Below are 57671 nucleotides of genomic sequence, written 5' to 3'. Positions count from 1 at the left end.
ATCGGCGTGGGTGCCGACGAGGGCGGTGTGGCAACCGTCGCAGAATCCGCAGCCGGGGGCGCCGCCCAGGGCGCGGTCCGGGCTGACGCACTGCAGCGCGGCGGCGAACGCCCGGGCGGCGGTCGCCCCGCCGGAGCCGGGCGGTCCGGTGAACAGCCAGGCGTGTGTCATCTTCGACGACCCGCGGGCCTCGTCCGGATCGTCCGGGGGCGCGGGCGTGAGGTCGAGCGCCCTCGCGCTCCGCGCCTCGGTCTCCGCGGTCACGATGGCGTCGGCATCGCGGGCTGCGGCGGCGAGTTGCTCGGTCAGCCGCTCCTGCCCGACGACGTCGTCCCATACCGCCATGGCTGCCCCTTGCCCCTGCCTGCCGATGCTTCCCGTGCCCCGCGCCCGCGCCGCGTACGTGCCGTTCCGTGCCTTCCGTGCCGGGCGACCCGATGCCGTTGTCTCTCGCGGCACCCATTGTGGTCCACCGGACCGACAACGGGCGACGCCCGCCCCCGCCCGCGGTCTTGGAGACGCGCCACGCTCAGAAGACGGAGAGGCCTGTCAGCGTCGTGAACCGGTCGAGCGCCGCGACCCCCGCCACCGAGTTCCCGCGCGAGTCCAGCCCGGGGCTCCAGACCGCGAGCGTGCACAGCCCCGGGATGACGGCGATGATGCCGCCCCCGACCCCGCTCTTGCCGGGCAGCCCCACCCGGTACGCGAAGTCGCCCGCCGCGTCGTACGTCCCGCACGTCAGCATCACGGCGTTGACGCGTTTGGCCTCGCTGAGGGACAGCAGCCGCGAGTCGTCGGTCCGTACCCCGTGGCGGGCCAGGAAGAGGCCGGCGGTCGCGAGGTCGGCGCAGCTCATCGTGATCGAGCACTGCCAGAAGTAGTGGTGCAGGACGGTCGGTACGTCATTGCGCATGTTGCCGTAACTGGCCATGAAGTACGCGAGCGCGGCGTTGCGGTCCCCGTGCGCGGACTCGGACTCCGCCACCTCCCGGTCGAAGCCGAGTTCCGGATTGCCGCTCTCCTCGCGCAGGAACTCGAGCAGTTCGCTGCTGGCGTCGCCGGTCAGGCTGTGCAGATGGTCGGTGACGACGAGGGCTCCGGCATTGATGAACGGGTTGCGCGGTATGCCCTGCTCCCGTTCGAGCTGGACCAGGGAGTTGAACGGATTGCCGGAGGGCTCGCGTCCGACGTGTGCCCAGAGTTCCTCGCCGCCGCGGGCCAGGGTGAGCGCCAGGGTGAAGACCTTGGTGATGGACTGGGCGGAGAACGGCTCGCGCCAGTCCCCCACGCCGTGGACCTGACCGTTGACGTCGGCCACGGCCATGCCGAAGCGCCGGGGGTCCACCGATGCCAGCGCCGGTATGTACTCGGCAGGGCGGCCGCCACCGATCTGAGGTGCGACGTCCGCCGCCACTTGCTCCAGGATGTCCTGGTAGTCCAACGCGGCTCGGGTCACCGCCTCATTTTCCATCGCGCACGGGCGGGACGGCACGCGGGGGGCAGGACGCACCGGGCACGACGAGCCTGTGCGCAGTACAGGCGCGGGGGCCCGCCGCGTACGACCGGCCCACGGCGCAAAGGCGCGGGGTCCGCTACGCACGATCCAGGGGATTCCTGCGGGCCGGGCCGGCGCCAGCTGCGACCGGCATCTTGGGAGCTGCCCGGCCAGCTGCGACCGGCATCTTGGGAGCTGCCCGGCCAGCTGCGACCGGCACCTCGGGTCCGGCCCGGAGAACGCGGAACGCCCGGGGCCCGGCATCAGGTCCCCGGGGCCCCGGGCGTTCCGTCGTACGTCAGCGGCCCCTGCCGCGGCCGTTGGTGTCGTCCTCATCGCGGGGGCCGAGCAGTTCGTCGGCCAGGCTCGGGAGGTCATCGAGCGGCGTCTCCTCGGCCCAGTCCGGGCGCCGCCGGCGCGGGCGCTCCGGGGACGCCGGATCGACCTGCGGCATCTCGCGCGTGCGCTCGGGCTCGCGCGGGGCCGCCGGCTCCGAACCGCCGTCGTCGGCGCGGAAGAGCCACGGCGGTACGCGGTCGGCCGGATCCCCCGGCCGCTCCTGCCCGCCCGCGGCGTCCTCGGGACGTACGGGCGGGAGGACCGCCGTCTCGTCCGCGCTGCCCGGCACCGGGGGCTTCGGCAGGACGGCCGTGTCCTCGGCCTCCGAGCCCTTCGCCGGGCGCGCCTCCGAGCCCTTCGCCGGGCGCGCGCCGCCCTCCGGCTCGTCCGAGCGGATGGGCCGCAGCACCGCCGTCTCGTCGTCGCTCCGGGAACGCCGCTCCTCGGAGACGCCGGTGTCCTTCCGGTCCACCCGCGGGGTCGGGACGGTCTGCGCCGGATCCGCTGCTCCCGTCCGCCCCTCGCCGGTACCCGGAACCGGCGTCTCCACCGTCGGGTCCTCGTCGCCCGCCTTGGACTTGGAGGCCGCCCGGGCAGCGGCCGCCTCGGCCTCCAGACGCGCCTCCTCCGCCCGCAGCAGTGCTTCCTCCGCCTTGCGCTGCTTCTCCAGGCGGCGGGCCTCGGCCTCGGCCCGCAGCCGGGCCTCCTCCTCCGCCCGGCGGCGCAGCTGCTCCTGCTCGGCCCGGCGTGCGGCCTCCTCGGCCTCGCGCCGCTTGCGCTCCTCCTCGGCGGCCTTGCGAGCCTCCTCGGCACGCAGGCGCGCCTCCTCCGCCTGGCGCTCCTCCTCGCGGCGGCGCGCTTCCTCGGCGTCGCGGCGCTTGCGCTCCTCCTCCTCGGCACGCAGCCGGGCGAGCTGCTCCTGGCGCTCGCGCTCCAGTCGCTCCTCCTCGGCCTTGCGTGCGGCCTCCTCGGCCTCGCGGCGCTTGCGCTCCTCCTCGGCGGCCTTGCGGGCGTCCTCGCGGGCCTGGATCTCCGCTTCGGACAGCGGCAGCATCTGGTCGAGCCGGTGGCGTACGACGGTGGTGACCGCCTCCGGTTCCTGTCCCGCGTCGACGACGAGATAGCGCGCGGGGTCCGCCGCGGCCAGCGTCAGGAAGCCGGCGCGCACGCGCGCGTGGAACTCGGGCGGCTCGGACTCCAGCCGGTCGGGCGCCTCCGTGAACCGCTCGCGTGCGGTCTCCGGCGCGACGTCCAGCAGAACCGTCAGATGCGGTACGAGGCCGTCCGTCGCCCAGCGCGAGATGCGGGCGATCTCGGTCGGCGAGAGATCGCGGCCCGCGCCCTGGTAGGCGACGGAGGAGTCGATGTACCGGTCGGAGAGGACGACGGCGCCCCGGTCGAGGGCGGGCCGTACGACCGTGTCGACGTGCTCGGCGCGGTCCGCCGCGTAGAGCAGCGCCTCCGCGCGGTGGGAGAGGCCGGCGCTGGAGACGTCCAGAAGGATCGAGCGCAGGCGCTTGCCGATGGCCGTCGCGCCGGGCTCGCGGGTGACGACCACCTCGTGGCCCTTGGCGCGGATCCACTCGGCGAGAGCCTCGACCTGGGTGGACTTCCCGGCCCCGTCGCCGCCCTCGACGGCGATGAAGAACCCGGTGGCGGCCGGTGCCTGCGCGGGCTCCCCACCGCGCAGCGCCTCCCGCAGATCGCGGCGGAGCGGCACACCGGACCGGTCGTCCGTCTTACCGAGCACCAGGACCGCCAGCGGCAGTAGCAGCGCGCCGACGAGCATGAGCGTGAAGGCGGCACCGCCGTGCGCGAAGACGAAGTCCTCGCCGGCGAGGCGGTGCGGGCCGATGGCCGCGGCGAGCAACGGGGCCGCGATCGCCCCGATGCCGACGAAGACGCGTACGACAGCGTGCAGATGCTCGGTCGTACGGCTCTGGCGGCCCTCCTCGGTCTCCAGGTCGAGCAGGGTGTGACCGGTGTGCGCGGCGACGCCCGCCGACGCGCCCGCGATCAGCGTGATCAGCAGCACGGTCGTGGCATCGGGGACCAGCCCGGCGACGAGCAGCGCGAGCCCGGTGACGGCGGTCGCGATCGCCAGCAGCCTGCGCCGGGACAGTGCGGGCAGGACGCGCGGTGCCAGACGGATGCCCGCGACCGTGCCGGCGGTCAGCCCGAAGACCAGCAGGGCGAACAGGACCGGACCGCCGCCCAGGTCGTCCGCGTGCAGCGCGGAGACGGCGACAGCGGCGGCGATGGCGGCGGCCACTGCGGCGCAGGTGAGGACGAGCAGCGGAATCGCACCCGTACGTCCCTTGTCGGCGGAGGTGCCGGTACGGGGCCGGCGCAGGCCCTCGAGGGGAGACCGCGGCCGGGGCGTCGCCCCGCCGGGCAGCTCGATGAACCAGAGCACCGACACGGACGCGGCGAAGAGGCCCGAGGCGACATACGAACCCAGGGCCGCCTGGTGCATGTCGAACCACTCGATGCCGGCGGCCAGGAGCTTCCCGAGAAGCGTGACGACGACCAGCCCGGCGGCGGCGATCGGCAGCGTGACGAACGACGTGCGCAGCCAGAGGCGGCGCAGGGCGTCGTTGTGGTCGGGCAGCGGGCGAACGGCGGCGCCCTCGGCGGGAGGTGCGGGCAGCAGAGCCGGGGCGGCGCCGTCCTTGGCGACCGTCCAGAACCGCTCGGCGACTCCTGCGACGAAGACGGTGACGAGAAGGATGGAAAGGGCGTTGGCGGGGGTCCAGTCGATCCACAGGGGTGCGACGACGAGGAGCGCCAGCCGCACCACGTCCGCGCCGATCATGGTCCAGCGCCGGTCGAGGGGCCCGCCCTCACGGCGCCCGGAACGCCGCTCTCCGGACGACCCGGAGGACGATGTCGCGCGTCCCTTCTCCGGCCCCGGCGCCGTCAGCGACGACAGAGGCCCGAGGAGAACGGCTCCGAAAAGGACAGTGGCGACGAGTCGTGCCCCGAAGACGGCGGCGACGGCGAACGCGGCACCGCGATAACCGCCCCCGAAGGAGCCCTCCGCGACCGCCGCCTGAAGCGACAGCAGGAGGAGCACCAGCAGACCGAGTGCGTCTCCGATGCCTCCGACGAACTGGGCACTCCAGAGTCGTCGCAGCGGGGGGAAACGCAGCAGGGCGCGTACGGCGCGCTCGCGTGAATCTGCGGCAAGGGCGTCGGATGTGGGGGTCACGACCGTTGGCTGCTCGGCTCGCGTCATCCCGTCAGCCTATCGGGCGTGGCCGAATCCCTGTCGCCCCGCCCCGAACATGTGCCCGTACGCCGGGCCCGCCCCGCGACAACAGCGCGGCGGGCCCGCCTCTCAGCCTTCGTCGTCGACGGGCGCCTTGGCCGTGGCGGTCTTCTTCGCCGTACTGCCGGCAGCCGCCGTGGCCTTCGTCGTCTTCTTGGCGGTCGTCTTCTTCGCCGCCGTCTTCTTGGCCGCGGCCTTCTTCGCCACGGTCTTCTTGGCCGTCTTCTTCGCGGTCTTCTTGGCCGGGCCCTTGGCGCGCTTCTCCGCCAGCAGCTCGAAACCGCGCTCCGGAGTGATCGTCTCGACCTCGTCGTCCCGGCGCAACGTCGCGTTGGTCTCGCCGTCCGTGACGTACGGGCCGAAGCGGCCGTCCTTCACCACGACCGGGCGCTCGCTCACCGGGTCGGTGCCCAGCTCCTTCAGCGGCGGCTTCGCCGCGGCACGCCCGCGCTGCTTGGGCTGGGCGTAGATCGCCTGCGCCTGCTCCAGCGTGATCGTGAAGAGCTGGTCCTCGCTCTCCAGCGACCGCGAGTCCGTCCCCTTCTTCAGGTACGGGCCGTAGCGGCCGTTCTGAGCGGTGATGTCGTTGCCCGACTCGGGGTCGGTGCCGACGACGCGCGGCAGCGACATCAGCTTGAGCGCGTCCTGAAGCGTCACCGTATCGAGCGACATCGACTTGAACAGGGATGCCGTCCGCGGCTTGACCGCGTTCTTGCCGGTCTTCGGCGTGCCCTCGGGCAGGATCTCGGTGACGTACGGACCGTAGCGGCCGTCCTTGGCGACGATCGCGCGTCCGGTCTCCGGGTCGGCGCCGAGCTCACGCTCCCCGCTGGGCTTGGCGAGCAGTTCCTTGGCCAGTTCGACGGTCAGCTCGTCCGGCGGCAGGTCCTCGGGGACGTCGGCGCGCTGCCCCGGCTCGCCCTCGGTCTCCGAGGCCTTCTCGACGTACGGACCGTAGCGGCCGACGCGCAGCACGATGCCCTCGCCCACCGGGAACGAGGACACCTCGCGGGCGTCGATCGCACCGAGGTCGGTGACCAGTTCCTTGAGGCCGCCGAGGTGGTCGCCGTCGCCGTTCCCGGCCTCGGCCGCCGCGCCCGCGGCGCTCTCGTCCGAGCCGAAGTAGAAGCGCCGCAGCCACGGCACGGCCTGGGCCTCGCCCCGCGCGATGCGGTCGAGGTCGTCCTCCATCCTCGCCGTGAAGTCGTAGTCGACGAGCCGGCCGAAGTGCTTCTCCAGCAGGCCGACGACGGCGAAGGAGAGGAAGGAGGGGACGAGCGCGGTGCCCTTCTTGAAGACATAGCCGCGGTCGAGGATGGTGCCGATGATCGACGCGTAGGTGGACGGGCGGCCGATCTCCCGCTCCTCCAGCTCCTTGACCAGGCTGGCCTCGGTGTAGCGGGCCGGGGGCTTGGTGGCGTGGCCGTCGGCGGTGATCTCCTGGGCCGACAGCGGGTCGCCCTCGGTCACCTGCGGGAGCCGGCGCTCACGGTCGTCCAGCTCGGCGTTCGGGTCGTCGGCGCCCTCCACGTAGGCCTTCATGAAGCCGTGGAAGGTGATGATCTTGCCGGAGGCGGAGAACTCGGCGTCCCGGCCGTCGCCGGCGCGGCCACCGACCTTGACGGTCACGGACTGACCGACGGCGTCCTTCATCTGGGAGGCGACGGTCCGCTTCCAGATCAGCTCGTAGAGCCGGAACTGGTCACCGGTCAGGCCCGTCTCGGCCGGAGTGCGGAAACGATCACCCGAAGGCCGGATCGCCTCGTGCGCCTCCTGCGCATTCTTGACCTTGCCCGCGTAGATCCGCGGCTTGTCCGGCAGGTAGTCGGAGCCGTAGAGCTGCGTGACCTGCGCACGGGCCGCCGCGACCGCCGTGTCCGACAGCGTCGTGGAGTCCGTACGCATATAGGTGATGAAGCCGTTCTCATACAGCTTCTGGGCGACCTGCATCGTCGACTTCGCGCCGAAGCCGAGCTTGCGCGACGCCTCCTGCTGGAGCGTGGTCGTACGGAACGGGGCGTACGGCGAGCGGCGGTACGGCTTGGACTCGACCGAGCGCACCGAGAACGCGGTGTCCTGCAGGGCGTCGGCAAGCGTCCGCGCGGCGGCCTCGTCCAGGTGCAGCACCTGGGAGCCGTCCTTGAGCTGCCCGGTCGACCCGAAGTCGCGGCCCTGCGCGACCCGTCGGCCGTCGACCGTGGACAACCGGGCGGCGAAGGTGCCGGGGTCGCTCGCGTCACCGGCGCGGCCGGTGGCGAAGGTGCCGGTCAGATCCCAGTACTCGGCGGAGCGGAAGGCGATGCGCTCGCGCTCCCGCTCGACGACGAGCCGGGTCGCCACGGACTGCACACGGCCTGCCGACAGCCGCGGCATGACCTTCTTCCACAGCACGGGCGAGACCTCGTAGCCGTAGAGACGGTCGAGGATGCGGCGGGTCTCCTGGGCGTCGACCAGCAGCTGGTTGAGCTCGCGCGGGTTGGCGACGGCCTCGCGGATGGCGTCCTTGGTGATCTCGTGGAAGACCATCCGGCGGACCGGGACCTTGGGCTTGAGGACCTGCTGGAGATGCCAGGCGATGGCCTCGCCCTCGCGGTCCTCATCGGTGGCGAGGAAGAGTTCATCGGACTCCGCCAGCAGCTCCTTGAGCTTGCTGACCTGGCTCTTCTTGTCGGCGTTGACGACGTAGATCGGCTCGAAGTCCTGATCCACATTGACGCCGAGCCGCGCCCAGGGCTCGCCCTTGTACTTGGCCGGAACCTCGGCGGCGCCGTTGGGCAGGTCGCGGATGTGCCCGACGCTGGCCTCGACGACATATCCCGGGCCGAGATAGCCCTTGATCGTCTTGGCCTTGGCGGGCGACTCGACGATGACGAGTCGACGGCCGCCGTTCGCGGTCTCGCTGGTCGGGGACACCTTCGCTCTTCTCTCCGGTCGACGCCTGGATGGTCTGGGGGCACTGCGCTGACGCTGCGGAGTGTGACGGTACCTCCCGGCCCCGTGTCAAACGGGAAAAGCCCGCAACGCCACTCGAACGGTAACCCGATGTACGTTCTAGCCATTACAGTACACAGACACACCGCACGGGGGTGTACCAGTGAAGGCTACGTCCACGTGGCGAATCGTGCCGGAGCTTGAGAAGGCTCTAGCCGAAGGAATCACCGCCGCAGAGTGGATCGGCGACAGGCCCCCCATCTGCTCCTACGCCCGCATCAGCGAGGACAAGCAGGAGGAGAAGGCGGTCAGCGTCGGCCGACAGCACGCCAACAATGACAGGGCCGCCGAGGGTCTGGGCTGGGTAGTCGTGGCGCGATACACGGACACCCACCTCACGGCCGTAGACCCGGACATCCAGCGGCCGGCCTTCCTCCAGATGATTCGCGATCTCCGCGCAAGGCGGACCGCTGAAGGGGTGCCGGTCCAAGGGATCATCTCCGCGGCCGAGGACCGGGTACGTCGCCTGCCGGAGGACTTCCTGCGGGTCCATCGGGCCCTGACCGTGGACAGCAAAGGCTGTTTCTACGCCGTCGACGAGCAGCGACACATCGATGTGCACTCGGACGGCGCTCAGGTCGTGGGTCTTGGCACCTCCTCCGGAGACGAGAGGGAGGTCAAGAAGATCAGGCAACGCACGGCTCGATCGGTCCGGGACCGCGCGAAGGAAGGCAAGCAGTCCGGCGGGCACCGCCGCTTCGGCTGGATGGCGGCGGACAAGAAAAGCGGTCGCCCTCACAACCACGTTCTCGATCCAGGAGAGTCCCAATACCTCCGCCAGGCCATTGAAATGATCATGGCAGGCAAGTCGGAGCGGACCGTCACTCAGTGGCTGATCAAGGAGGGGGTCCTCACCGTAAAGGGAGGGAAGTGGACCAGCACCACGGTCCGCAACATGGTCAGCAACCCAGCCATTTGCGGATACCGGATGCTCGACGGTGAGCTGGTACGCGACCAGGAGACCGGTCAGCCACTGGTCGGCACGTGGGAGACGATCGCCACCCCTGATGAGTGGCGGAGCGTCCTCGGCCGCTACACCAGCTACTACAAGGTGGATCCCAGGACGCTCAAGGGCGATCCCAGCCGCGGGACGCGCGGAACGCGCCGCAAGGAGGTCACCCGGACTCGTAAGTACCTGCTTTCCGGCTGCCTTCGCTGCGGCCGAGTGGACATGTCCCGGAAGACATGCGGCTCGGCGATGGTGGGAAACCCCAAGTCCGCCCGCACTCCCCACGGTTCGTACGCATGCAACTCGTCCAACTGCCAGGGGGTTGCACGGCGGATGGATCTGGTCGACGAGGCCATCGAGAAGCTCGTCCTCAACGTGCTCGCACAGCGATTCTCTGCCACTGAGCCGCAGAGCGAGGAGTGGCACGGGCAAAGCACTCTGGACTCCTTGCGGGAACGGAAGCGTCTTCTCAAGGACGGCTACAAGAGCGGCCAGGTGCAGGCCACCGACTTCTTCGAATTGATCGCAGCGCTGGACGACCGGATTCGAGAGTCGGAGAAGGACAGAGACGACTTTCTGACGGAGCAGGAGGCGCGCAACTTCCTGGCGGGCTTCACCGAGGAGCGTTGGAAGAAGTTCGACCTTCGGCAAAAGCAGCTCGCAATCGGAGCCGTCATTCAGGAAGTAATCGTCAAACCCCTTCCCGAAGGTCGCGCCACAAGGGCGCCTTTCGACCCCTCGCTGCTCGAGGTGGTCTACCGCCCTGCGACATGAGGTAGTCACCGCAGACTCTCGATCTGCCCCTCACCAGTACGAGGGATTACGAGGGGCAGATTGTGGTTGCTCCTGACCCCGCTCAGCTCCGTCGCGTAAAGCGCAAAGACCAGAACATGCCGGCTTCGCCTCAGCTCCCGCAACCGGCCCGGAGAGGCCATCAGCCTGCGGGCAATACCGTCTCAGACCGAGAGCTCCCAAGGCGCGGCGCTACAGGCAGCAGAAGGACACTGCAAAGACTGTCGATGGAGCTTGCCGCGCCTCTTCCACTCACCCGAAGACGTCGCCGACAGTCCTGCCCCGGTGCTCCGGTGACTCTCCGAGGCGCTCGTCAAGGCTCTGACCCTCAGGGCGTTCCTCGTACTGCATTCGTTCGTCCGCAGCCCTTGAACCCCCCTCTGTGAGTGGATCTCCGAGCTCGGTTACGTCACCAGCGCCGGCTGCCCCCATTCCCAGACCTCTGGCGTACTTCTTGGACTTCTTGTGGCCGATGTACTTTGCGTATTCCTCCGGGGTGCCGAAATCCCTACCGCGCACCCTGTCGATTGCCGCCCTGGGCAGGCCGCTCATCTTGCCGTTCCACTTGACCTTGTCCTCCGCACCGTCCCACCCCTTGAGGGCGTTCTTGTAGGCGTCTCGGTCATTCTTCCCTCTCGCGCCCAGCCTCTTCAGTTCCCTCTGTAGCTTCCGAGCCTTCTTGATCGCCTTGATCCGCTTGGCCAAGTCGGAGAGTTTGTCCGCCAACTTCGCCGTGATCCTCGCGGCCTTCGCTACTCGCATCGCCACGCTGGCGCCGGAAATTGCGGCACTGATGGCCGCACTCGCACCCGCCGTGAGGACCGAAAGCAGCGCCCCAGCGGTTAGATATACGAGGACGGCCTCCACAAGCTCGACGAGTAGCATCATCATCAGTTCTTCGGCAAGCGCACACTCCGCGGCGGCCGCTTCCAGCAATTCCGCGATGGTGTCCATATCGTCGGCTTCGCCGAGTAGAGCAGCTTCGATACCGCTCATTCGCTTCGCAAGAGCGTCGGCTGCTTCACCGGTCCAAGAATCTCCGAGAATGCGCCGCTCGGCCACCATGTCATCAACGGTCGAACGCAGATCACGTGCAGCGGACCGCCAGTCAGCAGCCCTCTCCAGCAACAGCTCGTTGTCGCCGCTCACCATCTCCAGCAGTTCGTCGGCCTGGACGAATTCGAGAACCCCCTTTATGGCATCGTCAAGTACTCCGGCAAGTGGATTGCTCCAGTCGAGAACGTAGTTGATACGGCTCAGAGCATAGCCCGCCGTGGCCCCCACACCCATCAGAGGCCACCCCCGAAGCCGGACACCGCGTCGCGGTCAGTTGCATCGTAATCATCTGCCGATTCGTTCAAGTTCGCAGCGAAACTGCGCAGCATCTCGGCACCGTTCCCCAGATCATCACCCGACTCCGTCAGCTGCGCGTTGTAGTCCTCCCGCAGCACCTCAGCGTCTGGGAGTTTGCCGAAAACGCTGCCTTCCAACCCAAGCCCCTGGGTGCGCCGTTCAAGTGATTCCAGCCTGCCTGCAGCATGGCCCAGCGCCTTGGCATAGCGTCGCAATGCGTCACTCTCGACATCAAATTCCTGGCTTCCCATACACATTTCCGTTTCGTCGACCCCGAGACCGCCTCCATACGGCTTGGCGGCTATGCGCCCCCCTTGCGGGCGCCAACCTTCGGGAACAGAAAATCCACCGACCATCGTCAACTACCCAACGATGATGCACCTCTTCCGAATCTCAACCACCGGTTACTCACCGGGCCATCGTCGCCCACCGCATGACGGAAAAGCACCGCAAAGCGCTTCTTCCTGACCCGAACAATCCCACACGCGAAGCCATGAATCGTCCGCGAACCAGAGATCCACCGACGTGGCCCCCTTCGCCCGACGTGCCTTCAACACATCAGTACGCCGAACACCCCAACCCAGCTCTGCAGGTCCCAAATCGCGCGCGTTACGAGCCCTCATGACGCGGACGATGAGGACGCGATCATCTGTGATGACCAAGAGCCTGTCGTAATCGGCGTCACACTGTGCATGCAATGCGATCACCAATTGGCCGCCTTGACTCTCCCAGGATCCATAGAACGTCCGCTTGGCAGTGCCCGGAAAATCCACGTCTGGTGGCGCGATCCACTCCATTGCACCTGAGAGGACGTACGCACTGGCAGCCACACCCAGCAGATTCTTGCTGTCCGCCTGCTGACCGTTCTTCCATTGATCGAACGCCCGAGGATAGAGCTCCTTCGGAGGCGCCGGCTTCGGCTGTCCGCTGGAGATCCGGTGGATCGAGCGCAGTTGCTCGCCCTCGGCGAGCAGGCCGAGGACAAAGGGGCGGTAGTCCTCCAGGCCGACGTGCCCTGACCATTGACGCTTGACCCCAGCCCAGACCTCGGGTGCCCTGTCCGCCGCGCTGCGGGCCAGCCCGCCCGCGACACCCATGACGCGACCGAGACGTCCGCGATTCGCTCCCGATTCCCCACTCATCGCCGCTCCGATTCCTAGTGACCACGCTTCGTTCGGGCCAGCCTCGAAAGGCCGTGGCCAGGCAAGCGCGGCAACCAATATCAGGGCAGTCACCTCGCCCACAGACCCACACGTGTGTCTCGCAGGCAGCGGTTCCACGACTGAGCCGTCATCGATCTCCTCGACCGACAACCGCCGCCCGCGACATGCGATCCGCAAAAGGGCGCAGGCCCCAGTGAACTCGCCTACTTCTTCGATTCCGTTCCACCGAACTCCACCCCTGGCCACCCTGGGGACGATCGCCGAGCCAAGCGGCTGCTCGGGCCACGACCTTCCACTCGGGCACAGCTGGCTGATGAGGCTCGGATCGTCGGCGGGCAGCAGCACCTCCCGGTGAGCCGCCGAGCCGGTTGCATCGTGCCCCGAGCACACAACTCAGCTGTCGCAGCCCGACGCTGGCTCCGTCCAGGACCAGGTCCCTCAGTTCCTCCTGACCAACGCGGGCCGCCCTACTGGGCCGTCGCGCGAGCAGGAGTTCAGTGCGTGGCGACGTTCTGGACAACCCGGGTGTTCAAGCACTTCGCTGACCCCGAAGCCTGGCCACGTAGCCAATTGAGCGTCCTGTCTGCCGCCCGGACCGAAACCTGGCGGGCGTCTGCTGGCAGGATGGCCCGGGGCCGTGCCTACCGGCCGCACCCGAAACCAGTTCCGCTCTCCATCATCGGGGGTTCTTGTGTCCGATCAGTATCCCTACGGTCCACCGCCGAACCCGCAGAACGGCGGATACGGCTACCCGCCGGGTGGCCAGCCCGGCCCGGGGCAGCCGCCGTACGGCGGCGCCACGCCCGGGTACGGCTACCCGCAGGGAGCCGCCGGCGGTGGCTACTCCGACCCCAACGCGCCCTTCGGATACGACCCTTACGGCCGTCCGTACTCCGACAAGTCGAAGATCGTCGCGGGCGTGCTGCAGCTCTTCCTCGGCACCTTCGGCATAGGCCGGTTCTACCTCGGCCACGTCGGTCTCGCCCTCGGCCAGCTCTTCACCTGCGGCGGCCTCGGCATCTGGGCGCTGATCGACGGGATCGTACTGCTGACCAGCAACAACACCACGGACCAGCAGGGCCGCATCCTGCGTGGCTGAGTACCCGCGCACCGGCGGTGAGGCCGAGGTCACGGCCGCGACCCGGACGGGATCCGTCCGGGCAGCGGCCGTGCGCGCCTTCCGTCATCCGGCCGCGCCGCCACTCGCCTTCCTCCTGGCGGGCGTGGCGACCGCGGCCTACCTGTGGGACCGGAACCCGCACGAGTCCGGCCACTTCCTCCCGCGCTGCCCGTTCAACTGGGCGACGGGCCTGCTCTGCCCGGCGTGCGGCGGCACGCGCATGGCGTACGACCTGATGCACGGACGGATCGACGCCGCGTTCCAGGACAACGCGCTGCTGCTGCTGCTCGGGCTGCCGGCCGCGGTGTATCTGTGCGGGCGCTGGCTGCGCGAGGGTCTGCGGGGGCGGCGCTACCGGGTGTCCCTGGGGTCACGCGGTACCGCCGCAGTCATCGGCACGGCCGTGGCCTGGGCCGTCGCCCGCAATGTGATCGGCTGACGGAACCACGGCGCCACGCGCCGCCGGCCGACCGGTGGCGCGGCGAAAACGCGGCGAACAACGCCGCGAAAAAACAGGGATCCGTCGGGCCGAACGGCTGACGAGCGATCCACCGAAGCCTCCCCGCCCCCGCGAGATCACCGCTCGATCACGATCACTGTGGCGAGCAACCGCGTGCCCGCGTACGGAGTCTTGGTCTGCACTGCCTCCCAACGGCCCGCCGCCGCGGGCCCCTCGGGCGGCAGATGTCCCAGCAGATGAAGATCCACGAGGAGCAATCTCCGTGTCGTACCCCGCCCAGCCTCCGTCCGCCGAGGCTCCGTACGGTGTCGCCCCCAACGGCCAGCCCTACTCCGAGAAGTCCAAGATTGTGGCCGGCCTGCTGCAGCTCTTCCTGGGCGGCCTCGGCATCGGCCGCTTCTACACCGGCTACACCGGCATGGCGATAGCCCAGCTCCTCACCTGCGGTGGCCTCGGCGTCTGGTCGCTGATCGACGCGATCATCTTCTTCGTCAGCGAGACGCGCACCGACAAGCAGGGGCGCCTGCTGCGGAGCTGACCCGGCCCCGCGCCGACGGCCAACACGGGCCCGCGTTCCGGAACTCCGGGACGCGGGCCCGCTTCCGTACCGGCCCGCTCTCCATGCCGTGCGCCCGCTGTGCCGGGGTCACGCCTCACGGGTCGGGTCCCGTTCGAGAGCACCGGCCCCCGGGTCCGTGACCGGGTCGAGGAAGCCCTGCTCGACCAGCAGCCGGATCGACTCGGGCGTACGGTCGCGCAGCAGCACCGGGTCCTCGCCGACGAGTTGGGCGATCGCGTCCAGGATCCGGCCCGCGGTCATTGTCCCGTCGCACACGCCCGCGAAGCCCGCGCCCACGGTGTCGACCCGCGTCGCCCGCCGCATACCGCGGTTCTGACGCAGCACCACATGCTCGGGGTCCTCCGCCCCCGGCAGTCCCACCTGCTCCTGCACCACCTCGCCGGCCAGCCGGAAGCGGCCGGCGAGCAGCGCGGCATCGTCGGTGCTGCGCAGGAAGTCCTGGCGTTCGAAGTGGCTGCGTACGGATGTTCCGAGGGGCTGCTCGACCGGGTACGGCCACTCCTCGGTGATCACGGAGGGGCGGTCGGCGCCGGACTTGCGCAGGGTGATCCAGCCGAAGCCGACGGCCCTGGCCTTACGGGCCTCGAACTCGTCCAGCCAGACGTCGTAGCGGGCGGCGTACTCGGCCGGATCGCCCCGGTGGTCGCCCGCGTCGCGGAGCCACAGCTCCGCATACTGCGCCACGTCCTGCACCTCGCGCTGCACGATCCAGGCGTCGCAGCCGGCGGGCACCCAGGACGCCAGCCGTTCGCGCCAGTCCTCGCCCTCGATGTGCTGCCAGTTGGCGAGGAGTTGGAGGTATCCGCCGTCGGCGAGGTGATCGGCCGAGCCCTGGACGAGCGCCCGGCACAGGTCGTCGCCGCCCATCCCGCCGTCGCGGTAGGTCAGGCGGGCGCCGGGCGAGATGACGAACGGCGGGTTGGAGACGATCAGATCGAACCCCTCGTCGTCCGCGACCGGGTCGTAGAGCGATCCCTCGCGCAGGTCCGCCGCGGGCGCGCCGGAGAGGGCGAGCGTGAGGCGCGCGAAGCCCAGGGCGCGCGGGTTGACGTCGGTGGCGGTGACCCGGGTGGCGTGCTGGGCGGCATGCAGCGCCTGGATGCCGGAACCGGTGCCGAGGTCGAGCGCCCTGGCGACGGGGGTGCGGACGGTGATGCCCGCGAGCGTCGTGGACGCGCCGCCGACGCCGAGGACGAGCTGGGAGCGGTCCACGCCCGTCACACCGGTCGTACCCGCGCCGATGCCCCCGGCGCCCCCGACCGCGCAGCCGAGGTCGGAGACGATCCACCAGTCCTGGCCCTCGGGCCCGCCGTAGGGGCGTACGTCGACGCTCGCCCGCACCTCGTCCCCGTGCAGGACCAGCCAGCCGTCGGCCACGCAGTCCTCGACGGGCAGCGCCGCAAGGGCGCGCTCGTACGGGACCGTGGCCTGCAGCAGGAACAGCCGGACCAGTGTCTCCAGCGAGGAGTCGCCCCGGGTGGCCCGCAGGGCGGGCACGGTCTCGCTGCGGGCGAGGGCGGCGTACGCGGGCGCACCGAGCAGGTCGAGCAGCCCGTCGGCGGTGAAGGCGGCGGATTGCAGCGCCTCGCGCAGCCGGGAGGTGCGGTCGGCGTCGGGCGTGGGGAGGGTGTGCGTACTCACCGGATCATTGTCGGGCCTGTGAGCACGGGCCCGCGCACGCCGGGCCAGGACGGGCCGGTCAGGATGCCTTGGTCGGCGTCGCGGACGCGGGGCGCTGGCACCCGGACTGCTTGCTCATCGCCGTGCCGACCTCACCGGACTGCAGCTTCTTGATCGCGTCGTCCCCGACCTTGTTGACCTTGCCGAGCTGCGTGGCGACGCCCTTGAGCCCCTCGGCGAAGTCGGCCTGGTCCTTGGTCTTGAGCTTGTCCACGGACGCCTTGAGCTCGGCGTACGCCTTGGACGTGGCGTCGAGCTCCTTGACCGCGTCCGACTGGACCGTCTCGCCGCCATCGACCGGCGGGGTGCCCGCCTTCTCGACGGAGTCGGACATGGCGGCGTAGGCGGCGGAGATCTTCTGGAAGGCCGCGGAGTCGGCCTTCTTGATGTCCGCCGGCTTGCCGTCCGCCGCTGTGGACGTGATCGACTCGTTGGCCTTGGTGATCTTGCTCAGCTGTGGCTGGACCTCGTCACAGACCTTCTTGGCGTAGCCGTCGACCTCGCTGTTGTCGTCGCCGCAGCCCGAGAGCGCCATCAGCAGTGCCGCGCCGCCGGAGAGTGCGGTCACAACCTTTTTGTTCACGATCGGTCCCTTCCATGGCCTACGGCCCCGGAACATACACGGCGGGGCGGGTGCCGCGCCCCTGGGCACAGCACCCGCCCCGCCGGCGGAACGGCCCTCGAGCCGCCCGCCGAACCGACCGAAAACCCCTGGTCAGCTGGAAACCACGGCAGGATCACCGGTGGCGTCACTGGCCTGGTTCTCGGCCTTGCCGGAGTTGCCTTCATCACTCACGACGATGCCGCGCCGCTTCGAGATGTAGACCGCTCCGACGACGATCGCGATCGAGACCACAGCCACGACGGCGCGAATCCCGGCGCTGGCGTCGTCCCCGTAGGAGAACTGCACCACCGCCGGGGCGATGAGCAGCGCCACCAGGTTCATGACCTTCAGCAGCGGGTTGATCGCGGGGCCCGCGGTGTCCTTGAACGGGTCGCCGACGGTGTCGCCGATGACGGTCGCCGCGTGGGCCTCGCTGCCCTTACCGCCGTGGTGGCCGTCCTCGACCAGCTTCTTCGCGTTGTCCCAGGCGCCGCCCGAGTTGGCGAGGAAGACGGCCATGAGAACACCGGTGCCGATGGCCCCCGCAAGGAACGATCCGAGGGCTCCGACACCGAGGGTGAAGCCCACGACGATCGGGGCCATGACCGCGAGCAGGCCGGGGGTGGCCAGCTCGCGCTGCGCGTCCTTGGTGCAGATGTCGACGACGCGCCCGTACTCCGGCTTCTCGGTGTAGTCCATGATCCCCGGGTGCTCACGGAACTGCCGCCGGACCTCGAAGACCACGGCTCCTGCCGACCGCGACACCGCATTGATCGCCAGGCCCGAGAAGAGGAAGACGACGGCGGCGCCGAGGATGAGTCCGACGAGGTTGTTCGGCTGTGAGATGTCCAGGCTCAGGCCCAGCTCCCCGGCCTTGGCGTCCACGTCCGCGACCGCCGAGGCGATCGCGTCCCGGTACGAACCGAAGAGGGCGGCCGCGGCGAGGACGGCCGTCGCGATGGCAATGCCCTTGGTGATCGCCTTGGTGGTGTTGCCGACCGCGTCGAGGTCGGTGAGCACCTGGGCTCCCGCGCCCTTGACGTCGCCGGACATCTCGGCGATGCCCTGCGCGTTGTCGGAAACCGGGCCGAAGGTGTCCATCGCGACGATGACGCCGACGGTGGTCAGCAGGCCGGTGCCCGCCAGTGCGACCGCGAACAGCGCGAGCATGATCGACGTACCGCCGAGCAGGAACGCCCCGTACACGCTGAGTCCGATCAGCACCGCCGAGTACACGGCGGACTCCAGACCGAGGGAGATGCCGGACAGGATGACCGTCGCGGGCCCGGTCAGCGAGGTCTTGCCGACGTCCCGTACGGGACGCCGGGTCGTCTCGGTGAAGTAGCCCGTGAGCTGCTGGATCAGCGCGGCCAGGACGATGCCGATCGCGACGGCGATGAGCGCCAGCATCCGGGGGTCCCCGTCGTGGGCCGCGATGGCCGAGTCGGTGACGCCCTTCAGGTCCGCGTAGGACGAGGGGAGGTAGGCGTAGACGGCACCGGCCACCAGCACCAGGGAGATCACCGCGGAGATGAAGAAACCGCGGTTGATCGCGGACATGCCGCTACGGTCGGAGCGCCGCGGGGCGACCGCGAAGATACCGATCATCGCGGTGACCACACCGATCGCCGGAACGAGCAGCGGGAAGGCGAGGCCGGAGTCGCCGAAGGCGACCTTGCCGAGGATCAGCGCGGCGACGAGCGTCACGGCGTACGACTCGAAGAGGTCGGCCGCCATTCCGGCACAGTCACCGACGTTGTCGCCCACGTTGTCCGCGATGGTGGCGGCGTTGCGCGGGTCGTCCTCGGGGATGCCCTGCTCGACCTTGCCGACGAGGTCGGCACCGACGTCCGCGGCCTTGGTGAAGATGCCACCGCCGACACGCATGAACATCGCGATCAGCGCCGCGCCGAGACCGAAGCCTTCGAGCACCTTGGGCGCGTCGGCGGCGTAGACCAGGACGACACAGGAGGCACCGAGGAGACCGAGGCCCACCGTGAACATGCCGACGACGCCGCCCGTACGGAAAGCGATCTTCATGGCCTTGTGGGACACATCGGTGAGGTCCTTGGCCGGCTCACCCTCTGCCGGCGTCGCCTCACGGGCGGCCGCCGCTACGCGCACATTGCTGCGGACTGCCAGCCACATGCCGATATAGCCGGTCGCCGCGGAGAAGGCGGCGCCGATGAGGAAGAACGCGGAACGCCCTGCGCGCTGCGTCCAGTTGTCCGCGGGAAGCAGCATGAGCAGGAAGAACACCACCACGGCGAAGATGGCGAGGGTGCGCAGCTGCCGGGCCAGATAGGCATTCGCGCCTTCCTGGACGGCCGCGGCGATCTTTTTCATGCTGTCGGTGCCCTCGCCCGCGGCGAGCACCTGGCGTACCAGCACCATGGCGACGGCGATCGCCGCGATCGCCACCGCCGCGATGACCAGCACAATCAGGCGATTTCCGCTGGTCAGAACGGCGGCTGCGAGTGAAGAGGTGTGGTCCTGCTGAAGAGGGGTGAAGGGCCCCGCCATTCGTCCTCCTTGACGTTTGGCACATGGGCGCGCGCAGCCAGTCCTTGCGACTCCTTGTGACAAGAACAGCCGCCACGCTCAGGCGTCCTGAGCTCAAGATGTGGACGGATTCTAGGGAGGGGGGCTTGATCAAAAAAGGGCGCGACAAGGGGAATTCGCCGGGACCGGTGAACGGACCAGCGAAGATCAAATGAGCGGCCGTCGATAAATTCACCAGGACGAAGGAAAGTGATCAACGTGCTGACGCAAGGAAAATGATCTACAGAGCGCCGGAAAAGGATCTCTGTTCGGTAGGAGTCCCCTGTTCAGCGCCCTTCGGAGGGCAGCGCGCGGCAGTGATTGATGGAGGGTGACGGCAGCGCCGGAGGTGGGCAGCGGTGGTCGCCGGCGGCGCTTGCGCGGCCGGCACGGGGCGGCCGGGTCGCCGAGGTTCGCGGCCGCTGCTCAGCCGAATTCATGGCGGCACAGGGTCATGGTCCGGCCCCGTACACGACAAACCCGCCAATCGGCGCGCTGTCGCGGATTGGCGGGTTGTGCACAGTCGGGTCCGCCGAGAGCAGGCTGGCGCCAGGGCTGGGCGCGGCCCAGGCTCCCGCTCGCGGGTGCCTGGTCGGGCCACAACGACGAGATCGGGGCCGGCCTCACGGCGTGAGGCCGGCCCCGTCCCGCTACGGCAGCGAGTCCGGCGTCGTCGGCCAGCTCATGCGAATGAGGCCGCCGACTTCGCCGGCGGTCACTTCCACATCGTCGACGAGGCCGCTGATGACAGCGAGCCCCATCTCGTCCTCCTCCTCGGCGGTGCCGTCCTCTGCGGGCGGCTCGCCGTCGCGGGAGGCGGGCACCGAGCTCATGGCATGCGGCGCCTCGTCTCCCACCTCGATGGAGAACTTCTTCTCGTCCTCGATCAGCACGACCTTGACCGGGGCGGACAGGGCGTTGCTCTGGTGAAGACTCACGGCCCGTGTACAGGCCTCACCGACGGCCAGACGCACCTCGTCCAGCACGGCCTCGTCGACTCCAGCCCTGCGCGCGACCGCGGCCGCCACCAGGCGTGCCGTTCTGACGTGCTCCGGCAGAGCGCTGAACAGCAGCTCAACGGTGGCCATGCCATCCCCCTCGATCGTGCGGGCTTACTTCTCGAGGGGGGCCGGGCAGAGCCCGGAGCCCCCCGGTGACTTCCGTGCGGTGACGTCGTCAGTCGGTGGCGGCGACGGCGTCGTCGACCGAGGTGTGGATGGGGAACACCTTGGTCAGACCGGTGATACGGAAGATCTTGAGAATGCGCTCCTGGTTGCAGACCAGGCGGAGCGAGCCCTCATGGGCACGCACCCGCTTCAGTCCGCCGACCAGCACGCCGAGCCCGGTGGAGTCGAGGAAGTCGACGCCCTCCATGTCGACGACGAGGTGGTAACTACCGTCGTTGACGAGCTCGACAAGCTGCTCGCGCAGCTTGGGCGCGGTGTATACATCAATCTCGCCACCGACCTCGACGACCGTGCGGTCGCCAACGGTCCGGGTCGACAGGGACAGGTCCACGGATCCTCCAGCAGCTTGCATCGAGCGGTCGCCCCCCATGGATCGGCAGCCGCGATGGCATTCAATCACTTACGAGCAGGCGTGCACGACGCCTTGAGACCATTGTCCGTCACGCCAGTGACACACTCGTTGCCGATGGCCGACATTCAACTCCCGCACGGCGCGGGCCTGCGCCCATCCCCGCGCTCGGTCCTGGACCGGCTTACCGCTGGGGCCGATCGGGCTGCGCGCATCACTCATACGGAGCACTTGCCCCCGCGTGCGGGCCGTCATGCGGACTGGCCCACGGAGATCCGCAAGGAAGTCACGGAGGCCATCGGGCGCGCCGGAATCGGACAGCCCTGGGAGCACCAGGCGCGTACGGTCGAACACGCGCTGCGCGGAGAATCCGTCGTGGTCGCCACCGGGACCGCCTCGGGCAAGTCCCTCGCCTATCTGACGCCGGTCCTCAGCGCCCTCCTGGACGGCTCCGAGGCCGCCAACGGACGCGGGACGACCGCCCTCTATCTCGCGCCGACCAAGGCACTCGCCGCCGACCAGCGGCGGGCGGTCTCCGAGCTGTCCGCCCCGCTCGGCAGCGGTGTGCGACCCGCGGTGTACGACGGGGACACACCGGTCGAGGAGCGCGAGTGGGTGCGCCAGTACGCGAACTACGTGCTCACCAACCCCGACATGCTCCACCGCGGCATCCTCCCCGCCCACCCCCGCTGGTCCTCCTTCCTGCGCGCCCTGCGCTATGTCGTGATCGACGAGTGCCACACCTACCGGGGAGTCTTCGGCTCGCACGTCGCCCAGGTGCTGCGCAGGCTGCGGCGGCTCTGCGCCCGCTACGGCTCGGACCCCGTCTTCCTCCTCGCCTCCGCCACATCCGCGGACCCCGCCCGCGCCGCGACCCGCCTCACCGGACTCCCGGTCGCCGAGATCACCGACGACGCCTCCCCCCGCGGCGAGGTGGTCTTCGCCCTCTGGGAACCACCCCTGACCGAGCTTCACGGCGAGCAGGGCGCCCCTGTGCGGCGCACCGCCACGGCCGAGTCCGCGGACCTGCTCACGGACCTGGCCGTCCAGGGCGTCCGCTCAGTGGCCTTCGTACGCTCGCGGCGCGGCGCGGAGTTGGTCGCCCTGATCGCCCAGGAACGGCTGGCCGCCGTCGACCGCTCGCTGCCCGCCCGTGTCGCGGCCTACCGCGGCGGCTACCTGCCCGCCGAACGCCGAGCCCTGGAGCGGGCTCTGCACTCGGGCGAGTTGCTGGGCCTTGCCGCCACCACGGCCCTGGAGCTGGGCGTGGACGTCTCCGGGCTCGACGCCGTACTCCTCGCCGGGTATCCGGGCACGCGGGCGTCCCTGTGGCAGCAGGCGGGCAGGGCGGGCCGCTCGGGCCAGGGGGCCCTCGCCGTGCTGGTGGCCCGCGACGACCCGCTGGACACCTACCTCGTGCACCACCCGGACGCGCTCTTCCGCCGGCCGGTGGAGACCACCGTGCTCGATCCCGACAACCCGTACGTCCTCGCCCCCCATCTGTGCGCGGCCGCCGCCGAGCTCCCGCTCACCGAGGCCGACCTCGAACTCTTCGGGCCGGAGGCCCCTGATCTGGTTCCGCAGCTGGAGCAGCGCAAGCTGCTGCGCCGCCGCACCTCCGGCGGGGCCACCGCCTGGCACTGGCCGCGCCGCGAGCGTGCCACCGACCTCACCGACATCCGCGGCGCTGGCGGCACGCCCGTCCAGGTCGTCGAGGCGGCCACCGGCCGCCTGCTGGGCACCGTGGACGCGTCCGCCGCCCACTCCGCGGTCCACGACGGCGCGGTCCACCTGCACCAAGGCCGCACCTACCTGGTGAAGAGCCTCGACCTCGAGGACTCGGTGGCCCTGGTCGAGGAGGCGAACCCGCCGTACTCCACCACTGCCCGCGACACCACCGCCATCTCCATCCTGGAGACCACGACGGAGATCCCGTGGGGTGACTCACGCCTGTGCTTCGGCTCGGTCGAGGTCACCAATCAGGTCGTCTCCTTCCTCCGCCGGAAACTGATCACAGGTGAGGTTCTGGGCGAGACGAAGCTCGACCTCCCGCCACGGACACTGCGCACCCGCGCGGTGTGGTGGACCGTCACCGAGGACCAGCTCGACACCGCGCGGGTGGGCCCTGAACAGCTCGGCGGCGCCCTGCATGCCGCCGAACACGCCTCCATCGGCATCCTTCCGCTCTTCGCCACCTGCGACCGCTGGGACATCGGCGGCGTCTCCGTCCCGCTGCACCCGGACACCCTGCTGCCCACGGTCTTCGTGTACGACGGGCACCCTGGAGGTGCGGGCTTCGCCGAGCGTGCCTTCCACACCGCACAACGCTGGCTCCGCGCCACCCGCGAGGCCATCGCCTCATGCGAATGCGAGGCCGGCTGCCCGTCCTGCATCCAGTCCCCGAAGTGCGGCAATGGCAACGACCCGCTCCACAAGCGCGCCGCCGTCCGTCTGCTCACCACACTCCTCGCGGAGGCGCCCCCGGGGATGCATGATGCCGAGGACGGTGAGGGGCTGAAGGCGGACGACAACGGCAACGGCAACGGCAACGGCAACGGCAACGGCAACGGCAACGGCAAAACGAAACCGCAGTGATCTCCCCGCACGCCCACCCCGACCGGGACTGCGGGCCCCAATTGCGGGATCCGAACCCACCGGCCCCAACCTCCTGCCCCCAACTGCGGGTCTCGAGATAGGGACCAGGGCTCAGCGGAAGATCCCGAAGAACCCGAGGATGTTCCCTGTGACGTCCCGCGTGAGGCCACCGCCCGGATAGCAGTACGGACTGCCGTCCGGCGTCGCCGCTCCCGAGCTGCCGGGACGGACGACCCGTCCCAACCTCCCGCCCCCAACTCCGGGTTCCGAACCAGTGGTCCCGAACATCGGCCCATGGCGGCCGGTTCCGGGCAGGCCGGTTCCGGGCAGGCCGGTCCGAACCACCGGTCCCGAACGCCCCGTCCCGAGCTGCTGGCCCCGAACCACCGGTTACAGACTGCCGGTCCCGAACCACCGGTTACAGACTGCCGGTCCCGAACCACCGGTTACGGACTGCCGGTTACGACGCGGTGCCCTCACCGACCGGACTGCCCAGGGCCCGACGTTGGCACCCGCCCGGTCGATCACCCTCGACGTTGTCGCACAGCCCGCTCAGGCGCCCTTCCATCGGGCGGATCCCGGCCTCCGGCCGTCCCACGCCCGTCCGCTGCGTCGGGGCCGACGTCCGGCGCGGCAGGACCCGCTCGCGCGCGAATACGCGACCTGAACGGGCCCGACCGCGCCTCAGCGGTGAGGTCGGCGATCTCACCGGTCACCGCACAGCGCACCACCCTGGCGCCTTGAGCCGCCGCCACACGCTTCGCCTCGGCACACGCCGGCGACTGGCCCTCCAGGGCGTGGTCAGCGGCCGATAGGGCTGCCAAGTCGGCTGCCCCGCCCGCGCGATGACGCACCACCACGACCTGGCCAAGGCTGAGCATGACTGCGAACACCGCGCAGAGCGCGGAGGCCAGCACCGCCGTCCAGACGGTCGCGACACCCCGGTCCGCGGCACGGCTGAACCGTCCCGCAGTCGTGCCCGGTCCCGTGATACCGACCCGGGCCGCGAGTCTCTCGGTGCGCTCGCCGACACGGAGACGTCCCACATGCCTCAGCCGTCTCATCAGTTCTCCTCCCCCACGTCCTCGGCGAGGGCGGCGGCCTCGGCGTGCAGCCGGACCCGCAGGGGCCCGGGCCCCGCCGTGGCCGCCTCGACCCGTACGCGGACGAGATCGTCCTCGCGCGTGACGGACACCTCCGCCCCGCGTGGCGCGGCCGACCGGGCTGCCGCCAGCGTGGCCGCCCGCGGCTCCGACCGGGCTGCCGCTCGCGCGCCCGCCCGAGCGGCGTCCACGCAGTGAATCTGGGACGCGGCGGCCATCAGCCCCCAGAGCAGTACGACGGCGAACAGAGCCAAGGTCGGCAGCACCACGGCCGCCTCCGCCGTGACATAGCCCGCGTCGCACCGGTCCCGCCGCCCCAGGCGGCTAGAACTGCGCATCGAGGGCCTTCCCGATCACCGACTCCAACGCGGAGGACACCGTGCCGCTCGTCACCACCTTGTAGAGAACGGCGGCGAACCCACAGGCCGCGACCGTGCCCACCGCGTACTCGGCCGTGGTCATCCCGGCCTCCCGCCGAACCCCGTAGCGGCTCCGCACCCAGGCACCGATCTTCGCGAACATCCCAACCCCCATATGTCGTCCTGCTTGTCATCGCTCTTGCTTCTACGTCGTGGCTTCCGAGAGCCCGTCGTCTCACCAGCGGCCGACCGGCCGTCAGCCGCCGCTCAGCAGTCCGCTCGTGAGTCCGAGGAGAACGGGTGCGACCCCGACGGTCAGAAAGGCGGGGAGGAAGCACAGGCCCAGCGGCGCGGTGGCAAGAACCGCCGCGCGGCGTGCCCTCGCCGTGGCCGCTCGCGACTGCTCGGCCCGGCAGTCGGCGGCCAGTCGGCTCACCGGCTCCACGGCCGGCACTCCCGCAGCCATGGACCGCTCCAGGCAGCGCGCCAGTCCCCGTGCACCGGGAAGCTCGCCCAACCTCCCCCAGACGGCGGCCGGTTCACCACCGAGCCGCAGCTCGGCCGCAGCATGCGCGAGCTGTTCCCCGACGGGGCCACCGATCGATGCCCCCACCGCGGCAGCGGATTCTCGCGGTCCGGCCCCGGCGGCCATGCAGGCCACCAACAGGTCTGCGGCCAAGGGAAGTTGCTCCCGCACCACGGCGGCATCGTTCGAACCGGTGCGACTGGGGCGGGCGCGCCACCACTTCCGTATGCCGAAGGCCGCTGCCAGCCCGATGAGGCATCCGGGCACTCCACCCACCAGGACGTAGACCGTGACGCCTGCGGCCACTGGCGGCCATCTGTCCCTCAGGCCCGCCACATGTCCACGACTCAACCGGTTGAGTCGGCCCCGGACGACCGCTCCGATCCCCGAAGGCTGTTCTCGCCTGTCCAAGAGAGCCATCAGCCGCCGACGGGAGAGCCGCTCCCGGTGCATTCCGCATATCGCCGCGGACAGGCAGGCAGCTGCCGCGACGGCGGCCGCCATTGCCCCCAGGCTGTGGACAACGCCGCTCATGTCGCCCCCGCTCGCTCGGCACCGGCACCGGCACCGGCACCGGCAGCGGACCGCACGATGTGTGCCGTCCAGATGAGCCCGGCGCCTTCGAGGAGGAGGCCAAGTGCCAGGCAGAACCAGCCGGCCGGGGTGTGGAGCAGTACGCGCAACGGCTCGGCACCCAGGGCGCTGCCCATCAGAAGCCCGAAGAGCGGCAACGTGGCCAGCAGCGCCGCCGTGGATCTCGTACCGGCGAGCTGAGCGTGCAACTCTTCGCGCTGCTCACGCTCCGCGCGGAGCGCCGCGGCCACCCGCTCGAGACCGGTCGCCAGTCCGGCTCCCCCGTCCGCCGCGACCTGCCAGCAGGCCGCGACTCCGAGCAGTCCCTCCGCCCCTGGCCGCCGGGCCGCCTTCCGCAGCGCCTCCGACACGTCCCCTCCGAAACGGGCCGCCGCTCTCAGCGACACTTCCGCCCCACCGTTCTGGCCGACCATCGCCTCGTACAACGCCGCGTTCGGCTGCTGTCCGGCTCTCAACTCGCCCGCCACCACGCCGCACAGCTCGATCACCCCGGTCGCCGTCCGCTCACGGGACCGCCGGCGCTCCCTGCCGTGCAGCCACCGCCGGACCAGCGGCAGTGCCGCCACCGCGGCCGGCAGTGGCAGCGGGGACTCACCGAGAAGCGCGACAGCCACCCCCGCGGGAAGACACCACACCTCGCGCCCGATCCGCCCGCCCCACCAGGCCGTCAATCTCACCGAAAAGCGAGCAACTGCCCCTTTCCACAGGGACGTACGCGCGTTCCGTCCGGTGCCCATGGCGTGCCCGGTGGGTTCGGCGAACAGCAGGCGTGCCCTGCGCAGGCCCCGGTCGCGTCCGGACAGCACCCAGACGGCCAGGCCCGCGCACAGTGCCGCCGCGTACGCAGGAGCGGCCCCAACTCCTAATCCGCCGCCCGTCAATCCGCTGCCACCCGTCACAACGCACCTCCGCCCCGCGCGCACAGGCCTTCCAGCCGTGCCCATCCCTGCGCTCGCAGGAACCCGCCGGCACTCCACGACACCGCGGGGACGGTTCTGACGAACCCGGCTCCGTCCCGCTCGAGCACATGCACCTCGGCGATACGTCGTCGCCCCGCCCGGTCCCGTACGAGATGGATCACCGCCGAGAGCGCCGCCGCCAACTGGCTGTGCAGCGCCGCCCGGTCCAGCCCGGCCGTCGAGCCGAGGGCCTCGAGCCGCGCCGGTACGTCCGCGGCGGCATTTGCGTGCACGGTCCCGCATCCGCCCTCGTGGCCGGTGTTGAGCGCCATTAGTAGATCCAGAACCTCGGGCCCTCGGACTTCGCCGACCACCAGCCGGTCCGGCCGCATACGCAGCGCCTGCCGCACCAGGTCCCGCAAGGTGACACGGCCGGTGCCCTCCTGGTTGGCGGGGCGTGCCTCGAGCCGCACCACATGCGGATGGTCGGGCCTCAACTCCGCGGAGTCCTCTGCCAGAACGATGCGCTCCTCCGGGCCGACGAGACCCAGCAGCGTGCTGAGGAGCGTGGTCTTGCCGGAGCCCGTGCCGCCGCTGATGAGAAACGACAAGCGTGCGTCCAGCATCGCCGCGAGCAGCCGCTCGCCTCCTGGCGGCACGGTGCCGGCGGCGACCAGCTCCGCCAGGCCGAACGCTCGTGGCCGCACCACCCGCAAGGACAGGCACGTCGAACCGACGGCCACCGGCGGGAGCACCGCGTGCAGCCGCGTCCCATCCGGCAGCCGGGCGTCCACCCATGGGCGGGCGTCGTCCAACCGCCGCCCCGCGACGGCGGCGAGGCGCTGCGCCAGCCTGCGTACGGCACCGGCATCGGGGAAGCGCACGTCCGTGCGCTCCAGTCCGAGTCCACGGTCCACCCACACCTGATCCGGTGCGGTGACCAGGACATCGGTGACGTCCGGCGCTGCGAGCAGCGGCTCCAGGGGACCGCTGCCGACGAGTTCGGACCGCAGCCGCGCGACCACACCGAGCACCTCGGCGTCGCCCAACAGCCGCCCCTGCTCCCGTAATACGGCGGCTACGCGTGCCGGGGTCGGTTCGTCGCCGCTCTCTGCGAGCCGCACCCGGACGGCGTCCACCAACTGCGGCGACAGGGCGGGCGCTGCGGGGCTCAAGACGCTCATCCCGTCACACCCCCGTCAAGCCCACGGGCCGCGCCGGTGGAGACCCTCTTACCGGCCCGGGAGTGGTCGCCCGCCCCGGCCGAGGCGGCTGCCGCGTCCGGCAAAGCCTGCGACCAGAACCGCGCACAGAACTTCGCCAGCGGCCCCCGCAGACTGCTCCCGGGCGGAGCACCCGCGCCGAAAGCGCCCAACAGACTTGGCTCCGCAGCTAGTTCACCCGCAAGAGGCAGGTCGAGCAGCCGCGCGATCTCCTCGTCATCGAGTCCGGAACCGCACGGTCCGCGCACCACCACCCGAAGATCCCGCACCACCAGGCCCACCGATGACGCCACCCTGTGAGCCGACGCAACAGCCCGCAGTTCGGCGGGCACCACGATGAGCCCGACATCGAGTTGGGCGAGGGCTTCAGCCACACCGTCGTCAATCCGGCGCGGCAGATCGACGACCACGACACCCCCGCGCCGCCGAGCGGCGGACAGCACCGCGCGCATCGCCTCAGCCGGAACGACGACCGCATCTCCGCGGTCCCAGCTCAGGACGCGGAGCGAGTGCAGTTCAGGGAGCGATTCCTCCAGCGCCCCGCCACCTACTCGACCGCGTGATTCGGCGAATGCGGGCCACCGCAGTCCCTCCGCCGCCTCCCCGCCCAGCAGTACATCGAGACCGCCTCCCAGCGGGTCTCCGTCGATGAGCATCGTGCGCCGGCCCGAGCGGGCCGCGCTCAGGGCGAGTGCGCAGGCCAGCGTGCTCGCACCTGCCCCACCGCGCCCCCCGATCACCCCGACGGTCAGGGCCTGTCGGCCGACGCCCTCCGCCGCGTCGGCGATCCGGTCCACGAGCCATGTCTCGGCATCGGGGAGATGCAGCACATGGTCCGCACCGATGCCCACCGCCTGCCGCCAGATCTCGTGGTCGTCGAGGTCCCGGCCGATGAGCAGCACCCCTTCTCTGCGCACCGCGCCCCGCAGGCGGTGCGCCGCGTCGTCCCCGACGAGGACGAGCGGCGCCCGCTCCCAGCGCCCCCGCTCCGCCGGCAGCCCCGGCGCGACCTCCGGCTCCGCACCCGCCGCCGCGCACAGGCGCAGCAGGTCGTCGAGCAGTCCCTCGTCCTCCGTGACGATCAGCGGTCGGCCCGGCTGTCCGCCCGCGGCCTGCCGCCCATCGGATGTGGTGGTTCCCGTCACGGTCCCCGTCCCCTCTCACGTCGCACTCTCACTCCGCGAACACCGCGGGGAATCACCGTGCAGTGATCCGTGAAATCGTGGGGATCTTGGTCAAATACTGTGGACAACTCGTTGGTTGTGAATAACCCGCTCACCTGTCCCGGTGACTCCCCCTGCGCAGCCTGGCGATTACGCTGCGTGACATGTCAGGGTGATCGCCGACGACGAGCACGCAGAGCGCGGAAGGGCGGCAAGGTCAGTGAGGGACGGCGAAAATGCGTCCGGACATGCGACGACCCCCGCCGGGGGGGAGAGCGGGGGTCGTCCCCACGGCCGACTCGGGGGGGGAGGAGCCGGACCGGGTTAGCACGGTCGCGAACGATCCGTGACTTCCATGGTGTACCCGAGAGCCTTCTCAGGCAAACCCACGCGCCAGAGCTTACGCCGAATGGCGGGCCCCTATGCTCACCCTCGTGGAAAACCACTCCTTGCCGCGCACAGCCGCCTTCTTCGACCTCGACAAGACCGTCATTGCTAAGTCGAGCACGCTGACCTTCAGCAAGTCCTTCTACCAAGGCGGCCTGATCAACCGCAGGGCCGTACTGCGCACTGCTTATACGCAGTTCGTCTATCTCATCGGCGGTGCCGACCACGATCAGACGGAGCGGATGCGCCAGTACCTCTCCGACCTGTGCCGCGGCTGGAACGTCCAGCAGGTGCGGGAGATAGTGGCCGAGACCCTGCACGAGCTGATCGACCCGATCATCCACGACGAAGCGGCCTCCCTCATCGAGGAGCACCACACCGCAGGACGCGATGTGGTGATCGTCAGCACCTCGGGCGCAGAGGTGGTCGAGCCGATCGGCGAGCTGCTCGGCGCCGACCGTGTGGTGGCTACCCGCATGGTGGTCGAGGACGGCCGCTTCACGGGCGAGATCGCGTACTACTGCTACGGGCCGACCAAGGCGGAAGCCGTCGCCGAGCTGGCCGCGAGCGAGGGCTACGACCTGGCGCGCTGCTACGCGTACAGCGACTCCGTGACCGATGTCCCGATGCTCGAAGCCGTCGGCCATCCGCATGCCGTCAACCCGGACAAGGGGCTTCGCCGCGAAGCCGTAGCCCGCGGCTGGCCGGTGCTCGCCTTCAACCGTCCGGTCCGGCTGAAGCAGCGAGTGCCCTCCCTGTCCATGCCGCCGCGTCCGTACCTCGCCGTCGCGGCGGCGGTGGGCGCGGCGGCCGCGACAGCCGGTCTCGTCTGGTACACGAGCCGCCGCCGCGCGGCCTATGCCCGTATTTGAAGTTAAAAGTAAAGATCTGCAGGCAGGGCTTCCGCTTAATCTGCGGCAGGAGTACAAAGAACGTAACGGCCCGCGAGACCAGGGATATCCGGGAGGATCTTCCCTTTAACGCACCAAGGCCCCACGGACCGCGCATGGAAGTCGGGCACCCACGCGACGCCGACCCGTCGAATACGGGCCAGCCGCACCAGGTGACGGGCAAAGTTCCCGACCTGATGGGCGAATATCGAGCACGCACTGGTAACCGGACGGACATGCCAGCGGCGGTACCAATTGGTACCGCCGCAACTCTGTTTCAGGAATCACTGATTCCGGTGCCGCCGGGGCCATCACCGGCACAACCAGCCGCTCCCGTCGCGCCCTGCGCACTGCCCCGGCTCCCCGGCTCCCCGGCTCAGGCAGCGCCGCGCTGCAACGCCTCGCACACCGCCGTGCTTTCCCTGACGCCCAGCTCCACCGCGCGACCGCAGTGCGTGATCCACCGCGCCATCCCCTCCGGCGTACCGGAGGCGTAGCCCTCGAGCGCCGTGACGTACGCCTCGGCGCCCAGCTCCGCGTGCCCCACCTCCGCCGGGCAGATCGACTTGGGGTCCAGTCCGCTGCCGACGAGGACGATCCGCTCCGCGGCCCGCGCCACCAATCCGTTGGACGACGCGAACGGCCGCAGCGCCAGCAGTTCGCCGTGCACCACCGCGGCCGTGACGAGCGCCGGCGCCTCGGTCCCGGCGAGCAGCAGGTCCGCCAGCCCCTCCAGCCGGCCGGCCACCTCGTCGGCGTCCGGAAGCGGCAGCGTCACGAGGGGTTCGGCGGCCTGCTCGCCCGCCTGCCGCGGACGGCCCACGGTCTCGTCCGGCGCGGCGCCGCCCGCCGCCACCAGGTGCAGCCGGGCCAGCGCCCGCACCGGGGACTGGCGCCAGACGCCGAGCAACTGGCCGGACTCGGCCGTCAGCCGCAGCGCCGCCCCGACCGTCCTCGACTCGCCCTCGCCACTGAAGTCGCTGCGGCGGCGCACCTCTTCTAGATCCCAGTCGGCGCCCGACAGCGCCGCCGAACCGCGCGCTCCGCGCAGCGCCGCCTCCGAGGTGATCTCGTTGCCGCGGCGGCGCATCACCCGGTGGCCGTAGACCCGGTCGACGGCCTTGCGCACGGAGTCCACGGAGTCGGCCACGCCCGGAAGTCGGGCGAGAGCGGCGAGGGGATCGGCATTCGTACCCATGGGCAGGAGCCTACGCATCCTGCGGACCCACCCCTCGAAGGAGTGGTCTTCCTCACGGAGATCACGTACCGCGAGCGGCGGGCGCCCTAGGCTAGGTGAACATGAAGATCGCTTTCGTAGGGAAGGGCGGCAGCGGCAAGACGACGCTGTCCTCACTGTTCATCCGCCAGCTCGCCGCGTCCGGAATTCCGGTCATGGCCGTGGACGCGGACATCAACCAGCACCTCGGTCCCGCCCTCGGCCTCGATGAGGACGAGGCGGCGAAACTGCCCGCCATGGGCGCCCGGCTGCCGTTGATCAAGGACTACCTGCGCGGCACGAACCCACGGATCGCGTCCGCCGACACCATGATCAAGACGACCCCGCCGGGCGAGGGCTCCCGTCTGCTGCGGCTCCACGAGGACAACCCCGTCCACGCCGCCTGCGCACGCCCCTTGGACCTCGAAGGCGACGCGGACGTACGCCTGATGGCGACCGGTCCCTTCACCGAGTCCGACCTCGGCGTCGCCTGCTACCACTCGAAGGTCGGGGCGGTCGAACTCTGCCTGAACCACCTGGTGGACGGCCGGGGCGAGTACGTCGTCGTCGACATGACCGCCGGCTCCGACTCCTTCGCCTCCGGGATGTTCACCCGATTCGACACGACCTTCCTGGTGGCCGAGCCGACCCGCAAGGGCGTCGCCGTCTACCGCCAGTACAAGGAGTACGCCCGGGACTTCGGCGTCTCGCTGCACGTCGTCGGCAACAAGGTGCAAGGGCCCGACGACGTCGACTTCCTCCGGGAGGAGGTGGGCGAGGACCTCCTCGTCACGTTCGGGCACTCCGACTGGGTGCGCGCGATGGAGAAGGGCCGCCCGCCGCGCTTCGACACGCTCGAACCCGCCAACCGCGCGGCACTCCGGGCCCTGTACGAGGCGGCCGACGCGTCGTACGAGCGGCGGGACTGGGAGCGCTACACCCGTCAGATGGTCCACTTCCATCTGAAGAACGCGGAGAGCTGGGGCAACGCGAAGACGGGTGCCGACCTGGCCGCCCAGGTCGACCCCGCCTTCACGTTGAACGAGAGCCTCGCCGCCGACCGTCGGCCGGCGTCTAGTCCCGCTCCTCAGCCCGCTTGACCGACGGCCGGGACTTCCGGGCCGGGGCATCCTTGGCCGGACGGGTCCCGGCGGCGCGGACCGCGACCGCCTGGGCTTCGACCGGCAGCCACTTGATCGCCGAACGGGACTTCGCCGAACGGGACTTGGCCGGCACCTTCTGCGCCGATGTCTTCGCCTTGGCGGACTGGTGCTTCCCGGACGGAGTCCCGTTCTTCTCCGCCTGCCCGCTCCTGGCGGCGGCCCGCTCCTCCAGCGGGACGGCCCGGTCGGACGGGCGTCGCGACGACGACTTGGCCTTGGGCGTCGGGCCCTTGCCGGACGCCTTGGCCGGGGACCCGTCGGTGACGGACGACGTCGCGCCCGCGGGGGCAACGGGCCGATCGGACATGAAGCTCTCCCACCCCTCCGCGGGGTCCTTGCCGACATCGAGCGAGCGCAACCGGGCCAGCACGGCGGGGTCCTGTGCGTCCATCCAGTCGCTGAGCTGCTTGAAGGTCACACAGCGCACGCCGTCCCTGCGGCACACACGCTTGATGGTGTCCTCCACGGCGCGCATGTAGGTGCCGCCGTTCCAGGACTCGAAGTGGTTGCCGATGAACAGCGGGGCGCGGTTGCCGTTGTAGGCCCGTCCGAAGGCGGCCATGAGCCCGTCGCGCATCTGCTTGCCCCACATCGTGTGACGTGAGGGCTCGCCCTTGGTCGTACCCGACTGGTTGGCGAGGAAGTTGTAGTCCATCGACAGCGTCTCGAACCTGCGCCCCGGCATGGGAACTTCCTGCAGCGGGAAGTCCCAGAGGCCGTTGATCTTGTTGGGCCAGACCTGCCGGCCGCCGGACGAGCTGGCGTCGTAGCGGAAACCCATCTTCTTGGCCGCGGGGATCAGGTTCTTCTGGCCCTCGAGGCAGGGTGCGCGGCCGCCGACCAGTTCCTTGCTGTAGTCGAAGGGAAGGGGCGCCTGCCGCTTCAGGCCGGTGTTGGTCCTCCAGCGCTTCACGAACTGCTCCGCCTGCTCGATCTCGCTCCTCCACTCCGCGGGCGACCAGGTGCCGACGCCACCGTTGGGGCCGCAGAAGTGGCCGTTGAAGTGGGTGCCGATCTCGTTGCCCTCGAGCCAGGCGAGGCGGACCTGTTCCAGGGTGTCGTGGATTCCCTTGACGTCGTTGAAGCCGATGTCGGATGCGCCGCGATCGTGCTTCGGCGGGGCGTAGAGCTCGCGCTTCTCGTGCGGCAGGACGTAGACGCCGCTGAGGAAGTACGTCATGCGGGCGTCGTACTTCTTGCCGATCTCGCGGAAGTGCGAGAACAGCCTCTGGCTGTCCTCGCCCGCGCCGTCCCAGGAGAACACCACGAATTGCGGCGGCCGTTCACCGGGGCGGAGTTTGCTGACCGCGGGCTGGAGCGGCTGGCGCCCCGTGTCCGCCGTGGACCCGTCACCGATCAGCCGGACCTTTGAGGCGGCCGCCCCTTTGGGTACGGAGAAACGTTTCTGCTCGTCACTCCGGTCCCGCTTCGTGACGACACCGCCGGAGCAACTGCTGACCGCCAGGGCGATCGCCGACGTGGCGACACCCAGGAGCACCTTCTTCGGGGCTGCCATAGCACCTCTCCTCCTCGCGCGTGCGGACATCACCGCGACACACCGTGGCATGACCGAGACGGAGGATTTGTACGACAGGCTGAAGAACATACATATTCACTCTATTGACGTAACTACATGGCAGTTTGCCCCCAATGGACATCTTTGGCCTTTACCTTGCGTTACGATTCTTTTACCGAGTGTTGAGGATTGCCATCCCGCCGCTGCATGCCGTGACCCACGGCCGCCTGATCGCGACCGCGCCGCCCCGGAGGAGACGGGAACCATGTCTGCCTGCTCGCCCACGCCCCTCGACGGCCCCAGTCCCGCGCACCGTTCCGCGCGGTCGCAGGAGTCCCCCCCGACCGAGCCGAACTCCGGCTTTTCGCAACGGAGTTCAGCATCCGGTTCGGGCGCCCGCCGACCCGGTGGCCGCTTCCCGGTCCACCCCGCCGACCTCTCGGCCTCGATCACCGTCTTTCTCATCGCGCTGCCGCTCTCGCTCGGCATCGCCCTTGCCACCGGGGCGCCGCTCCAGGCCGGCCTGGTCGCTGCAGCGGTCGGCGGGATCGTGGCGGGGCTGCTGGGCGGCGCACCGCTGCAGGTCAGCGGTCCGGCCGCCGGGCTCACCCTGATCACCGCGGACCTGATCCATCTGTACGGCTGGCGCACCACATGCGCGCTCACCGTGGTCGCCGGCGTCGCCCAAGTCGCCCTGGGATGGGTGCGGGTGGCCAGGTCGGCGCTGGCGGTCAGCCCGGCCATCGTGCACGGCATGCTGGCCGGCATCGGGGCGACGATCGCGCTCGCCCAGCTCCATGTCGTGCTCGGGGACAGCCCGCAGAGCTCGGCGGTCGCCAACGCCATCGCTCTCCCCGGTCAGTTGGCGAACCCGCATCCTGCGGCGCTGTCGGTCAGCGTTCTCACCGTGGCGACGCTGCTGCTCTGGCCGCGGCTGCCCGGGAAGCCGGGCCGCGCCCTCCGCAAGGCACCGGCAGCCCTGGTGGCCGTGGCGCTGGCGACGGCGTGCTCCGTGCTGGCGGGTCTGCACCTGCCGCAGGTCGAGCTGCCCTCCTGGCGCAGCCATGCGCTGCCCGAGACGCCGCAGGGTCCCGTACTGGGGATGATCGCCGCGGTTCTCACCATCACCCTGGTGGCGAGCGTGGAGTCACTGCTGTCCGCCGTGGCCGTCGACAAGATGACGGCGGCCCGGAAGGGCGCCCCGGACGTGCGCGTGCCACGCGCCAATCTTGACCGGGAGTTGCGGGGCCAGGGCGCGGCGAATGTCGTGTCGGGCCTCCTGGGAGGCCTGCCCGTCACCGGTGTCGCCGTCCGCAGTACCGCGAATGTGGCGGCCGGTGCGGTCAGCCGCGCCTCGTCCGTGATGCACGGCGTCTGGGTGCTGCTGGCCGCGGGGCTGCTGGTGAGTGTGCTGGAGCTGATCCCGCTGGCCGTGCTCGCCGCGCTGGTCATGGTGGTGGGCGTGCAGATGGTCAACCTGACGCACATCCGCAGCGTCCGGCGCCACCGCGAGGTCCTGGTGTACGCGGCGACGGTGGCGGCCGTCGTGCTGCTCGGCGTCCTGGAAGGCGTCGCGGTGGGCGTCGCCGTCTCGGTGGGGGTCGCGTTGCACCGGCTGGCACACACCCGTATCGCCGTGGAGGAGCAGAACGGCGGCGCGTACCGGGTGCTGGTGCGGGGGCAGTTGACGTTCCTGGCGGTGCCGCGGCTCAGCCGGATCCTGGGCCAGCTGCCGGACGGGGCGCGCGTGGTGGTCGAGCTGCACGGCTCGTTCATGGACCACGCGGCGTACGAGACGCTGCAGGGCTGGCAGGACGCGCACGCCGCGCACGGGGGCGCGGTCGAGATCACCGGCCGGGGGCGCAGGATCGCCGAGCCGGCGTCCGCGGCGGTGCACAGCTGCCGCCCCTGGACGCCCTGGCGCAACCACGCCTGCACACAGCCGCCCGCGACCGGGTTCGGGGGCAGCGGAGATCGTGAGGGAAACCGTCAACTCGCCAGCGGGCTCAGTGCCTTCCAGAGAAACACCGCGCCGTTCGTCCGTGAGGACCTCGCCCGCCTGGCGCGGGAGGGTCAGAGCCCGTCGCAGCTCTTTCTGACGTGCGCGGACTCCCGGCTGGTCACCAGCATGATCACCTCCAGTGGTCCGGGCGACCTCTTCACGGTGCGCAATGTCGGGAATCTGGTGCCCCCGCCCCTCGGATCCGCGGCGGCCGGGGGCGGAAGGACGGGCACGGCCGTGGTGGTGGAGGGCGGCGACGACTCGGTGGCGGCCGCCATCGAGTTCGCGGTCGACGTCCTGGAGGTCCGCAGCATCACGGTGTGCGGACACTCCGGCTGCGGAGCCATGAAGGCGCTCCTGGGCGCGATGCCGGACGACCGCAGGACATCGCTGGGGCGCTGGCTGCGTCACGGCCTGCCCAGTCTGGAGCGGATGACGGGCAGACAAGGGGCAGCGAGTCCGCGGATCGCGGGCAGGGAGGCGACCGACCGGGTCGAGGAGCTGTGTCTGGCCAATGTCGTGCAGCAGCTCCACCACCTGGCCGCGCACGAGTCGGTGGCGCACCGGCTGGCCGACGGCTCCCTCGAGCTGCACGGGATGTACTTCCACGTGGGCGAGGCCCAGGCCTATCTGCTCGACGAGAACGCCGAGGTCTTCGCGCCCGTCGCCGCCAACCCGCCCGAGCTCACGGAAGAGCCGCATCCGGTGTGACCCGAACCGCCGCACCCGTCACTCACCAGGATCTTCGACAGGTCTAAACCAATTGAACCGGAAACCCTTGTCACCTGGCCGACTGACTGATGAGCTATGGCGTGGGAACAAGTCACCCTGGGATTGGGAGATGCCGTGAGCAACGAGAGCCTGGCCAACCTTTTGAAGGAGGAGCGACGGTTCGCCCCGCCCGCCGGTCTCGCCTCCGCAGCGAATGTCACCGCGGAGGCGTATGAACGGGCCAAGGCTGATCGACTGAGCTTCTGGGCCGAGCAGGCGCGCCGGCTGACCTGGGCCACAGAGCCCACCGAGACCGTCGACTGGACCAACCCGCCCTTCGCCAAATGGTTCGCCGACGGCAAGCTCAACGTCGCGTACAACTGCGTCGACCGGCATGTGGAGAACGGCCTCGGGGACCGGGTCGCCATCCACTTCGAGGGCGAGCCGGGCGACACCCGCACCATCACGTACGCGGAACTCCAGCGCGAGGTCTCCCGGGCCGCGGGCGCCCTCACCGAGCTGGGTGTCCGGGCCGGTGACCGGGTCGCCATCTATCTGCCCATGATCCCCGAGGCGGTCGTGGCGATGCTGGCCTGCGCCCGTATCGGTGCCCCGCACTCCGTCGTCTTCGGCGGCTTCTCCGCGGACGCGCTCGCCACCCGCATCCAGGACGCCGACGCCCGTGTCGTCATCACCGCGGACGGCGGCCACCGCCGCGGCAAGCCCTCCGCGCTCAAGCCCGCCGTGGACGAGGCACTCACCCGGCCCGGCACGGAGAACGTCCGCAGCGTTCTCGTCGTACGCCGCACGGGCCAGGACGTGGACTGGACCGAGGGCCGCGACGTGTGGTGGCACGAGGCGGTGGACCGCCAGCCCGAGCAGCACACGCCCGAGGCGTTCGACGCCGAGCACCCGCTGTTCATCCTCTACACCTCCGGCACGACCGGGAAGCCGAAGGGCATCCTGCACACCACCGGCGGCTACCTCACCCAGACCTCCTTCACCCACCACGCCGTCTTCGACCTCAAGCCCGAGTCGGACGTCTACTGGTGCACCGCCGACGTCGGCTGGGTGACCGGCCACTCGTACATCGTCTACGGGCCCCTCTCCAACGGCGCGACCCAGGTCCTCTACGAGGGCACCCCGGACACCCCGCACCAGGGCCGCTGGTGGGAGATCGTGCAGAAGTACGGCGTCACGATCCTCTACACCGCCCCCACCGCCATTCGCGCCTGCATGAAGTGGGGCGACGACATCCCGGCCAAGTTCGATCTCGGCAGCCTCCGCGTGCTGGGGTCGGTGGGCGAGCCGATCAACCCCGAGGCCTGGATCTGGTACCGCAAGAACATCGGCGGCGACAGGACGCCCGTCGTCGACACGTGGTGGCAGACCGAGACCGGCAGCATCATGATCAGCCCGCTGCCCGGTGTCACCGACACCAAGCCGGGCTCGGCCCAGGTCCCGCTGCCCGGCATCGCCGCGACCGTCATCGACGACGAGGCCCATGAGGTGCCCAACGGCGGCGGTGGCTACCTGGTCCTGACCGAGCCGTGGCCGTCGATGCTCCGCACCATCTGGGGCGACGACGAGCGGTACAAGGACACGTACTGGTCCCGGTTCGAGGGCCGCTACTTCGCGGGCGACGGGGCCAAGAAGGACGACGACGGCGACATCTGGCTGCTCGGCCGGGTCGACGACGTCATGCTGGTCTCCGGCCACAACATCTCGACCACCGAGGTCGAGTCGGCGCTCGTCTCGCACCCCAAGGTCGCCGAGGCCGCTGTCGTCGGGGCGACCGACCCGCAGACCACCCAGGCGATCGTCGCCTTCGTGATCCTGCGAGGAACCGCGTCGGAGGACGAGGGCCTGGCCGAGGAGCTGCGGTCCCACGTCGCCAAGGCGCTCGGCCCGATCGCCAAGCCCAAGCGGATCCTGCCGGTGGCCGAACTGCCCAAGACCCGCTCGGGCAAGATCATGCGGCGCCTGCTGCGCGATGTGGCCGAGAACCGCACGCTCGGGGATGTCACCACGCTCACGGACTCCTCCGTGATGGAGCTGATCCAGAGCAAGCTCCCGTCCGCTGCCAGCGAGGACTGACGGGCCGGCGACGGTCGTACGGATCGAGGGGCGCTCCGCTTCCGGCGGGGCGCCCCTCATCCGTTCCGGCTAAGCTGAGCGGCAGTCGCGTCAGAGTTGCGACAAGAAAACAGGGTGTGCCGGGAAGTCTGGTCGGCAGGTGCTCGAGCTGTGTCCCGGCCCGAGGGCCTTGACCGTCCCCGACCGGAGGATGAACCCCGTGGCCTCGCCCCAGTCCCGTAAGTTCCTCGGACGTCTCACGCTCCCCGAGCGGATGTTTGTGGCGGACGCGTTGCGGGCCGAGACCGTGGGCGGCGTCCTCCTCCTGACCGCCGCCGTCGCGGCCCTGATCCTGGCGAACACCCCCCTCAGCCATGTGTACGAGGACATCCGGGACTTCCGGTTCGGCCCCGAAGCGCTCCACCTCCACCTCTCGGTCGAGTCCTGGGCGCAGGACGGGCTGCTGACCGTCTTCTTCTTCGTCGCCGGTATCGAGCTCAAGCGCGAGCTGGTCGCCGGTGAGCTGCGCGATCCGAAGGCCGCGGCTCTCCCCGTCGTCGCTGCGGTGTGCGGCATGGTCGCCCCGGCGCTGGTCTACGCGGCCGTGAACGCGGCCGGCGGCGGGGACTTGGGCGGCTGGGCCGTACCGACCGCCACGGACATCGCGTTCGCGCTCGCCGTGCTCGCGGTCATCGGCACCTCCCTGCCGTCCGCCCTGCGTGCCTTCCTGCTCACCCTCGCCGTCGTCGACGACCTGTTCGCGATCCTCATCATCGCGATCTTCTTCACCACGGACATCCACGTCCTGCCACTGGTCCTCTCGGTCGCCGGGCTGGTCCTCTTCTGGTTCCTCCATCGCAGGGGCGTGCGGGGCTGGTACGTCTACGTGCCGCTGGCCCTCGTCGTCTGGGCGCTGATGCACGCCGGCGGGGTGCACGCGACCGTCGCCGGTGTCGCGATGGGCCTGATCCTGCGCTGCACGGTCCGCGAGGGCGAGAAGCAGTCGCCCGCGGAACACATCGAGCACCTCGTACGGCCTCTCTCGGCAGGCATCGCGGTACCGCTGTTCGCCCTCTTCGCGGCCGGGGTGACACTCTCCGGGGAAGCTCTCGCGGACGTGTTCACCACACCGGTGCCGCTGGGCGTCGTCCTCGGCCTCGTCGCCGGCAAGACCATCGGTGTCTTCGGCGGCTCCTGGCTCGCCGCGCGCTTCACCCGCGCCGAGTTGAACGAGGACCTGGAGTGGGCCGACGTCTTCGCCGTCGCCTCGCTCGCCGGCATCGGCTTCACGGTCGCGCTCCTCATCGGCGACCTCGCGTTCACCGACGACCCCGTCCTCGCCGACGAGGTCAAGGCGGCCGTGCTCGTCGGCTCACTCGTCGCGGCGCTGCTCGCGACCGTGCTGCTCAAGCTGCGCAACGTCAAGTACCGCAAGCTGTACGAGGACGAGGAGCGCGACGAGGACCACGACGGCATCCCCGACATCTACGAGATGGACGATCCGGAGTACCACCTGCGAATGGCCGCCATCCACGAGGCGAAGGCCGCGGAACACCGGCGGCTTGCCGAAGCGGCCGCCGCCCGAGGCACGAACGACGCCGGTCCGGCATGATCTGGAGGGCAACCGGCCGGCCGGCACGCTCGAAGGAGTTGAGCGGCCCCGCGTACGGAAGCAATGGAAGCAGCGGAGAAGAGAAGAGGGATACAGCGATGAGCGCAGTCGAGCAGGACGGCGACCGCAGCCTCGGCCGGCTGGTGGCCGCGGCGACAGCCGATCTGTCCGCCCTGGTGCACGACGAGATCGCCCTGGCCAAGGCCGAGATCCGCCAGGACGTCAAGCGCGCGGGCATCGGCGGAGGAGCGATCACGGCGGCCGGGACCCTGGCGCTGTTCGCCCTGCCGGTGCTGAGCTTCGCCGCCGCGTACGGCATCCACAACCTGGGCCTCGGGCTGGCCTGGTCCTTCCTGATCGTGGGCGCGGCGTATCTGCTCGTCGCGGCGGTGCTCGGGCTGTTCGCCGTCGCCAAGTTCAAGAAGGTGAAGAAGCCGGAGAAGTCGATCGCCTCGGCGAAGGAGACGGCCGCGGTGCTGCAGCACGTACGGCCGCACCCCCGTCCGGCGGACGGCGCCCTCCCCGCCGACGTGACTGTGACACGCTCGTCCGTATGACGGTCCCCGGAACACCAGCCTCGGTCGCACGGCTCGACGGCCCCTGGACCCATCGGAACGTGGCCGCCAACGGCGCCCGCTTCCATATCGCCGAGGCCGGCGACGGCCCGTTGGTGCTGCTGCTGCACGGCTTCCCGCAGTTCTGGTGGACCTGGCGCCACCAGCTCACCGCGCTCGCCGACGCGGGCTTCCGCGCGGTGGCCATGGATCTGCGCGGGGTGGGCGGCAGCGACCGCACCCCGCGGGGCTACGACCCGGCGAACCTCGCCCTCGACGTGACCGGGGTGATCCGGTCCCTCGGCGAGCCGGACGCCGCGCTCGTCGGCCACGACCTGGGCGGTTACTTGGCCTGGACGGCGGCGACGATGCGGCCGAAGCTCGTCCGGCGGCTCGCGGTCTGCTCGATGCCGCATCCGCGGCGCTGGCGTTCGGCCATGCTCGCCGATGCCCGGCAGTCGGCAGCGGGCAGCCACGTCTGGGGCTTCCAGCGGCCATGGATCCCGGAGCGGCGGCTGACGGCGGACGGCTCGGCGCTGGTCGGGCAGCTCATCCAGGACTGGTCCGGCCCCCGCCCGCCCGAGTCGGAGGCCCTGGACGTGTACCGGCGGGCCATGAGCATCCCGTCGACGGCGCACTGCTCGATCGAGCCGTACCGGTGGATGGTCCGGTCGCTGGCACGGCCGGACGGGATCCAGTTCAACCGGCGGATGAAACGGCCCGTACGCGTGCCGACGCTTCATCTGCACGGGTCGCTCGACCCGGTGATGCGTACACGGAGCGCCGCGGGGTCCGGGCAGTACGTCGAGGCGCCGTACCGCTGGCGGTTGTTCGACGGGCTGGGGCACTTTCCCCACGAGGAGGACCCCGTCGCCTTCTCCGCCGAGCTCGTCAACTGGCTGAAGGACCCCGAGCCGGACCGCTGACGGCCGCTCACATCGCGGCTCGCATCGCGGGCTCACCTCGCGTCCGCGGGGCTGTTTCCGGACAGCCCCGGGGCGCCGGCGTCGTACACCCTTCCTACGAACGCCAATTGCCGCGCGCATAGGCCGATTGGCGGCGCGAGGGGCGGTTACCGACCCTCCGTCACGGGCACGCTTCCCGGTATGGGTTGGACGCACGACTCCCATGACGCAGGGAGTACGGGGGCTTCTCCCCGGGACACAGCAGTTCGCAGCCGACGCGCCTCCGCCGCGCGCACCGCCCCCAAGGGGGTGATCGTCGCGGGACGACCCGGCCGGGTTTCCGACCTTCAGCTAGGCATTCCGCGCATTCTCCGTCGCCGCGCCCGCTGGGTGTCGGCGCGGCTGCGCCATCCACGCGGCTGACGCGGAGGTGAGGCGGCGGCCCGCTCGGTCTCCGGCCGGTCCGTAACGGCCACCGGTCCGACGGCGCCGCCCCCGCCCCCGAAGTCCGCGCACCCTCGCTCCGGGCACGGCACCGGCCCGGCAGGGCCGTCTACAGCGCGCACCCCTCGCTGTCCACCTGGCGCTTGGCCGTACGGCCCTTGACGATGTCCTCGCGCACCTCGTCGGCGGTCAGGGCGTACCCGGTGTTCGCGTCGTCGAGCGACTTGGCGAAGACCACTCCGTACACCTGGCCGTCCGGAGTCAGCAGCGGTCCGCCGGAGTTGCCCTGCCGGACCGTGGCGTAGAGGGAGTACACATCGCGGCTGACCGTGCCACGGTGGTAGATGTCCGGGCCGCTGGCGTCGATGCGCCCCCGGATCCGGGCCGCACGGACGTCGAACGCGCCGTTCTCCGGGAATCCGGCGACGATCGCGCTGTCGCCCGTGCCGGCGTCGCGCTGGGTGAACTGCAGGGCCGGGGCCCGGAGACCGGGGACGTCGAGGACGGCGATGTCGCGCTCCCAGTCGTAGAGCACGACGCGGGCGTCGTAGAGCTTGCCCTCGCCGCCGATCTGCACGGTCGGCTCGTCGACTCCGCCGACCACATGCGCGTTGGTCATGACGCGGTTCGGCGAGAAGACGAATCCGGTGCCCTCCAGGACCTTGCCGCAGCTACGGGCCGTGCCGAGGACCTTCACGATGCTGCGCTGGGCGCGGGTGGCGACCGGGCTGGTCGCCAGCTTGGGATCGGGCGGAGCGACCGAGGTGATGGGCTCGTTGGAGAACGGGCTGAAGACCTGCGGGAAACCGTTCTGGGCGAGGGCGGAGCTGAAGTCCGCGAACCAGGTGTTGGCCTCCCCCGGGATCACCTGCGATACGCCCAGCAGGATCTTGGAGTTGCGGACTTCCTTGCCGAGCGTGGGCAACGACGTGCCGGCCAGAGCCGATCCGATGAGCCAGGCCACGAGCAGCATCGCGACGACGTTGACCACCGCGCCGCCCGTCGCGTCGAGCGCGCGGGCCGGTGACCAAGTGATGTGCCGGCGAAGCTTGTTGCCCAGGTGTGTGGTGAACGCCTGGCCGACCGAGGCGCAGACGATGACCACGACGACCGCCGCGACGGCCGCTCCCGTACCCGGAGTCGCCTCGTCCGTGACCTGATCCCAGATCACGGGCAGCAGATAGACGGCAACCAGACCGCCGCCGATGAATCCGATCACCGACAGGATGCCGACCACGAAGCCTTGCCGGTAACCGACGATGGCGAACCACACAGCGGCGAGCAACAGAAGGATGTCCAGCACGTTCACCGAGATACCGTCTCATGCGCTCCAGTCGAGAGGGACGTGCTTACTGCGGTCCCAGGGGCGTTCCCAGCCGGCGAAATGCAGAAGGCGGTCGATCACACCGGCCGTGAAACCCCAGACCAGGGCATCCCGGACGAGGAACGCGGGGCCCTGGTAGCCGCTCGGGTGGGTGGTGACCGCGCGGTTGGCCGGGTCCGTGAGTTCCGCCACTGGCACCGTGAACACCCGGGCCGTTTCGGCCGGATCGACCGGGGCCACGGGGGACGGCGCCCGCCACCAGCCCAGCACGGGGGTGACGACGAAGCCGCTCACCGGAATGTAGAGCCGGGGCAGGGCGCCGAAGATCTGGACGCCCGAGGGGTCCAGGCCGGTCTCCTCCCACGCCTCGCGGAGCGCGGCGCGCAGCGGTCCTACGGTCCGGGGATCGCCGTCCTCCGGGTCGAGGGCGCCGCCGGGGAAGGACGGCTGGCCGGCGTGCGACCGGAGGGTTCCGGCGCGCTCCATGAGGAGCAACTCGGGGCGGTGACCGTTCGTCGCGCTCGGACCGGCAGGGTCGGAGCGGACAGGAGCTGTGGCAGGGCCGGGCACTGCGGACGTATCGGCGGCGCCGGGGCGGGCAGGGGTCGTGCCGGCGCTGTGGGGGCCGACCTCATGGGTGGCGGCGCTGTGGGGGCCGACGCTGTGGGGGCCGGCGTTGTGGGGGCCGGCGTTGTGGGCACCCATCTCGTCGGTGACTGCGCTGCCGGTTTCCCCGTCGTCGGTCCCGCCGCCGTCGCCGCCGCCGTCGCCGAACAGGATGAGGACCGCGGAGGGGCGGCCACCGGAGTCGGGCGGCAGAAAACGGCTGAGCTGCTCCGGCTCGACGGTCTCGGCCGCGCGCACCACCGGGTCCAGCCACGCGGGAAGCCCGTCGGCGCTGACGGTGATCTCGCCGTCGAAGGCTCCGGAGGTCCCGGGTGACGCTCCGAAGGTCTCCTGGGGACGGCTCATGCGGCCCCCAGCGGCAGGGCGGGCTTGCCGGGATAGTCGGCCGGGGGCTTCAGCCGCTGTCCCGGCGCTCCGCCCAGCTCGTACTTCAGCAGCTTCTTCGCCTTCTCCGGGTCGGTCTCGCCCTCGCCGTACGCGGGGCAGAGCGGGGCGATGGGGCAGGCGCCGCAGGCCGGTTTTCGGGAGTGGCAGACGCGGCGGCCGTGGAAGATGATCCGGTGCGAGAGCATCGTCCAGTCGCTCTTGGGGAAGAGCGAGGCGATCTCGGCCTCGACCTTGTCCGGGTCCTCCTGCTCGGTCCATTTCCAGCGGCGTACGAGTCGGCCGAAGTGGGTGTCCACGGTCAGGCCCGGGACCCCGAAGGCGTTGCCCAGCACCACATTCGCCGTCTTGCGGCCCACGCCGGGCAGGGTGACCAGGTCCTTCAGCCGCCCGGGCACCTCACCGCCGAAGTTGTCCCGCAGGGCGGTGGAGAGGCCGATCAGCGACTTCGTCTTGGCGCGGAAGAAGCCGGTGGGCCGGATGATCTGCTCCAGCTCCTCGGGATTCGCCGCCGCCATGTCCTCGGGTGCGGGGTAGACGGCGAAAAGATCCGGGGTCGTCTGATTGACCCGGAGATCGGTCGTCTGGGCGGAGAGCACGGTCGCGACGAGGAGCTGGAAGGGGTTCTCGAAATCCAGCTCGGGATGGGCGTACGGGTAGAGATCGGCCAGCTCGCGATTGATTCTGCGCGCCCTCCGGACGAGCGCGAGCCGGGACTCGGGGTTGGCTTTTGCGCTTTTCGCTACCTTTCTCCCCTTGGCAGGCTCGTGTTCGCCCACAGCGGAATTTCGCGACCCGCTCACCCGTACAGCCCCCTTGCCCTGTGCTCTCACCGGCGTATTGGACACCCGGCCAGCGTAAGGCCCGGCACCGACAAACGGCCTGGCCGCCGGAAATCGGAACCCCGATCGGACCCCTGCCGTATGGCTTCCGCGGGGCATGCGCCACACTTGTGTTTGATCACACAGTTTTACCGTCCGGCATCATGGGGACGACGGTCCCCTGTGCATGTCGACAAGGAGAGATCTCGTGGACGACGTTCTGCGGCGCGCCCCGCTGTTCGCGGCGCTCGATGAAGAGCAGGCCGCTGAGCTGCGCGCCTCGATGAGCGAGGCCACCCTGGCCCGCGGCGACGCCTTGTTCCACGAAGGTGACCCGGGCGACCGCCTGTATGTGGTCACCGAGGGCAAGGTCAAGCTGCACCGCACCTCCCCCGACGGCCGCGAGAACATGCTCGCGGTCCTCGGCCCTGGTGAGCTCATCGGCGAGCTCTCCCTCTTCGACCCCGGCCCCCGTACGGCCACGGCCAGCGCTCTCACCGAGGTGAAGCTGCTGGGCCTGGGCCACGGCGACCTCCAGCCCTGGCTGAACGCCCGGCCCGAGGTGGCCACCGCGCTCCTGCGCGCCGTGGCACGCCGTCTGCGCCGGACCAACGACTCGATGTCCGACCTGGTCTTCTCCGACGTGCCCGGTCGCGTCGCGAAGGCCCTGCTCGACCTCTCCCGCCGCTTCGGCGTGCAGTCGGAGGAAGGCATCCATGTCGTCCACGACCTGACCCAGGAGGAGCTGGCCCAGCTCGTCGGCGCCTCCCGCGAGACGGTCAACAAGGCCCTCGCGGACTTCGCGGGCCGCGGCTGGCTGCGCCTGGAGGCACGGGCCGTGATCCTGCTGGACGTGGAGCGGCTGGCCAAGCGCTCGCGCTGACCGCGCGGCGCTCTCGCAGCGCGTGAAGGGGTCCCACCGGGCGGTGGGGCCCCTTCGGCGTACGAGCGGCCGTCTGGGGCGCGGGACGAGCCGCCGCCAGGCACGCGAGACGCTCACGCCGTACGAGCTGGGCCTCCGCCGCCGAAGCTGCGCACACGCCGTACGAGTTCCGCGGCTCGCGCATGGCAGCGCCCGGCACGCGCGAGGCACACCGGGCGCTCCCGAGGCGACGGGCGGCCGAGTATGCCGACAGGGCCGCGGCCGCACACCACGGGGTTTTCACCGGGTCGCGGCACGGACTCGCGTGGGCCCACGGGGGAAGGCCGGGGGACCGTGCCGCGACTAGGGGGAACTTACTGGCACGCGCGAGAGCGCAACAAGGGCTTGCACGCGATCAATTTCCCTACGCCATCCGCACGTTGCCGTCCTACGCCGCAACCGCCCACAACACCCCGTGGAGCGGTTCACGCCGGACGGGGACGCAGTGGCGCCTGTTGCGCGCCCGCACGCACTGCGCGATTCCTTCACACCGTCCACGCAAGGGAGTTGCCCCGGTGAAGATGGTCTCCCGGGCTCGGTATTTCGCTCGCGCACGCGCGTTAACCTGGGCACCTCACGGAGGGAGCCCGCCATGGCGAAGGACACCCTGGAGGAGTTCGCCGCCTGGATGGCGGACCTGATGAGGTCCCGCGGCTACGACATCGACCACCCGCGCGGCGGCGGCCGCACCAGGATCGCCGACGACGCCGGCGTCCACCGCGCCGCGGTCACCCGCCTGTTGCAGCGGCAGAGCATGCCGGACCTGGCCACCATGCGCGGCCTGGCCCACGCACTCGGCGTCCCCGTACGGGACGTCCTGGTCCGCTCGGGCAAGCTCACCGAGGACGACCTGCCCGCACCTGCGCCGCCGCCCCGGCGCCGCTCGGCACGCGGGCGGCGCATCACACTGGAGGAGGCCGCGGAGCTGCTGGGCGTCCCCGAGGAGCGCCGCGCGCTCTTCCTCCAGGTGGCAGCGCCCTTCCTGCCGGGCAAGCCCGGCAGGGCCGGGGCGTGAACGGAGCGCCGGAGCGGGTGTCGCCCGCCCGTGCCACGCCCTCAAGGCACGGACGCGCCGCACTGCTCAGGCCCGGGACGTGCCGCATCCTCAGGGCACGGGACGTGCCCCGGCTTTCGGCACCCTCAAGACATGCCGCATCTTCGGGAAGCGCCGGGGCAGGCCCCGCCGTTCGGGCCACAGAACGCCCCCTCACGGCACCGGAGTCCGGGCCGACCGCGGCTCAGATCAGCCCGTGCTCGCGCAGATAGTCGAGCTGCGCCCGCACCGACAGTTCCGCCGCGGGCCACAGCGACCGGTCCACGTCCGCGTAGACGTGGGCCACGATGTCCGGTGCCGTGCGGTGGCCGGCCTCGACGGCCGTCTCCACCTGGGCCAGGCGGTTCGCCCGGTGCACGAGGTAGTACTCGATGGCGCCGCGGGCGTCGTTCAGCACCGGCCCGTGGCCGGGCAGGACGGTGCTCACGCCGTCGTCGACCGTGAGCGAGCGCAGCCGCCGCAGGGAGTCGAGGTACTCGCCGAGCCTGCCGTCCGGGTGCGCCACCATCGTTGTGCCGCGCCCCAGGACCGTGTCGCCCGTCAGGACCGCGGCGTCGGCCGGGATGTGGAAGCACAGCGAGTCGGAGGTGTGGCCGGGGGTCGGGACGACCCGGATCTCCGTCCCGCCGTCCGTGATCACATCGCCCGCCTCCAGACCCTCGTCTCCTAGCCGCATCGCCGGGTCCAGGGCGCGTACGGGCGTACGGGTCAGCTCCGCGAAGCGGGTCGCGCCCTCGGCGTGGTCCGGGTGGCCGTGGGTCAGCAGCGTGAGCGCGACGCGCTTGCCCGCCTTCTCCGCCTCGGATATCACCGCACTCAGATGCGACTCGTCGAGCGGGCCCGGGTCGATGACGACCGCGAGGTCCGAGTCCGGCTCGGAGACGATCCAGGTGTTGGTGCCGTCCAGGGTCATGGGGGACGGGTTGGGCGCCAGGACGCACACGGCCCGAGCGGTGGCGGCACCGCCGATCGGTCCGCCGCGCGGCTGCCCCGGCAGGGATCCGGCGAAGGTCATGAGCCGGCTCCCGCGGTTCCGTTGGATCCCGTCGACGCAGAGGTCTCCGGCTCCGAGACCGGGATGTGCATCGTGAACTCGGCATGGCCGGGCCAGCTCAGCACGATCTCCTCGCCCCGCAGTTCCGCCCGCGCCAGAACGGGCGTCAGATCGCGTCCCTCCCCGGCCGCCAGCGCCTCGGCAGCCGAACCGTACGGCTGGAGTTCCCGGAGCATGGCGATCGTCGGGGGCATCATCAGCAGCTCGCCCCGGTCGTAGCCGGCGGCCGCCTCCCCGGGGAGGATCCAGACGGTGCGGTCCGCCTCGGTCGACGCGTTCCTGGTGCGCTGTCCCTGGGGCAGTCCGGCGACGAAGAACCAGGTGTCGTAGCGGCGGGCCTCGAACTCGGGCGTGATCCAGCGGGCCCAGCAGTGCAGCAGGTCGCTGCGCAGCACCAGACCCCGCCGGTCCAGGAACTCCGCGAAGGACTGCTCGCGGGCGACGAGCGCCGCCCGGTCCGCCTCCCAGTCCTCTCCGGTGGTGTCCTCGACGACCGTCTCCGGGGACGACCCGGCGAGCAGCACGCCCGCCTCCTCGAAGGTCTCGCGGACGGCCGCACAGACCACGGCCTGGGCCGACGCCTCCTCATCGACGCCGAGCAGGGCGGCCCAGTCAGCGAGCGAGGGCCCCGCCCAGGCGACGGGGCGCTCGTCGCGCGGATCCACGGAGCCGCCCGGATACGCGTACGCGCCCCCGGCGAAGGCCATGGAGGCGCGTCTGCGCAGCATGTGGACGGACGGGCCCTGCGCCCCGTCGCGGAGAAGCAGCACGGTGGCGGCGCGGCGGGGCGTCACGGGCGTCAGCTCGCCGCCGGCGAGCGCGCGGATCCGCGACGGCCAGTCGTCCGGGTTCCAGCCCCTGCTCTTCCGCTCGGACGGCTCCGGCCCATTCTCGGTGGTCATGGGCCGGATGCTATGCGCTCCCGGGAAGATGTTCGAGGGGACCCCGAGGGCGCGGACCGCACCCTCGGCATCAGTCCGCGATCTCGACCTGGATCTCGACCTCGACGGGGGCGTCCAGCGGCAGCACCGCCACACCGACCGCGCTGCGCGCGTGCACGCCCTTGTCGCCGAGCACCTTGCCCAGCAGCTCGCTGGCACCGTTGATGACGCCCGGCTGAGCGGTGAAGCCCGGCGCGGAGGCGACGAAGCCGGTGACCTTCACGACCCGCGCGATGCGGTCCAGATCACCGACGACGGACTTGACCGCCGCCAGCGCGTTCAGCGCGCAGATACCGGCCAGCTCGGCGGCCTTCTCCTGCGTCACCTCGGCGCCCACCTTGCCGGTGCCCTGCAGCGTCCCCTCCACCATCGGCAACTGGCCCGAGGTGTGGACGTAACTGCCGGAGCGCACCGCCGGGACGTAGGAGGCGAGCGGCGGGACGACCTCGGGCAGCTTCAGCCCCAGTTCGGCGATCCTCTCCTCGACCGCGCTCATGCCTTCTCCCGCTTGAGGTAGGCCACCAGCTGCTCCGGGTTCGGACCCGGCACGACCTGGACGAGTTCCCAGCCGTCCTCGCCCCAGGTGTCGAGGATCTGCTTGGTGGCGTGCACGAGCAGAGGCACTGTCGAGTATTCCCACTTGGTCATGGGCCCGACTGTAATACCTGTGCGGAGCGGCCTCGTGCGTAGGCCGGGCGCCGACTGGTTAGGCTCCCGGGCATGAGCAGGCTCCATGTCGTCAGCGGCAAGGGCGGTACCGGCAAGACGACGGTCGCCGCGGCCCTCGCGCTCGCCCTCGCCTCCGAAGGCCGACGCACTCTGCTGGTAGAAGTCGAGGGCAGGCAGGGCATCGCCCAGCTCTTCGAGACCGAGGCGCTGCCCTACGAGGAACGGAAGATCGCCGTCGCGCCGGGCGGTTCCGGCGAGGTGTACGCCGTCGCGATCGATGCCGAACGCGCCCTGCTGGACTACCTCCAGATGTTCTACAAGCTGGGCAGCGCCGGACGGGCCCTGAAGAAGCTGGGCGCCATCGACTTCGCGACCACCATCGCCCCGGGGCTGCGGGACGTCCTGTTGACCGGCAAGGCGTGCGAGGCGGTCCGCCGCAAGGGCAAGGACGGGCGGCCCGTCTACGACTCCGTGGTCATGGACGCCCCGCCCACCGGCCGCATCACCCGCTTCCTCAACGTCAACGACGAGGTGGCCGGGCTGGCCCGGATCGGCCCGATACACAATCAGGCCCAGGCGGTCATGCGGGTCCTGAAGTCCACGGAGACCGCGGTCCACCTGGTCACGCTGCTGGAGGAGATGCCGGTCCAGGAGACGATGGACGGCGTCACCGAACTGCGCGCCGCAGGGCTGCCGGTCGGCGGGGTCATCATCAACATGGTGCGCCCGCATCTCCTCGACGGGGACGACGTACGGGAAGCCGCGGGCGGCAGCCGTGCGGCCGTGGCCCAGGCGCTCTCCCAGGCCGGGCTCGGCGGCGCCCGCCGCGGCGGCCACGCGGAGCGCCTGGTCGAACCGCTGCTGGACCAGGGCAGAGAGCACGCGGAGCGCCTCGCCCTCGAGCGCGAACAGCGCACGGAACTCACCGGCCTGAGCCTGCCCACGTACGAGCTGGAGTTCCTCGGCGACGGCGCGGACCTCGCGGGGCTCTACCGGCTGGCGGCGGATCTGCGGAAGCAGGGAGTGGCGGAGGAAGGAGCATGAGCACCGTGAGCGCGATGGAACCGGTCGCCCTGCTGGAGACCGATCCGCTGCTGGACGACCGGGACACCCGCATCATCGTCTGCTGCGGCTCGGGCGGCGTGGGCAAGACAACGACGGCGGCGGCCCTGGGCGTACGGGCCGCCGAGCGCGGCCGCAAGGTCGTCGTGCTGACGATCGACCCGGCCAGGCGGCTGGCCCAGTCGATGGGCATCGCCTCGCTGGACAACGTCCCGCGCCGGGTCGAGGGCATCGACGGATCCGCGGGCGGCGAACTGCACGCGATGATGCTCGATATGAAGCGGACCTTCGACGAGATCGTCGAGGGGCATGCCGATGCCGAACGGTCCCGGGCGATTCTGGAGAACCCCTTCTACCAGTCCCTGTCGGCCGGCTTCGCGGGCACGCAGGAGTACATGGCCATGGAGAAGCTGGGCCAGCTCCGGTCGCGCGACGAGTGGGACCTGATCATCGTCGACACCCCGCCGAGCCGTTCGGCGCTGGACTTCCTGGACGCGCCGAAGCGGCTCGGGTCCTTCCTGGACGGGCGGTTCATCAAGATGCTCATGGCCCCGGCGAAGATCGGGGGCCGGGCGGGGATGAAGTTCCTCAACGTCGGCATGTCGATGATGACCGGCACCCTCAACAAGCTGATGGGGGCGCAGCTCCTGCGCGATGTGCAGACGTTCGTGGCCGCGATGGACACCATGTTCGGCGGCTTCCGGACCCGCGCCGACGCGACGTACCGGCTGCTGCAGGCTCCGGGGACGGCGTTCCTGGTGGTGGCGGCTCCGGAGCGGGACGCGCTGCGCGAGGCGGCGTACTTCGTCGAGCGGCTGGCCGCCGAGGACATGCCGCTGGCCGGGCTGGTGCTGAACCGGGTGCACGGGAGCGGGGCGAGGCAGCTCAGTGCGGAGCGCGCGCTGGCGGCCGCCGAAAATCTTGACGACGGCCGCATTGTGGATCATATCCCCGGGCAAGCTGGCAATCGTACGCCCGACGACGGCTCCCCCAGGGCAGAGGGCGGGACGAACCACGACACCGATGAACCCGACGCGGCCGAGATCCTGGCCGCCGGGCTGCTGCGCCTGCACGCCGAACGCATGCAGGTGATCGCTCGGGAACAGCGCACCCGCGACCGTTTCACCGCACTGCACCCGGAAGTGGCGGTGGCCGAAGTCGCCGCGCTGCCCGGGGACGTGCACGATCTCGACGGGCTGCGGGCCATCGGCTCGCGGCTCGCGGACGGGCGACCGGCCATGGCCTGAACTCCGGGTAGCGGTGAACTCCGGGTAGCGGTGAACTCCGGTGGCCCTGATGCTCCGGCTCGGCGCGGCCTGAACTCCCGCTCCGGGAGGGCCGGTCCGCCGGGTGCACGATCCGCACGACGGTACGAGACACACGGCGGCACGAGACACACGCCCACTCAATGCCTCTCAGCGCGGCGCGTGCCGACGGACTGGTGAAAGGGTTCTGCTCACGGGGACACGAAGGGCTCCGTGCTCGGCACTGTGCCGGTGACGCCGCACACGCACCGGTGAAATGGCTCTGCCCGGGCCGGCTGCCCGGGCATTGATGAGCCGTACTTCTCGTGACGTCTGGCCGGCGAGCCGGTGGGGGGTGGCTTTGACCGGGACCGTGCCGCGGGGCTGCTAGCCCGCCGCCGCGAAGTCCGGGTCACCTACCTCCACATCCACATCCACGTCCACATCCATCGGCAACAAGCCCATGGACTGCTCGTACTCCGTGCGCGCGGTCTCCAGAAGCCTGCGCCACGAAGTCACCGTTGGGCGGCGGCGCAACAACGCCCTCCGCTCCCGTTCCGTCATACCCCCCCACACGCCGAATTCGACCCGGTTGTCCAGGGCGTCGGCCAGGCACTCGGTGCGCACCGGGCATCCGGTGCAGACCGCTTTGGCCCTGTTCTGTGCCGCACCCTGAACGAACAGTTCGTCCGGATCAGTCGTGCGGCAGGCTGCCTTCGTACTCCAGTCGGTTACCCAGCTCATGCTGGCGCCGTCCTCTCCCGAATCGAGGCTCCCCCACGGCGGCAGCGGCATATTCACCGTTGCCAGTTGAGGACGTTACGGAAGGAGGGCATGCCGCAACACCCCCTGCGGGCCCAATCTTGAATGGTCCGAACGGACTATGCGTACGCGGCAGATCACCCAACGGAGTGAGGTGGGGGCATACGGGACGTACCCGGCAGATGAGGGCGGTTCTCCGACGGCACAACGGAACCCGAGCGACACATGACGTCAATCCGGACACAACTCCACTCCGGGGGAGGGAGAGAGGAGTGATACGGACGCGCGTCGCCGTAACCGTCAGAAACAGCTTAGGCCAATGGATGCATGTCTGTCCGGCGAATGAGAACGTAGGCTGCCCCCATGGCTAAGAAGCGCTCGGTCATGAGCGCCGGCGGGGGAACCGGCGGCGGGCTGACCATGACACAACAGGCCGCCAAGTTCGTCGGCATCAGCGTGCTCGCCGGAGCCGTCATGGCGGGCATCGCGCTGCCCGCGGCCGGAGCGCTCGGCCTCGCGGCCAAGGGTTCGGTCGAAGGCTTCGACGAGATCCCGGCCAACCTCAAGCGCCCGCCGCTCAGCCAGAAGACCTCCATCCTCGACACCGAGGGCGACGCGATCGCCTCGGTCTACTCCCGCGACCGCACCGTCGTACCGATCAAGGACGTCTCGCCGTACATGCGGAAGGCGGTCATCGCGATCGAGGACGCGCGCTTCTACGAGCACGGCGCGGTGGACCTGAAGGGCATCCTCCGCGCGGTCAACAAGAACGCGCAGGACGGCGGCGTCTCCCAGGGCGCCTCCACCCTCACCCAGCAGTACGTGAAGAACGTCTTCGTCGAGGAGGCGGGCGACGACCCCGACAAGGTCGCCCAGGCCACGCAGCAGACCATCGGCCGCAAGATCAAGGAGCTGAAGTACGCGATCCAGGTCGAGGAGGAGCTCGGGAAGAAGACGATTCTCGAGAACTACCTCAACATCACCTTCTTCGGGCAGCAGGCGTACGGCGTCGAGGCCGCCGCCCAGCGCTACTTCAGCAAGTCGGCCAAGGACCTGGAGCTGCAGGAGGCCGCGCTGCTCGCCGGCATCGTCCAGTCGCCGAGCCGCTACGACCCCGTCAACGACGAACAGGAAGCGACCCGGCGCCGCAACACCGTGCTCCAGCGCATGGCCGACCTGGGCGACGTCACGCAGACACAGGCCGACAAGGCGAAGAAGAAGCCGCTCGGCCTGGACATCAGCAAGCCCAGGAACGGCTGCATCACCGCCTCCAGCGGCTCCGGGTTCTTCTGCGACTACGTCAGGGAGGTCTTCCTCCAGGACCCGGTCTTCGGCAAGACCAAGGAGGCACGCGCCAAGCGCTGGAACCAGGGCGGCCTGACGATCCGTACGACGCTGGACCCGCAGGCCCAGGAGTCCGTGCAGGACTCGATCCGCGACCACGTCCACCAGAAGGACAAGGTCGCCACCGCCGTGACGCTCGTCGAGCCGGGCAGCGGCAAGATCCGCGGCATGGGTCAGTCGCGCCCGTACGGCTTCGGCGACAACGAGACGCAGATCAACCTGTCGGTGGACCGGAAGATGGGCGGTTCGAACTACGGCTTCCAGGTCGGCTCGACCTTCAAGCCGTTCACCGCCGCGGCCGCCCTGGAGCAGGGCAGGCCCACCTCCCAGTCGTATCCGTCGCCGAACAAGATGCCGTACCCGAGCCCGGTGCAGACCTGCGACGGCACGTGGGCGAACAACGGGTCCGAGACGGTGCAGAACGAGACGCGCGAGGAAGTCGGCCCGTACAGCCTCAAGGAGGCGACGGCGAAGTCGATCAACACCTACTTCGTAGCGATGATCGGTGACATCGGGGTCTGCCCCGTGACCACCCTCGCCAAGAACATGGGCGTGCAGATGGGCAACGGCGGCGCACTGCCGCAGAGCCCCTCGGTCACCCTCGGCAGCGCGACCATCGCCCCGCTGTCCATGGCCAACGCGTACGCGACCTTCGCCAACAGCGGCACGTACTGCTCCCCGGTCGCCATCGACTCGGTCACGGACGCGAACGGCAAGGACCTCGACGTCCCGAAGTCCACCTGCAAGAAGGTCATGTCGGCGAAGACCGCGAAGACGATGAACGCCCTGCTGCGGGGCGTGGTCGAGGACGGTACCGGCCGGCAGGCCGGACTGGACGGGCGGGACAGCGCGGGCAAGACGGGTACGACGGACAACCGGGTCGCCGCCTGGTTCGTCGGCTACACGCCCAACATGGCCGGCGCCGTCTGGGTCGGCAGCCCCGGCACCAAGGTGCCGATGGAGAACATCACGATCGGCGGCCAGTACCACCCCAAGGTCTTCGGCGGCGGCGTCCCCGGACCGATCTGGCGGGACGCGATGGCGGGCGCGCTGTCCGGCAAACCGGCACCGGGCCTGCCGGTGGCACCGATCTCGGACGGCAAGCCGGACCGGCCGGACAAGCCGGACGACCCGGGCCGAGGCAACGGCAACGGCGGCTCCCCATGGCCGGACATCTCGCTCCCGCCGGACCTGATCGGCGGAATCGACGGCGGCTTCACGAACGGCGGCCAGGACGGTCCCGGCGGGCAGCGAGGACGCAAGAAGCCGCACTGAGGGCGGCCGGGGCCCGCGAGGAGCGGGCTGCCGGACACGTGACGGAAAGGAAAGGGGCGGCCCGGTTTCCCGGGCCGCCCCTTCGCGGTCTTCGTGCGCGGTGGTGGCTCACGGCGCCCGCCCGAAGGAGAGGGACGGGCTCGGGGCCTGTAGCTCCGCGGGCTTCGGGTCCTCCGAGCGTCCGGCGTCCGGCAGGTTCGCGCGGGCCGAGGGCTCGCAGCCCCGCCGACCGGTCGCAGCCCGTAGCCCGCCGACCCGCCATGACCCGTTGCCGCCCGGACCCCGTAGCCCCGCCGGCTCGTCGGACCTCGCCGGACCTCGCCGGACCTCGCCGGACCTCGCCGGACCTCGCCGGACGGCTATCCCGCTATCCCGCGAGCAGGCGCTTGACCTCGGCGGCGACCCGGCCGCCCTCCGCCCGTCCGGCCACCTTGGGGTTGACGATCTTCATGACCGCACCCATCGCCCTCGGCCCTTCCGCGCCGCCCGCCACGGCCTCCTTCACGGCGTCCGCGACGATCGCACCCAGTTCCTCGTCGGACAGTTGCTTCGGCAGGTACTCGGCGAGCACCTCACCCTCGGCCCGCTCGCGCTCCGCCTGCTCCGCCCGGCCCCCATCGGAGAAGGCCGTGGCCGCCTCCCGCCGCTTCTTCGCCTCGCGGGCGATCACCTTCTGCACCTCGTCGTCGGAGAGCTGCCGCGCCGACTTCCCCGCGACCTCCTCGGTCGCGATGGCGGAGAGCGTGAGCCGGAGAGTGGAGGAGCGCAGCTCGTCGCGCGCCTTGATCGCGACCGTCAGGTCGTCCTGGAGCTTGTCCTTGAGCGTGGTCATGCCGTCGATTTTCGCACCTGCGGGGCGCCCCACGCGCCGGAATATCGACCGGGCGGAAACGGCCGCGGTCAACGGCCCCGCCGCGGGTCTGCCACGATGGATGTCATGCGCGCGCGATATGCAGTACCCCTCGGAATCACGGCAGTCGGCGCGGCCGGCATCGGTTACGCCGCGGGCATCGAGGCCCGCTCGTTCCGGCTCCGCAGGATCACGGTGCCCGCGCTGCCGCCGGGCATGCGGCCGCTGCGCCTGCTCCATGTGTCCGACATCCACATGGTGTGCGGCCAGGACAAGAAGCGGCGCTGGCTGCAGTCCCTCGCCGGCCTGCGCCCCGACTTCGTGGTGAACACCGGGGACAACCTCTCCGACAAGAAGGGCGTGCCCGAGGTTCTGGACGCGCTCGGCCCACTGCTCGAGTTCCCCGGGGCGTACGTCTTCGGCTCGAACGACTACTACGCGCCCAAGCTCCGCAACCCCAGCCGCTACCTGCTGGAGAAGATCCGGGGACAGCACGGCCTCAACGGAAGGAACGACCCGGCGATCG

General features: G+C 70.5%; 49 protein-coding genes and 1 pseudogene (2 of these 50 running past the window's edge). 19 read left to right on the top strand and 31 right to left on the bottom strand.

What is annotated here, in order from left to right; all coding sequences use genetic code 11:
* From ACGFNH_RS25545 to topA, 4 genes are all read right to left on the bottom strand, one after another.
* On the bottom strand, positions 1-345 hold the start of the coding sequence (locus ACGFNH_RS25545; protein WP_393657414.1) for a DNA polymerase III subunit delta'. 915 nt of this gene lie to the left of the window's left edge; the window shows 345 of its 1260 coding nt (coding positions 1-345); its start codon is at positions 343-345; its stop codon lies beyond the left edge, outside the window.
* Between the two features lie 184 nt (positions 346-529).
* The gene (locus tag ACGFNH_RS25540; protein ID WP_393657587.1) at positions 530-1441 is read right to left on the bottom strand and encodes a glutaminase; all 912 of its coding nucleotides are present in this window, start codon (positions 1439-1441) and stop codon (positions 530-532) included.
* A gap of 352 nt (positions 1442-1793) precedes the next feature.
* Positions 1794-5072, bottom strand: a complete 3279-nt coding sequence (tmk, locus tag ACGFNH_RS25535; RefSeq protein WP_393657412.1) for a dTMP kinase — start codon at positions 5070-5072, stop codon at positions 1794-1796.
* Positions 5073-5174: 102 nt separating this feature from the next.
* Entirely contained in the window at positions 5175-8018 is a 2844-nt protein-coding gene (topA, locus tag ACGFNH_RS25530; RefSeq protein ID WP_393657410.1) for a type I DNA topoisomerase, read from the bottom strand.
* A gap of 208 nt (positions 8019-8226) precedes the next feature.
* Between topA and ACGFNH_RS25525 the strand changes: the two genes are divergently transcribed.
* The gene (locus tag ACGFNH_RS25525) at positions 8227-9819 is read left to right on the top strand and encodes a recombinase family protein (protein ID WP_393657408.1); all 1593 of its coding nucleotides are present in this window, start codon (positions 8227-8229) and stop codon (positions 9817-9819) included.
* A gap of 270 nt (positions 9820-10089) precedes the next feature.
* On the opposite strand, the gene ACGFNH_RS25520 is transcribed toward ACGFNH_RS25525, so the two are convergent.
* Genes ACGFNH_RS25520 through ACGFNH_RS25510 form a run of 3 tightly spaced genes read right to left on the bottom strand, consistent with a single transcriptional unit; the run spans position 10090 to position 12287 of the window.
* Positions 10090-11127 (bottom strand): WXG100 family type VII secretion target, encoded by a 1038-nt coding sequence (locus tag ACGFNH_RS25520; protein ID WP_393657406.1) that lies wholly within the window; start codon positions 11125-11127, stop codon positions 10090-10092.
* Positions 11127-11552 carry a WXG100 family type VII secretion target gene (locus ACGFNH_RS25515; protein ID WP_393657405.1) on the bottom strand — a complete coding sequence of 142 codons (426 nt, stop codon included), beginning with the start codon at positions 11550-11552 and terminating at the stop codon, positions 11127-11129. Before ACGFNH_RS25515 ends, ACGFNH_RS25520 begins: the two co-directional genes overlap by 1 nt.
* Before the next feature lie 42 nt (positions 11553-11594).
* Positions 11595-12287, bottom strand: a complete 693-nt coding sequence (locus ACGFNH_RS25510; RefSeq protein WP_393657403.1) for a hypothetical protein — start codon at positions 12285-12287, stop codon at positions 11595-11597.
* Between the two features lie 757 nt (positions 12288-13044).
* On the opposite strand from ACGFNH_RS25510, the gene ACGFNH_RS25505 reads away from it, so the two are divergent.
* Both ACGFNH_RS25505 and ACGFNH_RS25500 read left to right on the top strand, forming a co-directional pair.
* Positions 13045-13452, top strand: coding sequence for a TM2 domain-containing protein (locus tag ACGFNH_RS25505; RefSeq protein ID WP_393657401.1), 408 nt, complete (start codon positions 13045-13047; stop codon positions 13450-13452).
* 70 nt (positions 13453-13522) lie between these two features.
* Positions 13523-13912 (top strand): DUF2752 domain-containing protein, encoded by a 390-nt coding sequence (locus ACGFNH_RS25500; RefSeq protein WP_393657585.1) that lies wholly within the window; start codon positions 13523-13525, stop codon positions 13910-13912.
* Between the two features lie 137 nt (positions 13913-14049).
* On the opposite strand, the gene ACGFNH_RS25495 is transcribed toward ACGFNH_RS25500, so the two are convergent.
* Positions 14050-14181, bottom strand: a complete 132-nt coding sequence (locus ACGFNH_RS25495; protein ID WP_393657400.1) for a hypothetical protein — start codon at positions 14179-14181, stop codon at positions 14050-14052.
* Positions 14182-14195: 14 nt separating this feature from the next.
* On the opposite strand from ACGFNH_RS25495, the gene ACGFNH_RS25490 reads away from it, so the two are divergent.
* Positions 14196-14471 carry a TM2 domain-containing protein gene (locus ACGFNH_RS25490; RefSeq protein WP_393657398.1) on the top strand — a complete coding sequence of 92 codons (276 nt, stop codon included), beginning with the start codon at positions 14196-14198 and terminating at the stop codon, positions 14469-14471.
* 108 nt (positions 14472-14579) lie between these two features.
* Here ACGFNH_RS25490 and ACGFNH_RS25485 read toward each other — a convergent pair whose 3' ends face one another.
* The 5 genes from ACGFNH_RS25485 to bldG form a co-directional block, all read right to left on the bottom strand.
* Positions 14580-16154, bottom strand: a complete 1575-nt coding sequence (locus tag ACGFNH_RS25485) for a methyltransferase (RefSeq protein WP_393657396.1) — start codon at positions 16152-16154, stop codon at positions 14580-14582.
* A gap of 58 nt (positions 16155-16212) precedes the next feature.
* Positions 16213-16776, bottom strand: a complete 564-nt coding sequence (locus tag ACGFNH_RS25480) for a small secreted protein (protein ID WP_393657394.1) — start codon at positions 16774-16776, stop codon at positions 16213-16215.
* 132 nt (positions 16777-16908) lie between these two features.
* Positions 16909-19320 carry a sodium-translocating pyrophosphatase gene (locus ACGFNH_RS25475; protein WP_393657392.1) on the bottom strand — a complete coding sequence of 804 codons (2412 nt, stop codon included), beginning with the start codon at positions 19318-19320 and terminating at the stop codon, positions 16909-16911.
* A 668-nt stretch (positions 19321-19988) separates the two neighbouring features.
* Positions 19989-20426 (bottom strand): ATP-binding protein, encoded by a 438-nt coding sequence (locus ACGFNH_RS25470; protein WP_393657390.1) that lies wholly within the window; start codon positions 20424-20426, stop codon positions 19989-19991.
* An 88-nt stretch (positions 20427-20514) separates the two neighbouring features.
* Positions 20515-20856, bottom strand: coding sequence for an anti-sigma factor antagonist BldG (gene bldG, locus ACGFNH_RS25465; RefSeq protein ID WP_055472740.1), 342 nt, complete (start codon positions 20854-20856; stop codon positions 20515-20517).
* Between the two features lie 54 nt (positions 20857-20910).
* Between bldG and ACGFNH_RS25460 the strand changes: the two genes are divergently transcribed.
* Positions 20911-23469 carry a DEAD/DEAH box helicase gene (locus ACGFNH_RS25460; protein ID WP_393657389.1) on the top strand — a complete coding sequence of 853 codons (2559 nt, stop codon included), beginning with the start codon at positions 20911-20913 and terminating at the stop codon, positions 23467-23469.
* A gap of 524 nt (positions 23470-23993) precedes the next feature.
* Here ACGFNH_RS25460 and ACGFNH_RS25455 read toward each other — a convergent pair.
* The 7 genes from ACGFNH_RS25455 to ssd all read right to left on the bottom strand — a co-directional run bounded on the left by ACGFNH_RS25455 (position 23994) and on the right by ssd (position 29318).
* Positions 23994-24533 carry an Rv3654c family TadE-like protein gene (locus tag ACGFNH_RS25455; protein WP_393657387.1) on the bottom strand — a complete coding sequence of 180 codons (540 nt, stop codon included), beginning with the start codon at positions 24531-24533 and terminating at the stop codon, positions 23994-23996.
* Positions 24533-24910 (bottom strand): TadE family type IV pilus minor pilin, encoded by a 378-nt coding sequence (locus tag ACGFNH_RS25450; protein ID WP_393657385.1) that lies wholly within the window; start codon positions 24908-24910, stop codon positions 24533-24535. Before ACGFNH_RS25450 ends, ACGFNH_RS25455 begins: the two co-directional genes overlap by 1 nt.
* Positions 24897-25094: a DUF4244 domain-containing protein gene (locus ACGFNH_RS25445; protein ID WP_393657383.1), complete on the bottom strand. Its 198-nt coding sequence runs from the start codon at positions 25092-25094 to the stop codon at positions 24897-24899. Before ACGFNH_RS25445 ends, ACGFNH_RS25450 begins: the two co-directional genes overlap by 14 nt.
* 93 nt (positions 25095-25187) lie before the next feature.
* Positions 25188-25763 (bottom strand): type II secretion system F family protein, encoded by a 576-nt coding sequence (locus tag ACGFNH_RS25440; protein WP_393657381.1) that lies wholly within the window; start codon positions 25761-25763, stop codon positions 25188-25190.
* Between the two features lie 224 nt (positions 25764-25987).
* On the bottom strand, positions 25988-26950 hold the full coding sequence (locus ACGFNH_RS25435) for a type II secretion system F family protein (RefSeq protein ID WP_393657379.1): 963 nt from the start codon (positions 26948-26950) through the stop codon (positions 25988-25990).
* On the bottom strand, positions 26947-28134 hold the full coding sequence (locus ACGFNH_RS25430) for a TadA family conjugal transfer-associated ATPase (RefSeq protein WP_393657377.1): 1188 nt from the start codon (positions 28132-28134) through the stop codon (positions 26947-26949). Before ACGFNH_RS25430 ends, ACGFNH_RS25435 begins: the two co-directional genes overlap by 4 nt.
* A complete protein-coding gene (gene ssd / locus ACGFNH_RS25425) occupies positions 28131-29318 on the bottom strand; it encodes a septum site-determining protein Ssd (protein WP_393657375.1) in 1188 nt (395 codons plus the stop codon). Before ssd ends, ACGFNH_RS25430 begins: the two co-directional genes overlap by 4 nt.
* A gap of 440 nt (positions 29319-29758) precedes the next feature.
* Between ssd and ACGFNH_RS25420 the strand changes: the two genes are divergently transcribed.
* The gene (locus tag ACGFNH_RS25420) at positions 29759-30595 is read left to right on the top strand and encodes an HAD family hydrolase (RefSeq protein ID WP_393657373.1); all 837 of its coding nucleotides are present in this window, start codon (positions 29759-29761) and stop codon (positions 30593-30595) included.
* Positions 30596-30989: 394 nt separating this feature from the next.
* On the opposite strand, the gene ACGFNH_RS25415 is transcribed toward ACGFNH_RS25420, so the two are convergent.
* Entirely contained in the window at positions 30990-31811 is an 822-nt protein-coding gene (locus ACGFNH_RS25415; RefSeq protein WP_393657371.1) for an oxidoreductase, read from the bottom strand.
* 101 nt (positions 31812-31912) lie between these two features.
* Between ACGFNH_RS25415 and ACGFNH_RS25410 the strand changes: the two genes are divergently transcribed.
* Complete coding sequence (locus ACGFNH_RS25410; protein WP_393657369.1) at positions 31913-32929, top strand: ATP-binding protein; 1017 nt, start codon at positions 31913-31915, stop codon at positions 32927-32929.
* A gap of 337 nt (positions 32930-33266) precedes the next feature.
* Here the strand turns inward: ACGFNH_RS25410 and ACGFNH_RS25405 are convergent.
* A pseudogene (locus ACGFNH_RS25405) lies at positions 33267-34538 on the bottom strand (hypothetical protein); the annotation flags it as partial.
* A gap of 235 nt (positions 34539-34773) precedes the next feature.
* Here ACGFNH_RS25405 and ACGFNH_RS25400 point away from each other — a divergent pair.
* The 6 genes from ACGFNH_RS25400 to ACGFNH_RS25375 all read left to right on the top strand — a co-directional run bounded on the left by ACGFNH_RS25400 (position 34774) and on the right by ACGFNH_RS25375 (position 42791).
* Positions 34774-37221, top strand: a complete 2448-nt coding sequence (locus ACGFNH_RS25400) for a SulP family inorganic anion transporter (protein ID WP_393657367.1) — start codon at positions 34774-34776, stop codon at positions 37219-37221.
* Positions 37222-37356: 135 nt separating this feature from the next.
* Positions 37357-39318 carry an acetate--CoA ligase gene (acs, locus tag ACGFNH_RS25395; RefSeq protein WP_393657365.1) on the top strand — a complete coding sequence of 654 codons (1962 nt, stop codon included), beginning with the start codon at positions 37357-37359 and terminating at the stop codon, positions 39316-39318.
* A 190-nt stretch (positions 39319-39508) separates the two neighbouring features.
* The gene (nhaA, locus tag ACGFNH_RS25390; RefSeq protein ID WP_393657363.1) at positions 39509-40909 is read left to right on the top strand and encodes a Na+/H+ antiporter NhaA; all 1401 of its coding nucleotides are present in this window, start codon (positions 39509-39511) and stop codon (positions 40907-40909) included.
* A 98-nt stretch (positions 40910-41007) separates the two neighbouring features.
* Entirely contained in the window at positions 41008-41466 is a 459-nt protein-coding gene (locus ACGFNH_RS25385) for a phage holin family protein (RefSeq protein WP_393657361.1), read from the top strand.
* On the top strand, positions 41463-42389 hold the full coding sequence (locus ACGFNH_RS25380; protein WP_393657359.1) for an alpha/beta fold hydrolase: 927 nt from the start codon (positions 41463-41465) through the stop codon (positions 42387-42389). The genes ACGFNH_RS25385 and ACGFNH_RS25380 overlap by 4 nt, the downstream gene beginning before the upstream one ends.
* 180 nt (positions 42390-42569) lie before the next feature.
* Entirely contained in the window at positions 42570-42791 is a 222-nt protein-coding gene (locus tag ACGFNH_RS25375) for a hypothetical protein (protein WP_393657358.1), read from the top strand.
* Positions 42792-42921: 130 nt separating this feature from the next.
* Here the strand turns inward: ACGFNH_RS25375 and ACGFNH_RS25370 are convergent, their stop codons facing one another.
* From ACGFNH_RS25370 to nth, 3 genes are read right to left on the bottom strand one after another with little or no spacing between them, the layout of a single operon-like run.
* Positions 42922-44121, bottom strand: a complete 1200-nt coding sequence (locus ACGFNH_RS25370; protein WP_393657356.1) for a MarP family serine protease — start codon at positions 44119-44121, stop codon at positions 42922-42924.
* Between the two features lie 12 nt (positions 44122-44133).
* Positions 44134-45108, bottom strand: coding sequence for an NUDIX hydrolase (locus ACGFNH_RS25365; RefSeq protein WP_393657354.1), 975 nt, complete (start codon positions 45106-45108; stop codon positions 44134-44136).
* On the bottom strand, positions 45105-45926 hold the full coding sequence (nth, locus tag ACGFNH_RS25360; protein ID WP_393657352.1) for an endonuclease III: 822 nt from the start codon (positions 45924-45926) through the stop codon (positions 45105-45107). The genes ACGFNH_RS25365 and nth overlap by 4 nt, the downstream gene beginning before the upstream one ends.
* Before the next feature lie 250 nt (positions 45927-46176).
* Between nth and ACGFNH_RS25355 the strand changes: the two genes are divergently transcribed.
* Positions 46177-46851 carry a Crp/Fnr family transcriptional regulator gene (locus ACGFNH_RS25355; protein ID WP_351508004.1) on the top strand — a complete coding sequence of 225 codons (675 nt, stop codon included), beginning with the start codon at positions 46177-46179 and terminating at the stop codon, positions 46849-46851.
* Positions 46852-47482: 631 nt separating this feature from the next.
* Entirely contained in the window at positions 47483-47905 is a 423-nt protein-coding gene (locus tag ACGFNH_RS25350) for a helix-turn-helix domain-containing protein (RefSeq protein ID WP_393657350.1), read from the top strand.
* A gap of 223 nt (positions 47906-48128) precedes the next feature.
* Here ACGFNH_RS25350 and ACGFNH_RS25345 read toward each other — a convergent pair whose 3' ends face one another.
* The 4 genes from ACGFNH_RS25345 to ACGFNH_RS25330 form a co-directional block, all read right to left on the bottom strand.
* Positions 48129-48959 (bottom strand): MBL fold metallo-hydrolase, encoded by an 831-nt coding sequence (locus ACGFNH_RS25345; protein WP_393657348.1) that lies wholly within the window; start codon positions 48957-48959, stop codon positions 48129-48131.
* The gene (locus tag ACGFNH_RS25340; protein ID WP_393657346.1) at positions 48956-49900 is read right to left on the bottom strand and encodes an NUDIX hydrolase; all 945 of its coding nucleotides are present in this window, start codon (positions 49898-49900) and stop codon (positions 48956-48958) included. The genes ACGFNH_RS25345 and ACGFNH_RS25340 overlap by 4 nt, the downstream gene beginning before the upstream one ends.
* Positions 49901-49970: 70 nt before the next feature.
* Positions 49971-50435 carry a RidA family protein gene (locus tag ACGFNH_RS25335; protein WP_393657344.1) on the bottom strand — a complete coding sequence of 155 codons (465 nt, stop codon included), beginning with the start codon at positions 50433-50435 and terminating at the stop codon, positions 49971-49973.
* Positions 50432-50587 (bottom strand): DUF4177 domain-containing protein, encoded by a 156-nt coding sequence (locus ACGFNH_RS25330; protein ID WP_345038500.1) that lies wholly within the window; start codon positions 50585-50587, stop codon positions 50432-50434. Before ACGFNH_RS25330 ends, ACGFNH_RS25335 begins: the two co-directional genes overlap by 4 nt.
* 72 nt (positions 50588-50659) lie before the next feature.
* On the opposite strand from ACGFNH_RS25330, the gene ACGFNH_RS25325 reads away from it, so the two are divergent.
* On the top strand, positions 50660-51652 hold the full coding sequence (locus tag ACGFNH_RS25325) for an ArsA family ATPase (protein ID WP_393657342.1): 993 nt from the start codon (positions 50660-50662) through the stop codon (positions 51650-51652).
* On the top strand, positions 51649-52917 hold the full coding sequence (locus ACGFNH_RS25320) for an ArsA family ATPase (RefSeq protein ID WP_393657340.1): 1269 nt from the start codon (positions 51649-51651) through the stop codon (positions 52915-52917). The genes ACGFNH_RS25325 and ACGFNH_RS25320 overlap by 4 nt, the downstream gene beginning before the upstream one ends.
* Before the next feature lie 384 nt (positions 52918-53301).
* On the opposite strand, the gene ACGFNH_RS25315 is transcribed toward ACGFNH_RS25320, so the two are convergent.
* Positions 53302-53658, bottom strand: a complete 357-nt coding sequence (locus ACGFNH_RS25315; RefSeq protein ID WP_393657583.1) for a WhiB family transcriptional regulator — start codon at positions 53656-53658, stop codon at positions 53302-53304.
* 381 nt (positions 53659-54039) lie between these two features.
* Between ACGFNH_RS25315 and ACGFNH_RS25310 the strand changes: the two genes are divergently transcribed.
* Complete coding sequence (locus ACGFNH_RS25310; RefSeq protein ID WP_393657338.1) at positions 54040-56295, top strand: transglycosylase domain-containing protein; 2256 nt, start codon at positions 54040-54042, stop codon at positions 56293-56295.
* 367 nt (positions 56296-56662) lie between these two features.
* Here the strand turns inward: ACGFNH_RS25310 and ACGFNH_RS25305 are convergent, their stop codons facing one another.
* The gene (locus ACGFNH_RS25305) at positions 56663-57127 is read right to left on the bottom strand and encodes a GatB/YqeY domain-containing protein (RefSeq protein ID WP_393657336.1); all 465 of its coding nucleotides are present in this window, start codon (positions 57125-57127) and stop codon (positions 56663-56665) included.
* Positions 57128-57232: 105 nt separating this feature from the next.
* Here ACGFNH_RS25305 and ACGFNH_RS25300 point away from each other — a divergent pair, with 105 nt between their 5' ends.
* Positions 57233-57671, top strand: the beginning of a protein-coding gene (locus ACGFNH_RS25300) for a metallophosphoesterase (RefSeq protein WP_393657334.1). It continues 494 nt past the right edge of the window; only the first 439 of its 933 coding nucleotides appear in the window; the start codon lies at positions 57233-57235; its stop codon lies beyond the right edge, outside the window.

Source organism: Streptomyces sp. NPDC048639 (assembly GCF_043199075.1).
Classification (GTDB): Bacteria; Actinomycetota; Actinomycetes; order Streptomycetales; family Streptomycetaceae; genus Streptomyces.
Note: the sequence above shows the minus strand (reverse complement) of the source record. Positions and strands in the feature narration are given on the sequence as shown.

Coding starts and splice junctions, on each gene's coding strand:
- tmk (WP_393657412.1), bottom strand. CDS start 5,072: ATGACGCGAGCCGAGCAGCCAACGGTCGTGACCCCCACATCCGACGCC.
- ACGFNH_RS25520 (WP_393657406.1), bottom strand. CDS start 11,127: ATGGGTGTGGGGGCCACGGCGGGCTATGCTCTGAGCCGTATCAACTAC.
- ACGFNH_RS25510 (WP_393657403.1), bottom strand. CDS start 12,287: ATGGGTGTCGCGGGCGGGCTGGCCCGCAGCGCGGCGGACAGGGCACCC.
- ACGFNH_RS25475 (WP_393657392.1), bottom strand. CDS start 19,320: ATGGCGGGGCCCTTCACCCCTCTTCAGCAGGACCACACCTCTTCACTC.
- ACGFNH_RS25470 (WP_393657390.1), bottom strand. CDS start 20,426: ATGGCCACCGTTGAGCTGCTGTTCAGCGCTCTGCCGGAGCACGTCAGA.
- ACGFNH_RS25460 (WP_393657389.1), top strand. CDS start 20,911: ATGGCATTCAATCACTTACGAGCAGGCGTGCACGACGCCTTGAGACCA.
- ACGFNH_RS25455 (WP_393657387.1), bottom strand. CDS start 24,533: ATGAGACGGCTGAGGCATGTGGGACGTCTCCGTGTCGGCGAGCGCACC.
- ACGFNH_RS25450 (WP_393657385.1), bottom strand. CDS start 24,910: ATGCGCAGTTCTAGCCGCCTGGGGCGGCGGGACCGGTGCGACGCGGGC.
- ACGFNH_RS25445 (WP_393657383.1), bottom strand. CDS start 25,094: ATGTTCGCGAAGATCGGTGCCTGGGTGCGGAGCCGCTACGGGGTTCGG.
- ACGFNH_RS25430 (WP_393657377.1), bottom strand. CDS start 28,134: ATGAGCGTCTTGAGCCCCGCAGCGCCCGCCCTGTCGCCGCAGTTGGTG.
- ACGFNH_RS25420 (WP_393657373.1), top strand. CDS start 29,759: ATGCTCACCCTCGTGGAAAACCACTCCTTGCCGCGCACAGCCGCCTTC.
- ACGFNH_RS25415 (WP_393657371.1), bottom strand. CDS start 31,811: ATGGGTACGAATGCCGATCCCCTCGCCGCTCTCGCCCGACTTCCGGGC.
- ACGFNH_RS25410 (WP_393657369.1), top strand. CDS start 31,913: ATGAAGATCGCTTTCGTAGGGAAGGGCGGCAGCGGCAAGACGACGCTG.
- ACGFNH_RS25400 (WP_393657367.1), top strand. CDS start 34,774: ATGTCTGCCTGCTCGCCCACGCCCCTCGACGGCCCCAGTCCCGCGCAC.
- nhaA (WP_393657363.1), top strand. CDS start 39,509: ATGAACCCCGTGGCCTCGCCCCAGTCCCGTAAGTTCCTCGGACGTCTC.
- ACGFNH_RS25385 (WP_393657361.1), top strand. CDS start 41,008: ATGAGCGCAGTCGAGCAGGACGGCGACCGCAGCCTCGGCCGGCTGGTG.
- ACGFNH_RS25380 (WP_393657359.1), top strand. CDS start 41,463: ATGACGGTCCCCGGAACACCAGCCTCGGTCGCACGGCTCGACGGCCCC.
- ACGFNH_RS25375 (WP_393657358.1), top strand. CDS start 42,570: ATGGGTTGGACGCACGACTCCCATGACGCAGGGAGTACGGGGGCTTCT.
- ACGFNH_RS25365 (WP_393657354.1), bottom strand. CDS start 45,108: ATGAGCCGTCCCCAGGAGACCTTCGGAGCGTCACCCGGGACCTCCGGA.
- ACGFNH_RS25350 (WP_393657350.1), top strand. CDS start 47,483: ATGGCGAAGGACACCCTGGAGGAGTTCGCCGCCTGGATGGCGGACCTG.
- ACGFNH_RS25345 (WP_393657348.1), bottom strand. CDS start 48,959: ATGACCTTCGCCGGATCCCTGCCGGGGCAGCCGCGCGGCGGACCGATC.
- ACGFNH_RS25340 (WP_393657346.1), bottom strand. CDS start 49,900: ATGACCACCGAGAATGGGCCGGAGCCGTCCGAGCGGAAGAGCAGGGGC.
- ACGFNH_RS25335 (WP_393657344.1), bottom strand. CDS start 50,435: ATGAGCGCGGTCGAGGAGAGGATCGCCGAACTGGGGCTGAAGCTGCCC.
- ACGFNH_RS25330 (WP_345038500.1), bottom strand. CDS start 50,587: ATGACCAAGTGGGAATACTCGACAGTGCCTCTGCTCGTGCACGCCACC.
- ACGFNH_RS25325 (WP_393657342.1), top strand. CDS start 50,660: ATGAGCAGGCTCCATGTCGTCAGCGGCAAGGGCGGTACCGGCAAGACG.
- ACGFNH_RS25320 (WP_393657340.1), top strand. CDS start 51,649: ATGAGCACCGTGAGCGCGATGGAACCGGTCGCCCTGCTGGAGACCGAT.
- ACGFNH_RS25315 (WP_393657583.1), bottom strand. CDS start 53,658: ATGAGCTGGGTAACCGACTGGAGTACGAAGGCAGCCTGCCGCACGACT.
- ACGFNH_RS25310 (WP_393657338.1), top strand. CDS start 54,040: ATGGCTAAGAAGCGCTCGGTCATGAGCGCCGGCGGGGGAACCGGCGGC.
- ACGFNH_RS25305 (WP_393657336.1), bottom strand. CDS start 57,127: ATGACCACGCTCAAGGACAAGCTCCAGGACGACCTGACGGTCGCGATC.